The 47,960-nt window shown below is 72.4% G+C and carries 45 protein-coding genes, 1 pseudogene and 1 riboswitch (1 of these 47 cut by a window edge); of the genes and pseudogenes, 5 read left to right on the forward strand and 41 right to left on the reverse strand.

Translation table 11 applies throughout. From position 1 onward, the window contains the following. The 10 genes from IH25_RS0134590 to IH25_RS0134635 form a co-directional block, all read right to left on the reverse strand. On the reverse strand, positions 1–811 hold the 5' portion of the coding sequence (locus IH25_RS0134590; protein WP_030620148.1) for a hemolysin family protein. The gene continues 263 nt to the left of window position 1, outside the view; 811 of the gene's 1,074 nt are visible here — the first part of the coding sequence; it begins with the start codon at positions 809–811; the stop codon falls past the left edge of the window. Beyond that, on the reverse strand, positions 808–2,142 hold the full coding sequence (locus IH25_RS0134595) for a hemolysin family protein (protein WP_030620151.1): 1,335 nt from the start codon (positions 2,140–2,142) through the stop codon (positions 808–810). Before IH25_RS0134595 ends, IH25_RS0134590 begins: the two co-directional genes overlap by 4 nt. A gap of 163 nt (positions 2,143–2,305) precedes the next feature. Then, on the reverse strand, positions 2,306–2,767 hold the full coding sequence (locus IH25_RS0134600) for a PH domain-containing protein (RefSeq protein ID WP_030620153.1): 462 nt from the start codon (positions 2,765–2,767) through the stop codon (positions 2,306–2,308). A 14-nt stretch (positions 2,768–2,781) separates the two neighbouring features. Beyond that, positions 2,782–3,630 (reverse strand): ATP phosphoribosyltransferase, encoded by an 849-nt coding sequence (gene hisG, locus IH25_RS0134605; protein ID WP_030620155.1) that lies wholly within the window; start codon positions 3,628–3,630, stop codon positions 2,782–2,784. A 52-nt stretch (positions 3,631–3,682) separates the two neighbouring features. Next, complete coding sequence (locus IH25_RS0134610; RefSeq protein WP_007491392.1) at positions 3,683–3,955, reverse strand: phosphoribosyl-ATP diphosphatase; 273 nt, start codon at positions 3,953–3,955, stop codon at positions 3,683–3,685. A 34-nt stretch (positions 3,956–3,989) separates the two neighbouring features. Continuing rightward, the gene (gene ribH, locus IH25_RS0134615) at positions 3,990–4,475 is read right to left on the reverse strand and encodes a 6,7-dimethyl-8-ribityllumazine synthase (protein WP_030620160.1); all 486 of its coding nucleotides are present in this window, start codon (positions 4,473–4,475) and stop codon (positions 3,990–3,992) included. 23 nt (positions 4,476–4,498) lie between these two features. Beyond that, positions 4,499–5,797 (reverse strand): bifunctional 3,4-dihydroxy-2-butanone-4-phosphate synthase/GTP cyclohydrolase II, encoded by a 1,299-nt coding sequence (locus IH25_RS0134620; RefSeq protein WP_030620161.1) that lies wholly within the window; start codon positions 5,795–5,797, stop codon positions 4,499–4,501. Next, positions 5,794–6,435, reverse strand: coding sequence for a nicotinamide mononucleotide transporter family protein (locus IH25_RS0134625; protein ID WP_030620164.1), 642 nt, complete (start codon positions 6,433–6,435; stop codon positions 5,794–5,796). Before IH25_RS0134625 ends, IH25_RS0134620 begins: the two co-directional genes overlap by 4 nt. Next, entirely contained in the window at positions 6,432–7,037 is a 606-nt protein-coding gene (locus IH25_RS0134630) for a riboflavin synthase (protein WP_030620166.1), read from the reverse strand. Before IH25_RS0134630 ends, IH25_RS0134625 begins: the two co-directional genes overlap by 4 nt. Positions 7,038–7,199: 162 nt before the next feature. Beyond that, positions 7,200–7,330: riboswitch (FMN riboswitch) on the reverse strand. A 284-nt stretch (positions 7,331–7,614) separates the two neighbouring features. After that, positions 7,615–8,871, reverse strand: coding sequence for an ROK family transcriptional regulator (locus IH25_RS0134635; protein ID WP_030620169.1), 1,257 nt, complete (start codon positions 8,869–8,871; stop codon positions 7,615–7,617). A gap of 156 nt (positions 8,872–9,027) precedes the next feature. On the opposite strand from IH25_RS0134635, the gene IH25_RS0134640 reads away from it, so the two are divergent. The 3 genes from IH25_RS0134640 (at position 9,028) to IH25_RS0134650 (ending at position 12,594) form a co-directional block, all read left to right on the forward strand. Then, positions 9,028–10,233, forward strand: a complete 1,206-nt coding sequence (locus IH25_RS0134640) for an MFS transporter (RefSeq protein WP_387875895.1) — start codon at positions 9,028–9,030, stop codon at positions 10,231–10,233. A gap of 115 nt (positions 10,234–10,348) precedes the next feature. Further along, positions 10,349–11,788, forward strand: a complete 1,440-nt coding sequence (locus IH25_RS0134645) for a uracil-xanthine permease family protein (RefSeq protein WP_030620174.1) — start codon at positions 10,349–10,351, stop codon at positions 11,786–11,788. A 107-nt stretch (positions 11,789–11,895) separates the two neighbouring features. After that, entirely contained in the window at positions 11,896–12,594 is a 699-nt protein-coding gene (locus IH25_RS0134650; protein WP_051754354.1) for a DUF5995 family protein, read from the forward strand. A gap of 90 nt (positions 12,595–12,684) precedes the next feature. On the opposite strand, the gene IH25_RS0134655 is transcribed toward IH25_RS0134650, so the two are convergent. The 11 genes from IH25_RS0134655 to fmt all read right to left on the reverse strand — a co-directional run bounded on the left by IH25_RS0134655 (position 12,685) and on the right by fmt (position 24,771). After that, positions 12,685–14,382, reverse strand: a complete 1,698-nt coding sequence (locus IH25_RS0134655) for a flavin monoamine oxidase family protein (protein WP_030620180.1) — start codon at positions 14,380–14,382, stop codon at positions 12,685–12,687. 86 nt (positions 14,383–14,468) lie between these two features. Continuing rightward, a complete protein-coding gene (locus tag IH25_RS0134660; protein ID WP_030620182.1) occupies positions 14,469–15,257 on the reverse strand; it encodes a carbon-nitrogen hydrolase family protein in 789 nt (262 codons plus the stop codon). Between the two features lie 293 nt (positions 15,258–15,550). Then, a complete protein-coding gene (locus tag IH25_RS0134665) occupies positions 15,551–16,003 on the reverse strand; it encodes an Lrp/AsnC family transcriptional regulator (RefSeq protein ID WP_030620185.1) in 453 nt (150 codons plus the stop codon). Positions 16,004–16,030: 27 nt separating this feature from the next. Continuing rightward, positions 16,031–17,518, reverse strand: coding sequence for an amino acid permease (locus IH25_RS0134670; protein WP_030620188.1), 1,488 nt, complete (start codon positions 17,516–17,518; stop codon positions 16,031–16,033). Between the two features lie 364 nt (positions 17,519–17,882). After that, a complete protein-coding gene (locus tag IH25_RS0134675; protein ID WP_030620191.1) occupies positions 17,883–19,325 on the reverse strand; it encodes a GuaB1 family IMP dehydrogenase-related protein in 1,443 nt (480 codons plus the stop codon). 132 nt (positions 19,326–19,457) lie between these two features. Next, positions 19,458–19,787 (reverse strand): barstar family protein, encoded by a 330-nt coding sequence (locus IH25_RS0134680; protein ID WP_030620194.1) that lies wholly within the window; start codon positions 19,785–19,787, stop codon positions 19,458–19,460. Beyond that, positions 19,784–20,206, reverse strand: coding sequence for a guanyl-specific ribonuclease (locus IH25_RS0134685; RefSeq protein ID WP_030620196.1), 423 nt, complete (start codon positions 20,204–20,206; stop codon positions 19,784–19,786). Before IH25_RS0134685 ends, IH25_RS0134680 begins: the two co-directional genes overlap by 4 nt. A 257-nt stretch (positions 20,207–20,463) precedes the next feature. After that, positions 20,464–21,507 (reverse strand): sugar-binding transcriptional regulator, encoded by a 1,044-nt coding sequence (locus IH25_RS0134690; protein WP_030620198.1) that lies wholly within the window; start codon positions 21,505–21,507, stop codon positions 20,464–20,466. Between the two features lie 90 nt (positions 21,508–21,597). Then, a complete protein-coding gene (gene rpe / locus IH25_RS0134695; protein WP_030620200.1) occupies positions 21,598–22,284 on the reverse strand; it encodes a ribulose-phosphate 3-epimerase in 687 nt (228 codons plus the stop codon). A 57-nt stretch (positions 22,285–22,341) separates the two neighbouring features. Next, positions 22,342–23,760 (reverse strand): RsmB/NOP family class I SAM-dependent RNA methyltransferase, encoded by a 1,419-nt coding sequence (locus IH25_RS0134700; RefSeq protein ID WP_030620201.1) that lies wholly within the window; start codon positions 23,758–23,760, stop codon positions 22,342–22,344. 78 nt (positions 23,761–23,838) lie between these two features. Then, positions 23,839–24,771 carry a methionyl-tRNA formyltransferase gene (fmt, locus tag IH25_RS0134705; protein WP_030620203.1) on the reverse strand — a complete coding sequence of 311 codons (933 nt, stop codon included), beginning with the start codon at positions 24,769–24,771 and terminating at the stop codon, positions 23,839–23,841. Positions 24,772–24,985: 214 nt separating this feature from the next. On the opposite strand from fmt, the gene IH25_RS0134710 reads away from it, so the two are divergent. Beyond that, positions 24,986–25,528, forward strand: coding sequence for a hypothetical protein (locus IH25_RS0134710; RefSeq protein ID WP_030620207.1), 543 nt, complete (start codon positions 24,986–24,988; stop codon positions 25,526–25,528). 203 nt (positions 25,529–25,731) lie between these two features. Here the strand turns inward: IH25_RS0134710 and IH25_RS0134715 are convergent, their stop codons facing one another. From IH25_RS0134715 to pyrR, 14 genes and pseudogenes are all read right to left on the reverse strand, one after another. After that, a complete protein-coding gene (locus IH25_RS0134715) occupies positions 25,732–27,891 on the reverse strand; it encodes a primosomal protein N' (protein ID WP_030620209.1) in 2,160 nt (719 codons plus the stop codon). A gap of 124 nt (positions 27,892–28,015) precedes the next feature. After that, positions 28,016–28,882 (reverse strand): annotated as a pseudogene (locus tag IH25_RS38110) (methionine adenosyltransferase). Between the two features lie 249 nt (positions 28,883–29,131). After that, positions 29,132–30,337 carry a bifunctional phosphopantothenoylcysteine decarboxylase/phosphopantothenate--cysteine ligase CoaBC gene (gene coaBC / locus IH25_RS0134725; protein ID WP_245172974.1) on the reverse strand — a complete coding sequence of 402 codons (1,206 nt, stop codon included), beginning with the start codon at positions 30,335–30,337 and terminating at the stop codon, positions 29,132–29,134. Positions 30,338–30,436: 99 nt separating this feature from the next. Further along, complete coding sequence (gene rpoZ, locus IH25_RS0134730; RefSeq protein WP_030620214.1) at positions 30,437–30,709, reverse strand: DNA-directed RNA polymerase subunit omega; 273 nt, start codon at positions 30,707–30,709, stop codon at positions 30,437–30,439. Between the two features lie 53 nt (positions 30,710–30,762). After that, positions 30,763–31,320, reverse strand: coding sequence for a guanylate kinase (gmk, locus tag IH25_RS0134735; protein ID WP_030620217.1), 558 nt, complete (start codon positions 31,318–31,320; stop codon positions 30,763–30,765). A 61-nt stretch (positions 31,321–31,381) separates the two neighbouring features. After that, a complete protein-coding gene (locus IH25_RS0134740; RefSeq protein ID WP_016572363.1) occupies positions 31,382–31,705 on the reverse strand; it encodes an integration host factor in 324 nt (107 codons plus the stop codon). Positions 31,706–32,007: 302 nt separating this feature from the next. Continuing rightward, positions 32,008–32,910, reverse strand: coding sequence for an orotidine-5'-phosphate decarboxylase (pyrF, locus tag IH25_RS0134745; RefSeq protein ID WP_078844574.1), 903 nt, complete (start codon positions 32,908–32,910; stop codon positions 32,008–32,010). Beyond that, positions 32,907–34,013, reverse strand: coding sequence for a quinone-dependent dihydroorotate dehydrogenase (locus IH25_RS0134750; RefSeq protein ID WP_030620227.1), 1,107 nt, complete (start codon positions 34,011–34,013; stop codon positions 32,907–32,909). The genes pyrF and IH25_RS0134750 overlap by 4 nt, the downstream gene beginning before the upstream one ends. A gap of 51 nt (positions 34,014–34,064) precedes the next feature. After that, the gene (carB, locus tag IH25_RS0134755; protein ID WP_030620229.1) at positions 34,065–37,373 is read right to left on the reverse strand and encodes a carbamoyl-phosphate synthase large subunit; all 3,309 of its coding nucleotides are present in this window, start codon (positions 37,371–37,373) and stop codon (positions 34,065–34,067) included. Beyond that, a complete protein-coding gene (gene carA / locus IH25_RS0134760; RefSeq protein WP_030620232.1) occupies positions 37,366–38,508 on the reverse strand; it encodes a glutamine-hydrolyzing carbamoyl-phosphate synthase small subunit in 1,143 nt (380 codons plus the stop codon). Before carA ends, carB begins: the two co-directional genes overlap by 8 nt. Further along, on the reverse strand, positions 38,505–39,065 hold the full coding sequence (locus IH25_RS0134765; protein ID WP_030620235.1) for a PH-like domain-containing protein: 561 nt from the start codon (positions 39,063–39,065) through the stop codon (positions 38,505–38,507). The genes carA and IH25_RS0134765 overlap by 4 nt, the downstream gene beginning before the upstream one ends. After that, positions 39,062–40,348: a dihydroorotase gene (locus tag IH25_RS0134770; protein ID WP_030620238.1), complete on the reverse strand. Its 1,287-nt coding sequence runs from the start codon at positions 40,346–40,348 to the stop codon at positions 39,062–39,064. The genes IH25_RS0134765 and IH25_RS0134770 overlap by 4 nt, the downstream gene beginning before the upstream one ends. Before the next feature lie 4 nt (positions 40,349–40,352). After that, positions 40,353–41,330, reverse strand: coding sequence for an aspartate carbamoyltransferase catalytic subunit (locus tag IH25_RS0134775; RefSeq protein ID WP_030620241.1), 978 nt, complete (start codon positions 41,328–41,330; stop codon positions 40,353–40,355). A gap of 90 nt (positions 41,331–41,420) precedes the next feature. Beyond that, entirely contained in the window at positions 41,421–42,002 is a 582-nt protein-coding gene (pyrR, locus tag IH25_RS0134780; RefSeq protein ID WP_030620245.1) for a bifunctional pyr operon transcriptional regulator/uracil phosphoribosyltransferase PyrR, read from the reverse strand. A 253-nt stretch (positions 42,003–42,255) separates the two neighbouring features. Between pyrR and bldD the strand changes: the two genes are divergently transcribed. Next, positions 42,256–42,759 (forward strand): transcriptional regulator BldD, encoded by a 504-nt coding sequence (gene bldD, locus IH25_RS0134785; RefSeq protein ID WP_014671524.1) that lies wholly within the window; start codon positions 42,256–42,258, stop codon positions 42,757–42,759. Positions 42,760–42,916: 157 nt separating this feature from the next. Here bldD and nusB read toward each other — a convergent pair whose 3' ends face one another. The 6 genes from nusB to IH25_RS0134815 all read right to left on the reverse strand — a co-directional run bounded on the left by nusB (position 42,917) and on the right by IH25_RS0134815 (position 47,920). Continuing rightward, a complete protein-coding gene (nusB, locus tag IH25_RS0134790; protein WP_030620249.1) occupies positions 42,917–43,351 on the reverse strand; it encodes a transcription antitermination factor NusB in 435 nt (144 codons plus the stop codon). A gap of 2 nt (positions 43,352–43,353) precedes the next feature. Beyond that, entirely contained in the window at positions 43,354–43,920 is a 567-nt protein-coding gene (gene efp, locus IH25_RS0134795) for an elongation factor P (protein ID WP_030620252.1), read from the reverse strand. Between the two features lie 44 nt (positions 43,921–43,964). Then, the gene (locus IH25_RS0134800; protein WP_030620255.1) at positions 43,965–45,071 is read right to left on the reverse strand and encodes an aminopeptidase P family protein; all 1,107 of its coding nucleotides are present in this window, start codon (positions 45,069–45,071) and stop codon (positions 43,965–43,967) included. A gap of 70 nt (positions 45,072–45,141) precedes the next feature. Next, positions 45,142–46,146: an AAA family ATPase gene (locus IH25_RS0134805; protein ID WP_078844575.1), complete on the reverse strand. Its 1,005-nt coding sequence runs from the start codon at positions 46,144–46,146 to the stop codon at positions 45,142–45,144. 167 nt (positions 46,147–46,313) lie between these two features. Then, a complete protein-coding gene (gene aroB, locus IH25_RS0134810; protein ID WP_030620260.1) occupies positions 46,314–47,405 on the reverse strand; it encodes a 3-dehydroquinate synthase in 1,092 nt (363 codons plus the stop codon). Next, entirely contained in the window at positions 47,402–47,920 is a 519-nt protein-coding gene (locus IH25_RS0134815) for a shikimate kinase (protein ID WP_030620262.1), read from the reverse strand. Before IH25_RS0134815 ends, aroB begins: the two co-directional genes overlap by 4 nt. Positions 47,921–47,960 lie beyond the last annotated feature (40 nt).

The following is a 47,960-nucleotide window of genomic DNA, read 5'->3' on the forward strand; positions in this document are numbered from 1 at the left end:
CCTCCAGGTCGAGGACGTCCTTCACGTGCACGTATCCCATGAAGGGGCCCTGGCCGGCCGCGGCGACCGGGAAGCGGGAGTAGCCCGTGCGGGCGGTCAGCTCCACGATGTCCCCCGGGGTGACCGAGGGCTCCACGACGACCAGGGACTCGCGGCGCAGCAGGACGTCCGTCACCGGGCGGGAGCCCAGTTCCAGGGCGTCCTCCAGCCGCTCGCGCTCCTCGGGGCCGAGCAGTCCGGCCTCGCCGGAGTCCTCCAGCAGGCGGTTGAGCTGCTCGGTGGTGACGACCGCCGCCACCTCGTCCTTCGGCTCGACGCGGAACAGCCGCAGGATGCCCTGGGCGCAGGCGCCGAGGGCCACGGTGACCGGTTTGCACAGGCGGGCGAACCAGACCAGGCCGGGGCTGAGCCAGAGCGCCGCCTTCTCGGGCGCCGCCATGGCCAGGTTCTTCGGCACCATCTCGCCGATGACGAGGTGGAAGAAGACCACCGCGGCCAGCGCGATGACATAGCCGAGGGGGTGGATCATGCCGTGCGGCAGGTGGATCCACTCGAACAGCGGCTCCAGCAGGTGCGCCACCGTCGGCTCGGCGACCGCGCCGAGGGTCAGGGAGCAGACGGTGATGCCGAACTGGGCGGCGGCCATCATCTGCGGCAGCCGTTCCAGGCCGTAGAGCACCTGGCGGGCGCGGGCGGTGCCGAGCGGTTCGATCTGGCTGCGGCGGACGGAGACGAGCGCGAACTCGGCGCCGACGAAGAAACCGTTGGCGAGCACGAGCAGCGCCGCGAAGACCAGTTGCAGGACGCTCATCGGGCGGCCTCCGGCACGCTCGCCACGGGGGCCGTCCTGACCAGGCGGACCCGTTCGGCGCGGTAGTGGCCGACCTGGCGGACCGAGAGCCGCCAGCCGGGCAGTTCGGCCCGGTCGCCGGGGGCCGGGATCCGGCCGAGCAGATCGGCGACCAGTCCGGCCACGGTCTCGTACGGCCCCTCGGGCACGTCGAGTCCTATGCGCGTGAGGATGTCGACGCGGCAGCCGCCGTCCACGTCCCAGGCGGGCCTGCCGTCCTCGGGCGGGGCGGGGGCCAGTTCGGGCATGTCCTTGGCGTCGTGCTCGTCGCGGACCTCGCCGACCAGTTCCTCGACGATGTCCTCCAGGGTGACCACACCGGCCGTGCCGCCGTACTCGTCCACGACGACCGCGATGGGCTGCTCGCTGCGCAGCCGGGCGAGCAGGGGCTGCACGGGCAGGGTCTCGGGGACCAGCAGCGCCTTGCGGGCGATGCGGCCGACCGGGGTGCGCAGCCGGTCGTGGACCGGGACGGCCAGCGCGTCCTTCAGGTGGGCCATGCCGACGACCTCGTCGATCTTCTCCCGGTAGACGGGGAAGCGGGACAGTCCGGTGGCCCGGGTGAGGTTGACGACGTCCTCGGCGGTGGCCGAGACCTGCAACGCGCTCACCTTCACCCGCGGGGTCATCACGTGCTGTGCGGTCAGCTCGCCCAGGGACAGGGTGCGCACGAACAGGTCGGCCGTGTCCTGCTCCAGGGCACCGGCCAGGGCGGAGTGCCGGGCCAGCGAGACGAGTTCGCCGGGGGTGCGGGCGGAGGCCAGTTCCTCGGCGGGTTCCACGCCCAGGGCGCGGACCAGCCGGTTGGCGACCGTGTTCAGCGCGGAGATCACCGGGCGGAACAGCAGGGCGAAGCGGTGCTGCGGGCCGGCCACGAAGCGGGCCACCTGCAGCGGCCGGGAGACCGCCCAGTTCTTGGGCACGAGTTCGCCGATCACCATCTGGATCGCGGAGGCCAGCAGCATGCCGACGACCACCGCGATGCCGGCCGCGGCCCCCTCGGGGACGCCGAGCGCCGCGAACGGGCCGCGCAGCAGCTCGGCCAGCGCGGGTTCGGCGAGCATGCCGACGACCAGGGAGGTGATGGTGATGCCGAGCTGGGTGCCGGAGAGCTGGAAGGACAGCTCCTTCAGCGACTCCACGACCGTGCGGGCACGGGGGTCGCCGTCGGCGGCGGCCTTCTCGGCGTCCGGGCGTTCGACCGTCACGAGGCCGAACTCGGCCGCCACGAAGAATCCGTTGGCGAGGATCAGCAGGAAGGCCGCGGCGAGCAACAGCAGGGGGATGGTCACGCTGCCACCGCCTTGCCGCTATGTCGGGCAGGGGTGGCGCGGGTACTACAGGACGATCCGTCCATCGCCGGAGTAGGTCACTCCTCGGGTAGCAGGAACCCCTGGGCACCGGGTGGCGCGCAGGGGCGGAGGCGCAGCGGGACGCCTCCGCCCACCAGATTAATCAAGATCTGGGCTCGTGCGGCAGGGCGGGCGAGCCGGAGCGGGCCTCGGCGAGTTCCCTCAGGGTCCGGGCGTCGGCGATGGCCTGCCGCTTGGCGATGCCCGGCTGGATGCCGAGCGCGGGCAGGCTGGTGCCGTCGCTGAGGTCGAGGAAGACCCAGGGGTCACCCGGCCGGAGGTTCACCCGGAGGATCTCCGCCCAGGCCAGGCGCCGCTTGCTCGCGATGTTGACGACGGTGACGCCGGATTCCTCGGCGACCACCCTCACCCGGGCCAGCTGGGCGAGCACCCAGAGGCAGAGCGCGCCGGTGACGATGAAGCTGAGCCGGGAGCCCGGGCCGAGGTCCTCCAGCAGCAGGGCGATCCCGGAGATCACCACGAAGATCAGGACTCCGGCGGTGAGCAGGATCGCCCGGGTGTGGCCGGGCCGGAAGGTGACGGGCAGGTCGGGCAGGTCGGGCATCTCGGGCGTATCCCTCAGAGGCGGCAGGCGTGGATGGCCGTGGTCAGGATGGCGCGGGCGCCGATGCCGTAGAGGTCGTCCATGATCCGCTGGGCCTCCTTGGCGGGGACCATGGCGCGGACGGCGACCCAGCCCTCGTTGTGCAGCGGGGAGACGGTCGGGGACTCCAGGCCGGGGGTGAGCGCGACGGCCTTCTCCAGCTGCTCCACCCGGCAGTCGTAGTCCATCATCACGTACGTCCGGGCCACCAGGACGCCCTGGAGGCGGCGCAGGAACTGCTGGACCTTGGGCTCCTCGGCGTCGGCACCGGTGCGGCGGACGACGATGGCCTCGGACTTCATGATCGGCTCGCCGAAGACCTCCAGGCCCGCGTTGCGCAGGCTGGTGCCGGTCTCCACGACATCGGCGATGACCTCGGCGACACCGAGTTCGATGGCGGTCTCGACGGCGCCGTCCAGGTGGACCACGGAGGCGTCGATGCCGCTGTCCGCGAGGTGCTTGGCGACGATCCCCTCGTAGGAGGTGGCGACCGTGCGGCCCTTGAGGTCCTCGATGCCGTGCGCGGTGCCGGGCTTGGCGGCGAAGCGGAAGGTGGAGCGGGCGAAGCCGAGCGGCAGGATCTCCTCGGCCTCGGCGCCGGAGTCGATCAGCAGGTCGCGGCCGGTGATGCCGATGTCGAGGCGGCCGGAGGAGACGTAGATCGCGATGTCGCGGGGGCGGAGGTAGAAGAACTCGACCTCGTTCTCCGGGTCGACGATGCGCAGTTCCTTGGACTCGCGGCGCTGCTGGTAGCCGGCCTCATGCAGCATCTCCGCCGCAGGGCCGGAGAGTGAACCCTTGTTGGGGACGGCGATGCGCAGCATGAGGTCGGCTTCCTTCGTTCGTTCTCTACGGGGTGGTGTGTGCGGGTACGGCTTACAGGTGGGCGTAGACGTCGTCCAGGGAGATGCCGCGGGCGACCATCATCACCTGGACGTGGTACAGCAGCTGCGAGATCTCCTCGGCCGCCGCCTCCTTGCCCTCGTACTCGGCGGCCATCCAGACCTCGGCGGCCTCTTCGACGACCTTCTTACCGATGGCATGGACGCCCTTTCCGACCAGTTCCGCGGTGCGGGAGGTGGCGGGATCGCCGTGGGCGGCCTTGTGCTGGAGCTCGGTGAACAGCTCCTCGAACGTCTTCTTGGACATGGTGAGCCCCACCCTAGCCGTTGTGGCGGCCGGCCTAGTGCCAGGGTTCGGATACCGAGCGGAGCGTGGCCGCCGTCGCCACGGCCGCCGTCACCGCCTCGTGGCCCTTGTCCTCGCTGGAGCCCTCCAGGCCGGCCCGGTCCAGGGCCTGCTCCTCGGTGTCGCAGGTGAGCACGCCGAAGCCGACGGGGACGCCGGTGTCGACGGAGACCTGGGTGAGGCCCTGGGTGACGCCCTGGCACACGTAGTCGAAGTGCGGGGTGCCGCCGCGGATGACGACGCCGAGGGCGACGATCGCGTCGTAGCCGCGGCCCGCGAGGACCTTGGCGGCGACCGGCAGCTCGAAGCTGCCGGGGACCCGGATCAGGGTCGGCTCGTCGATGCCCAGGTCGTGCAGGGCGCGCAGGGCGCCGTCCACCAGGCCGTCCATCACCTTCTCGTGCCACTGCGCCGCGATGACCGCGACCCTGAGGTCGCTCACCTTGCGTACGGACACGTCCGGTGCACCCTTGCCGCTCACGTCTTACCTCCGTGCTCTTTCGCTTACTGGTTGCCGCAGGCCGACACGGCGGGCGTGTCGAGCCAGGGCAGGTCGTGGCCCATCCGGTCCCGCTTGGTGCGCAGGTAGCGGAGATTGTGCTCACCGGCCTGGACGGGCATCGGCTCCCGGCCGGTGACCTCGATGCCGTGGCGCCTGAGGGCGTCGGTCTTGTCGGGGTTGTTGGTCATCAGCCGGACCTCGCGCACGCCGAGGTCGGCGAGGATTTGCGCGCCGGCGCCGTAGTCGCGGGCGTCGGCGGGCAGGCCGAGCTCCAGGTTGGCGTCCAGGGTGTCGTGGCCCTGCTCCTGGAGTTCGTAGGCGCGCAGCTTGGACAGCAGGCCGATGCCGCGCCCCTCGTGTCCGCGCAGGTAGACGACGACTCCGCGGCCCTCCTCCTGGATGCGGCCGAGGGCGGTGTCCAGCTGGGGGCCGCAGTCGCAGCGCAGGGAGCCGAAGACGTCGCCGGTGAGGCATTCGGAGTGGACGCGCACCAGCACGTCCCGTCCGTCGCCGAGGTCGCCGTGGACGAGGGCGACGTGCTCGACGCCGTCGACGGTGGACCGGTAGCCGTAGGCGGTGAAGGTGCCGTGCCGGGTGGGCAGGCGGGTCTCCGCCTCGCGGCGGACGGTGGGCTCGCTGCTCCGGCGGTAGGCGATCAGGTCCTCGATGGAGATGATCGTCAGGCCGTGCTTGCGGGCGAACGGGATCAGTTCGGGCAGGCGGAGCATCCGGCCGTCCTCGCCGGCGATCTCCACGATGGCGCCGGCCGGGCGCAGGCCCGCGAGCCGGGCGAGGTCGACGGCGGCCTCGGTGTGACCGTTGCGGGCGAGGACGCCGCCGGCCCTGGCGCGCAGCGGGAAGACATGGCCGGGGCGGACGAAGTCGGTGTGCTCGGCCGTGCCGCTCGCCAGCAGGCGGAGCGTGGTGGCGCGGTCGGCGGCGGAGATGCCGGTGCTCACACCGTGAGCGGCGGTGGCGTCCACAGAGATGGTGAACGCGGTTTTCATCGACTCGGTGTTGTCCTCGACCATCTGCGGCAGCCGCAGCCGGTCCAGTTCCCCGCTCTCCATGGGCGCGCAGATCAGTCCCCGGCACTCGCTCATCATGAAGGCGACGATCTCGGGGGTGATCTTCTCGGCGGCCACGACGAGGTCGCCCTCGTTCTCCCGGTTCTCGTCGTCGACGACGATGATCGGGCGTCCGGCGGCGATGTCGGCGATGGCCTGCTCGACCGGGTCGAGCACGAAGCTGTCGTAGGTGTCGGTGTCGGGGGTGTCGTGGAGGGCGGGTGCCGAGGTCATGCCGGCGCTCCTTCCAGTGTGGGCCGCGCGGCCTCGCGGGAGCGCAGCCACCAGTCGCGCATGCCCCACAGGACGAGTGCGCCGTAGATGACGTAGACGAAGCCGGAGAAGGCGTAGCCGTTGGCGAAGTTCAGCGGGACGCCGACCAGGTCGACGAGCAGCCAGGCGAACCAGAACTCGACCATGCCCTTGGCCTGGGCGTACATCGCGACGATGGTGCCGACGAAGATGTAGGCGTCGGGCCAGGGGTCCCAGGACAGGGACGGGTAGGCCTGGAAGAGCAGGGCGACGGCGACCGTGCCGGCGCCGGCGCCGGCGACCATGGCCGCGCGCTCGCGCCAGGTGGCGAACCGGGGGCTGATGTGGCCGTCGCCGGACCGGTTCCGGGTGCGCTGCCACTGCCACCAGCCGTACAGCGCGACGGCCATGACGACGACCTGCTTGCCGGCGCTGCCGGTCAGATGGCCGTAGAAGGCGGCGAACAGGACGAGGCCGGACAGGAACTGCACGGGCCAGGTCCACAGGGAGCGGCGCCAGCCGAGGGCGAGGGTGATCAGGCCCAGGATGTTGCCGGTCATGTCCGACCAGATGATGTGCTGGCCGAAGAGGGTGAACGCCTCGGAGTTCAGCCAGTTCACCGGTCCGCCTCCTGTCCGGCCGCGAGCAGCCGCTCCACGTACTTGGCGATGACGTCCACTTCGAGGTTGACCGGGTCGCCGGGCTGCTTCACGCCGAGCGTGGTCAGGGCGAGGGTGGTCGGGATGAGGCTCACCGTGAAGTGGTCCGAGGCCGCCTCCACGACGGTCAGGCTGATGCCGTCGACCGTGATGGAGCCCTTCTCCACGACGTAGCGGGAGAGGTCCGCGGGGAGGGAGATCTTCACGATCTCCCAGTGCTCGGACGGCGTGCGGGCCAGGATCTCGCCGGTGCCGTCGACGTGTCCCTGCACGATGTGCCCGCCGAGGCGGGCGCCGACGGCGGTGGGGCGCTCCAGGTTGACGCGGGAGCCGACGGCGAGCGCGCCCAGGCTGGAACGCTTCAGGGTCTCGGCCATGACGTCGGCGGTGAACTCGTCGCCCTCGTGCTCGACGACGGTGAGACAGACCCCGTTCACGGCGATGGAGTCGCCGTGCCGGGCGCCCTCGGTGACGACGGGGCCGCGCAGCCGGAAGCGGGAGGCGTCGCCGAGGTTCTCGACGGCGGTGATCTCACCCAGCTCTTCGACGATTCCGGTGAACACTTCCCGGGTCCTCCTGCCTCTTCGGGCACGGACTCCGGGGCTGTCGATGACGACAGAATCCACGGGTGAGCACACACCGAGAGGCGTCGCCGAACGGACGCGTCCACAGAGGGACGAGCCTCGGTACGGCGGCGCGCACACGGATACACGCGTGCCCGCCCGCCGCGCACTGCCTCCCATCCGGACTTTAACCGTCGGTCCAGGAATTTCACCTGGTCAACCGGCCGCTGGAAGCGACCGGGTCGCGGACTGTAACCGCCGGTTCGGACTTTCACCGACCCCGGAGTGCGCTGCTTCTGGTACAGGCCCAGTCTGCCACGCCCGCCACTCGTCCATAGGGGTGGGTCGTGTGGCCTCCCTCACAGTGGGTACCGGCGCTTTCGCGCCATGCGACCGTCGCGGGCAACCGCTCGGCGGGCCAACCGGGTTGAGGTTGGTCCGGACCATTGACCCTACTGGTCTAGTCCTCTTAAGGTGCGGACGGGCTCGGCGGCGGTGACGACGGCCCTTGCCCGCCGCCGGGCCGCCAATGCGGGGCCGACCGGGAGCGCCGCCAGGGGGGCGATCGGGGGGCCGGTTACCGCTCCGGCTGTCCGAACAGCTCGTCCTGCGCCCGTTCCCGCGCGGTGATCAGCGCCCCGCGCAGCACGGCCGCGCCCCCGAGGCCGCTCGCCCGCACCTCCGTGGCCAGCGGCGACATCCGGCGCAGCCGCTCCTCCACCAGCCCCGCGAGCACCGCTCCCCCGGCCCGGCCGATCTCCCCGCCGAGCACCACGCAGCCGGGGTCCAGGACGGCCACCACCGAGGCCGCGCCGACGGCGACCCGGTCGGCCAGGGCGTGCAGGAAGCGCTCGTCGGCCGCGGACGCCCGCGCCACCGCGTCGCGCACCACGCGCGCCGCCCCCGACCCGTCCGCCGCACCGCGCACCGCCCGCGCCGCGCCCCCCGCGCCCTCGGTCCCGTCCGCCGCGCCGGCCCCGCCCTCCGGTCCGGGCGCCGGAAGTCCGCAGTCGGCGGCCAGCGAGACGACCGCCGCCGCCCCGGCCAGCGAGTGGAAGCCGCCGTCGCAGTCGGTCGCCGACGGCAGCGTGTCCGTGCCCGGAACCGGCAGGAAGCCGATCTCGCCGGTGCCGCCGGAGGCACCGCGACGCAGGGTGCCGTCCAGGACGACCGCGGCGCCGACGCCGTGCCCCAGCCACAGCAGGACGAAGGTGTCCCGGTCCCGGGCGGCACCCTCGCGCTGCTCGGCCAGGGCGGCGAGGTTCGTCTCGTTCTCGACGGTCACCCGGGCGCCGGGCAGCCGGTCCTGGAGGGCGGCGACCAGGCTGCGGTGCCAGGCGGGCAGTCCGGCGGAGTCCCGGAGGTCGCCGGTGGCCGGGTCGATCAGGCCCGGCGCTCCGATGCCGACCGTGTGCAGCCGGTCCGCGCCGCCCTCCTTCACGGCCCGCTCCACCGCGGCCACCGCCTGTTCCACGGCGGGCCCGGTCCCGGTGTCCCCGCCGATCGGCGCGGACGCCTCGGCGAGGACCCGCCCGAGCAGGTCGGAGACCAGGACGAGGACGCCTTCGGTGCGCACGTCGAGCGCGGCGAGGTGGGCGCGGCCGGCGACGATGCCGTAGAGCCGGGCGTTGGGGCCCCGGCGCTGCTCGCCGGACTCGCCGACCACCTGGATCAGCCCGGCGGCCGTGAGCCGGTCCACCAGGTCGGCGACGGTGGGCCGGGACAGGCCGGTCAACTGCTTCAGCTGCCCCGCCGTCAGCGGGCCTTCCTGCTGCAACAGCCGCAGGGCCAGCCGGTCGTTGAGGGCCCGGGCGGTGCTGGGTGATGCGGGCATGTCGGGAATCCTCCCAGATCGCGGACCGGACGGTCGTACGCGCCGCACGGCCTCCCCTATCTATCAGGCAGGGTTCCTGATAATTTACGCGCCGGATCGCCGCGAAGGACGGCCGGGGAGGGACAAGGAACATGAGGGACAAGGACCATGGGTGACATGAGCCCGGCACACGACGAGGTGCGGCGCGCCCGGTACGCCGTGGCGGCCGTGTTCGCCGTGCACGGCTCCGTGACCGGGTCGTTCGCCACGCGGGTGCCCTGGATCCAGGAGCACGCCGGGCTGAGCGCCGGCCAGCTGGGGTTCGCGCTGGCCTTCACCGCGTTCGGTGCGGCGTGCGCGATGCCGCTGGCGGGCCGGGTCACCCACCGCTTCGGCAGCCGTGCGGCCCTGCGCGGGCTGCTGGCGCTGTGGACGCTGGCCCTGGTGCTGCCGTCCGTCGCGCCGAACCTGGTCACGCTGTGCCTGGCGCTGTTCGCCTACGGCGCCTCCTCGGGCATGTCCGACGTCGCGATGAACGCCCTCGGCGTGGAGGTCGAGCGGCTGCTGGGCAAGTCGGTGATGTCCGGGCTGCACGGCATGTGGAGCGCGGGCGCCCTGACCGGCTCGGCGGCCGGCACCCTGGCCGCGCACCTCGGCGCGGACGCGCGGCTGCACTTCGCGCTGGCCTCGGCCGTCCTCACCGTGCTCGGCTGGACGGTCTGCGGCTGGGTGCTGGACGTCCAGCCGGCCGAGGACGAGGAGCCGCCGCCGCGGTTCGCGCTGCCGCCGCGCTCGGCCCTGCTGATCGGCGCGGTCGGGTTCTGCGCGGTGTTCGCCGAGGGCGCGACCCTGGACTGGTCGGCGGTGTTCCTGCGGGACCGGCTGGACAGCTCGGCCGGGCTGGCGGCGTCCGCCACGACCGGCTCCATGCTGACCATGGCGGTGGCCCGGATCGCCGGGGACGCGGTGGTGAACCGCTTCGGCGCGGTCCGTACCGTGCGGGCCGGCGGGGTGCTCGCCGTGCTGGGCGGGCTGCTGATCGTGCTCGCGCGGCACCCGGCGCCGGCGATGACCGGGTTCGCGCTGATGGGGCTCGGCATCGCGGTGGTCGTCCCGCTGTGCTTCGCGGCCGCCGGACACGCCGGCCCCAACCCGAGCCAGGCCATCGCGGGCGTGGCGACCGTCACCTACACCTCCGGGCTGATCGCGCCGAGCCTGATCGGCGGGGTGGCGCAGGCGACCAGCCTGATGGTGTCGTTCTGTGTGGTGACGGCGCTGGCCTGCGGGCTCGCCCTGTTCGCGGGCGTGCTGCGGGCCGCCGAACGCGGGGACCGCGCGGAGGCGGATCCGCAGGGCGCCGCGGTGTCCGGTCCGCACCCCTGAAGCGGTCGTCCATGTGAACCGAGTTCACATGGACGACTGCTGGGGCGGAGAACCGCCGCTTACCCGCACAATGGTTCGGACCGTCCTCATGTACGTAAGAAAGCGAAACCCCACCATGGACCTCGGCGTGCGCTGGAAACTGCACGGTGACGGGCGCACGCCCGCTCCCGGAGCGGTGGTACGCCCCGACGAACGGCTGTCCTGGCCCCGTACCGTGGGCCTGGGCGCCCAGCACGTGGTCGCGATGTTCGGCGCCTCCTTCGTGGCCCCCGTGCTCATGGGCCTGGACCCGAACCTGGCGATCATGATGTCGGGCGTGGCGACCGTGATCTTCCTGCTCGCCACCCGCGGCCGGGTGCCGAGCTACCTCGGCTGCTCCCTGTCGTTCGTGGGCGTGGCCGCCGTCATCCGCGCCCAGGGCGGCACCAGCGCGACCGTGACCGGCGCGGTGCTCGTCGTCGGCGCGGTGCTGTTCCTGGTGGGCCTGGCCGTGCAGCGGTTCGGCGCGCGGATCATCCACGCCGCCATGCCGCCGATCGTGACCGGCGCCGTCGTCATGCTGATCGGCTTCAACCTGGCCCCGGTGACCGCGTCCACCTACTGGCCGCAGGACCAGTGGACCGCCCTGCTGGTGATGCTCTTCACCGGGCTGGCGGTCGTCTGCCTGCGCGGCTTCTGGTCGCGCATCGCCATCTTCCTGGGCCTGGTCTTCGGCTACGGCATCTCCTGGGCCTTCGACCGGATCTTCGGCAAGATCCACTCCGTGAGCCCGAGCGGCAAGGTCACCGACCACTGGCGGCTGGACCTGTCCGCGGTCTCCCACGCCGACTGGATCGGGCTGCCCCAGCTGCACGGGCCGTCCTTCCAGTGGTCGGCCGTCCTGGTCGCGCTGCCCGTGGTCATCGCCCTGGTCGCGGAGAACGCGGGCCACGTCAAGGCGGTCGGCGAGATGACCGGCGACCCGCTGGACGACAAGCTCGGCACGGCGATCTCCGCCGACGGCGTCGCCTCGGTGCTCTCCACCGCCGTCGGCGGCCCGCCGAACACCACCTACTCGGAGAACATCGGCGTGATGGCCGCGACCCGGGTCTACTCCACCGCCGCCTACTGGGCCGCCGCCGGCTTCGCGCTGCTCTTCGGCGTCTGCCCGAAGTTCGGCGCGGTCGTGGCGGCCATCCCGGGCGGGGTGCTCGGCGGCATCACCGTCATCCTGTACGGCATGATCGGCCTGCTCGGCGCCCAGATCTGGATCAACGCCAAGGTGGACCTGCGCAACCCGCTGAACCTGGTCCCGGCCGCCGCGGGCATCATCATCGGCGTCGGCAACGTCTCCATGAAGTTCACCGACACCTTCTCGCTCAGCGGCATCGCCCTGGGCACCCTGGTCGTCATCACCGGCTACCACGCCCTGCGCGCCTTCGCCCCGGCCCACCTGAAGACGCAGGAGCCGCTGCTGGACGAGGGCACGTCGACGTACGACACGGAGGCGGACGCGGAGGCGGACGCGGAGAGCGGTCCGCGGGCCGACACCCGGGCGCCGCACGCCAAGTCCTAGCCGGCGCCCCCGCGTTCCGGCGCCCCCGCGTTCCGCCGTTCGCCCGTTCCGGCGAAGCACCGGGCCGGTCGGCACACCGGCCGGCACCGGGCTGGGACGCTTCCGCCATGGCTTCCCCCCTGGCGCGGCCCGCGGCATCCGCCCCCTCCGTCGACGCCGTCGTGGCGCGGATGCGCGCGCTGGACACGGCCCTGCCCGCGCGGGACGGCGTCGCCGTGTTCAACCGGGTCTACCTCACCGTCACCGAGGAGGTCGGCCGGCGGCTGGACGCGGGCGAGTTCCCCGATCCGCGGGCGGCGGGCACCCTGGACGTGCGGTTCGCACAGCGCTATCTGGCGGCGGTCGACGCGGCTGGCGAGGACCGCCGCCCGCCCGCCTGCTGGCGGCCGCTGTTCCAGCTCCGCCGCCACCCCGGAGTGCGCCCGCTGCAGTTCGCGCTGGCCGGCGTCAACGCCCACATCGGGCACGATCTGGCCCTGGCCGTGATCGACACCTGCCGGACCCTCGGCTGCGAACCGGCCGAGCTGGAGGACGAGTTCGACCGGGTGGGCGAGCTGCTCGTGGCGCTGGAGGAACGCGTCCGCGAGGATCTGATGCCGGGCCCGGATCTGCTCCAGATCGCCGACCCGCTCACCCATCTGCTGGGCTCGTGGAGCCTGGAGCGGGCCCGGGACGCGGCCTGGGCGGCGGCCCGCGCCCTGTGGGCGCTGCGGTACTGCGCCGGGATCGCCGAGGAGTTCACCGAGCGGCTGGACGCGGCGGTGGGGTTCGCGGGCCGGATGCTGCTGACCCCGCTGCCCGGCTGAGCGGGCCGCCGGACCGCACCGTGGGCTGGCGAAGGCGCGGGCGGCCGGAATCCCGGTCCCGGCCGCCCGCGCCTCGGTCCGTCTCCCGGGTCAGTCCTCGGGAAGCTCCACCGGCGCGATCTCGTCGTAGACGTCACCCGGGCCCGGGTTCGACGGGTCGGTCGTGCCGCCGAAGTGGTGCATCACGCCCCACACCGCGTTCAGCGCGGTCTGCACGGCGCCCTCGGCCCAGCCGGCCGTCCAGGAGATGTCGTCGCCGGCGAGGAAGATGCCCCGCTTGTCCTCGGGCAGCCGGTCCTGCATGAAGTGGGTGAACAGGCGCCGCTGGTAGCGGTAGTGGCCGGGCAGGTTGGCCTTGAACGCGCCCATGAAGTAGGGCTCGTTCTCCCAGGAGACCGTCACCGGGTTGCCGATGATGTGCTTGCGGATGTCGACCTTCGGGTAGATCTCGCCGAGCGACTTCAGCATGACCTCCATCCGCTCGTTCGCGGAGAGCGGCAGCCACTTCAGGCTGTCGTCGCACCAGGTGTACGACAGGCAGATCACGGCGGGCTGGTCGGGGCCGTTGTCGAGCAGGTAGGTGCCGCGGGTCATGCGGTCGGTGAGCGTCATCGACATGACGTCCCGGCCGGTCTCCTCGTCCTTGTCCAGCCAGAAGGGCCGGTCGACGGGGACGAACAGCTTCGAGGACTCCATGTAGTGGGTGCGCTCGATGGCGGTCCAGTGGTCGATCGGGAAGAGCGAGTCGTCGCAGGCGATCTTCGACAGCAGCATCCAGGACTGGGCGGTGAAGATCGCCGCCTGGTAGGTGCGGATGTCGCCGTTCGCGTCCGTCACGGTGATCCGGTTGCCCGCGGTGCGGTGCAGCCGGGTCACGGCCGGGCGCGGCTCGCCGTCCACGTGCAGCGTCTTCAGCGAGGTGCCGTGCGGCCAGTGGACGATCTTCTCCGGCTCGCGCTCCCACAGGCGCAGCGGCAGCTGCTGGGAGCCGCCGACGATGCCGCGGTGGTGGTCGTCGGCCTCGGTGTAGACGACGCGCAGGATCTCCAGGATGGAGTTCGGGAAGTCGGTGTCCCAGCCGCCGGTGCCGAAGCCGACCTGGCCGAAGATCTCCCGGTGCCGGAAGGACTTGAACGCCTCGGAGTCGCACAGGAAGCCGTAGAAGGTCTGGTTGTCGAGCTTCTCGACCAGCTTCGCCCAGATCTCCCGGATGCGCGGCACGTCCCGCTCGCGCATCGCGCGGTTCATGTCGGAGAAGTCGGCGCCCTCCTCCAGGCACTTGTTCCAGGCCGCGGCGACGTCCCGGTACACCTGGGGCAGGTCGTCGATGGTGACGGCGTAGTGCGACTCGCCCTTGAGGTCGACCACGGTCGAGGGGGTGGCCTCGGCCAGCGGGTTCGGGAAGGGCCTGGTTTCCAGGCCGACCAGGTCGATGTAGTGCTGGAGGGCGGTGGAGGACGGCGGGAAGCGCATCGCGCCCATCTCGGCGGTCAGCGAGTCGTCGCAGCCCTCGAAGCCGACCGTGCGGAGCCGGCCGCCGATCTGGTCGGCCTCGTAGACGACGGGCTTGAGGCCCATCTTCATCAGCTCGTAGGCGGCGACGATGCCGGACAGGCCGCCGCCGATGACCGCGACCTCGGTGCCGTGCTCGGTCGCCGGGACCTGGCCGAGGCCCGCCGGGTGGGCGAGGAAGTCGTCGTAGGCGTAGGGGAAGTCCGGGCCGAACATGGTGATCGGCGGCTGCTGCTCGTCGGTGTGCTCGACGGCGTTGGGCACCGTGGACGTCATGGGGGTACGGACTCCTTGCGTGGTGGAACAGGGTGGGGCTGCCGCGGCCGCTTGCGCGCGGCCGTCCTTCGCGGTGCGCCCGCGGCTCAGACCAGGGACCCGTACAGACCGGGGCGGCGGTCCGCCAGGTACGGGTTGTTCTCCCGGGAGGCGGCCAGGAAGGCGGGGTCGGCGTCGGCGAGCACCAGCTGCTCGGCACGGCCGGCCCGGGTGCGGGCGACGCCGTCGGGACCGGCCAGGACGGAGAGGCCGACGAACTCGAACTCCCCTTCCTCACCGACCCGGTTGACATACGCGACGTACATCTGGTTCTCGAAGGCGCGCACCGGGATCATCGACTCGGCGACGAACTGGAAGGGGTGCATCTGCGCGGTCGGGACGACGAGGAGGTCGGTGCCGGCCAGGGCGTGGGCCCGGACGTTCTCCGGGAACTCGACGTCGTAGCAGATCAGCAGGCCCACGGTGAGCCCGTTCAGCTCGGCCTGGACGACCTGCCGCTCGCCCGGCGTGAAGTGGTCGCGCTCGAAGCAGCCGAAGAGGTGGGTCTTGCGGTAGTTGGCGAGCCGGGTGCCGTCGGCGGAGATCAGCTGGGCGGAGTTGAAGACGGTGTCGCCGTCGCGCTCCGGGTAGCCGTAGACGAGGGCCAAGCCGTGCCGGGTGGCGATCTCGGCGACCGCGTCGGCCGAGTCGCCGTCGGCGGGCTCGGCGAGGCGGGCGATGTCGTCGCCGATCGCGTACCCGGTGAGGAACATCTCCGGCGCGGCCAGCAGCCCGGCGCCCGCGGCGGCGGCGCGGCCCGCGGCCTCGTCGAGGACCTTGAGGTTCTCGGCGATCGAGCCGGGACGGCCGGAGCTCTGGAGCAGGGCGGTGCGCATGCGTGATCCTCACCGGAACGGGGGGTTGGGGGGTCAGAAAGACGGTACGGGCGGCGCGTCCGGCCGGACAAGAAGGAGCCGTTGCGCGCGCGTGCGCAGTTTGTTGCGTGGGAAAGGGGCTCGGCGGTGATTCGTTGCGCGGACCGGTTGGGTGTCCCCCGAAAAGCAGACGGGGCGCCCTGTCGTCCGCCGGGTGCGGGCCGTGCGGGGTTGCTCGCGCAGTTCCCCGCGCCCCTTCAGGGGGCGCTGCCCGCAGCCGGCGACGACAAGGCGCCCCGGGCCGCCGTCCGCTCCTACCCCGGCGCCCCGGAGGAGAAGCGGCGCAGCAGGGGTGACAGGACCAGGACGGACTTGGTGCGTTCCACGAACGGCTCGCCCGCGATCCGCTCCAGGACCCGCTCGAAGTGCCGCATGTCGGAGGCGAAGACCTGGGCGATCGCGTCCGCGTCGCCGGTGACGGTCGACGCGGCCACGACCTCCTGGTACCGCTCCAGACCCCGCTGGATGGTCTCCGGAGAGGTGTTGCTCCGGCAGTAGATCTCGATGTACCCCTCGGTCTCCCAGCCGAGCGCCGCCGGGTCCACCCGGACGGTGAACCCGGTGATGGCTCCGGTGGCCCGCAGCCGGTCCACGCGCCGCTTCACCGCAGGCGCGGAGAGTCCGATCAGCTGCCCGATGTCCGCGTAGGAGCGGCGGGCGTCCTCGGCGAGGGCGTGCACGATGCGTTCGTCGAGATCGTTCAGCACAGGGGGTCGTTCACTTCTTCGGTTCGGTCACTTCACTGCCGTCACCGCGAGGTCGTCGTCGGTCGCGAGACGGGAACGGCGATAGCCGTACAGGAAGTAGAACACGAGCCCGGCGGCCATCCAGCATCCGAAGACGACCCAGGTCACGGTGTCGAGGCTGAACATGTTGTACGCGCAGAACAGGAAGCCCAGCACCGGCAGCACCGGCCCGAACGGCACCTTGAAGGTCCGCTCCAGGTTCGGCCGCTTGTAGCGCAGCACGATGACCGCGATGTTGACCAGTCCGAAGGCGAACAGGGTGCCGATGCTGGTGGCGTCGACGAGCTTGCCCAGCGGGATGAGGGCGGCGAGCGCACCGCAGAACAGGGAGACGATCACCGTGTTGAGGCGGGGGGCGCCGGTCTTGCGGTGGACCTTGCCGAGCGCCTTGGGCACCAGGCCGTCGCGGGACATCGCGAAGAGGATGCGGGTCTGGCCGTAGAGCACGGTGAGCACCACGCTCGCGATGGAGATGACCGCGCCCAGCGCCAGCATCGTGCCCCAGAAGGTCTGGCCGCTGACGTCGTTCATGATCGCGGCGAGGGAGGCCTCCGAGCCGTCGAACTTCTTCCAGTTCCAGGCGCCGACGGCGACACCGGCGACGAGCACGTACAGCGCGGTGACGATGATCAGCGACAGCATGATCGCCCGCGGCAGGTCCCGCTTGGGGTCCTTGGCCTCCTCACCGGCGGTGGAGGCGGCGTCGAAGCCGATGTACGAGAAGAACAGCGTGGCACCGGCGGCGCTGACGCCGCTCATGCCGAGCGGCATGAAGTCGGCGTAGTTGCCGGACTTGAAGCCCATGATGCCGACCGCGCAGAACAGCACCAGGGCGACGATCTTCACGCACACCATGATCGTGTTGGCGCGGGCGGACTCGCGGGCGCCGCCGAGCAGGGACACCATCGCCAGCAGGACGACGATCAGCGCGGGAAGGTTGATGACGCCGCCCTCGCCGGGGGCCGAGGAGAGCACGCTCGGGATGGTGACGCCGATGGTGCCGTCCAGCAGCTCGTTGAGGTACTCGCCCCAGCCGACGGCGACGGCGGCCACCGAGACGCCGTACTCCAGGATCAGGCACCAGCCGCAGACCCAGGCGACCAGCTCGCCCATCGTTGCGTATGCGTACGAGTAGGAGGAGCCGGCGACCGGGATGCTGCCCGCCAGCTCGGCGTAGGACAGGGCCGAGAACAGCGCGGTGAGGCCGGCGATCACGAAGGACAGGGTGATGGCGGGGCCGGCCTCGGGGACGGCGTCGCCGAGGACGACGAAGATGCCGGTGCCGAGGGTGGCCCCGATGCTGATCATGGTCAGCTGCCACAGCCCGAGGGAGCGGCGGAGCTCTCCTCCTTCGCCCTGGCCGCCCTCCGCGACCAGGCGTTCCACGGGCTTGCGACGCATCAGGCGCGCGGCGACGCCCGGGGACGCGGGGGCGGCCGGTAGGGGGTTCTGCGGGGGTGCGCCTTGGTCGAGCACGCGCTGGCTCCTTTATCGCTGCCGGTGTGGTGCGGACGCGGACCGGCAGGAGAGCCGGCCCTCGTGGACGGGGACCGGTGGGCCTGCGAGGGCAGGAACCCACCGAGCGGGGTCCCCGCCACGCACGTACTAGCGCAGCACCCTACGAGGCGGGCCTTCACGGGCGTAATGCAGCAACCTTGCGCATCCCCGCAGAATCATTGCGTTCATCGGGCCCGGATGACAAATCGTTGCGCGCGCGCTTTCGACCGTTGCGCAACGCCCTGAAGAGCACCTTTTCCGAGGTCGGGGATACGCCGACGGCCCCCGCCGTTCCCGGGTGGGGAACGGCGGGGGCCGTCGTGCGGGTGCGGTGAGCCGCGGGTCAGCTCCAGCTGGCGTGCAGCGGCTTGCCCTCGGCGTAGCCGGCCGCGCTCTGGATGCCGACGATCGCCTTCTCGGCGAACTCCTCCAGCGAGCCGGCGCCGGCGTAGGTGCAGGAGGAGCGGACGCCCGCGATGATCGAGTCGATCAGGTCCTCGACGCCCGGGCGGGCCGGGTCGAGGAACATCCGGGAGGTGGAGATGCCCTCCTCGAACAGCGCCTTGCGGGCGCGGTCGTAGGCCGACTCCTCCGAGGTGCGGTTCGCCACGGCGCGGGCCGAGGCCATGCCGAAGGACTCCTTGTAGGCACGCCCGTTGGCGTCGTGCTGGAGGTCGCCCGGGGACTCGTACGTACCCGCGAACCACGAGCCGACCATCACGTTGGACGCGCCGGCCGCGAGGGCCATGGCGACGTCGCGGGGGTGGCGGACACCGCCGTCGGCCCACACGTGCTTGCCGTACTTCTTCGCCTCGGCGGCGCACTCCAGGACGGCGGAGAACTGCGGGCGGCCCACGCCGGTCATCATGCGGGTGGTGCACATGGCGCCCGGGCCGACACCGACCTTGATGATGTCGGCGCCCGCGTCGACGAGATCCTTCACACCCTCGGCGGAGACGATGTTGCCCGCGGCGATCGGCACCTTCGGGTCGAGGGCGCGCACCACCTTGATGGCGCTGATCATCGACTCCTGGTGGCCGTGCGCGGTGTCGATGACGAGCGTGTCCACGCCCGCGTCGAGCAGCTGCTTGGCCTTGCCCGCCACGTCGCCGTTGATGCCGACGGCGGCGGCGATGCGCAGCTTGCCGTCGGCGTCCACGGCCGGGGTGTACAGCGTGGCGCGCAGGGCGCCCTTGCGGGTGAGGATGCCGGCGAGCCTGCCGTCCTTGTCGACGGCCGGGGCGTAACGGCGGTTGTGGTGGTCGAGGGTGTTGAAGGCCTCGCGCGGGTCGATGTCGGCGTCCAGCAGGAGCAGGTCCTTGGACATGACGACCTCGAGCTGGGTGAAGCGGTCGACGCCGGACAGGTCGGCGTCGGTGACGACACCGACGGGCCGCTGGTTCTCGTCCACGACCACACCGGCGTTGTGCGCGCGCTTGGGCAGCAGCGCCAGGGCGTCGGCGACGGTCTGGTGCGGGGCCAGCACGATCGGGGTGTCCAGCACCAGGTGCCGGCTCTTCACCCAGGAGATCACGTCGGTGACGACGTCGATCGGGATGTCCTGCGGGATGACCACGAGCCCGCCGCGGCGGGCCACCGTCTCGGCCATGCGGCGGCCGGCGATGGCGGTCATGTTCGCGACGACGAGCGGGATGGTGGTGCCCGTCCCGTCCGGCGAGGCGAGGTCCACGCCCTGACGCGAGCCCACCGCGGAGCGGCGCGGCACCATGAACACGTCGTCGTACGTCAGGTCGTACGCGGGCTGGATGTCATTGAGGAAACGCACGTGCTGCACATCCCAGTCGATCAGAGGTGACCCCCTGGCAGGTGTGCCAGGGGGAAAGAGCACGTACTTCATTCTCCCATGGCGGGGCGTCCGGCATGCCCTGACAGAACATCCAGGGTCGTCGCCGGACGGCTAGGAGGTTCCTCCAAGGGCAAGGGCGACGGTGAGGGCGGCCGTCCGGTCCGCGGCCTCGGTGAGGACCTCCTCGGCGGTCCGCCACTCCTCGGGCCGGGCCCCCGCGTACGGCCGCCAGCCCCGGACGACGATCAGCAGCCCCCGTTCCACGGCACCCTCGGGCCAGACCGTGTGATCGGACAGGGAGTCGGCCAGCGCGTCCCAGTTGCGGCCGAACCAGTCGGGCAGCGCCAGGGCCCGGGCGACGCGGTCCATCAGGCCCGCCTTGTCCGTGACGCCGTCGAGGTCGAGCACGGCCACGAGCGGGCCGGCCTGGTCTTCGCTCATCTCAGTACCGCCCGGAACGAGTCGTAGTGGTCATCGGTGTAGTAGATCTCCCCGCCCTGCCCGGTGACCAGGCGCCGGGCGCCCCGGTCGCGGGAGCCGGGGGTCTTCACGGTGTACTCGTGGTAGTAGCCGCGCGGGTGCCGGGGCAGGTGTCGCTCGAAGTTCCCGAAGACGGCTCCGTCCTGGGCGTAGGGGAAGGGCCCGCCCCGGTCGATCAGGGCCAGTGTCCGGCGCGCCTCGGCGGGCAGCCGGGACGCGGGGACGGTGGCCATGCCGTGCGCCCAGGCCGGGGCGGAGGCGCCCGGGGAGGCGCGGGAGGCCGGGGAGCCCGGCGGGGAGCCGCCGGAGCATCCCGTCAGGAGAACGGCGAGACAGACCAGAAGCCCGGCGAGGACGCGGGGGACGAACCGTGGCGGCATGCGTCGATGCTGCCACGGCCGTCCGGCGCGGGCCCGCCGAGGTCGAACACGAACACCTTGGGCACCCGCCCGGCCCAAGCGCCGGACGCCGTGGGCACCCGCCCGGACCCGGTGCCGGACGCCCTCCAGGGCCGCCGGACCCGGTGTCGGAGCCCGCCGGAACCCGCCCTCGGAGCCCGTCGGCCCAGCCCCCGATTACCGGCGGAAAAGCGCACGCCCCCGCTGCCGGAGACCCTCCGGCCCGCCGGGAGCCGCTGTCAGACCCCGTCGGGGTCCTGGCGGCTGAGCGCCGGCTTCGGCGCCTGGCCCGCCGTCAGCAGGTAGTCGGCGGCCGAGGTGTCGGTCACCAGGCTGGTGACGAGCCCGGAGCGCAGCACCGCGTCGATCGCGGCGGCCTTGCGCTGCCCGCCCGCGATCGCCACCACCTCCGGGATACGGCGCAGCTGGTCGGTCTTGACCGTGATGCACCGCTCCCCCAGGTCCCGGCCGATCCGGCGCCCCTCGGCGTCGAAGAGGTGCGCCGACATCTCGGCGGCGACACCGAGCGAGGCGTAGTGCGCGCGCTCCTCGTCGCTGAGCATGTCGTGCACGGTCGAGATGCCCGGCTCCCAGGAGCCGATGGAGACACAGGCGACCGTGACCTTGTCGAAGTACTCGAAGGCCCGGGCGATGCCGGTCTGGTTGCGCAGCGCCGCCGCGGTGGCCGCGTCCGGCAGCAGCATCGGCGCGTAGATGGGGTGCGCGTCGCCGCCCGAGACCTGGGCGGCCCGGCGGACGGCCTCCACCGAGCCGCGCTCGGCGGTCCCGGCGTCGTACACGCCCGTCAGCTGCACCACCGTGCACGGCGGCAGCCGGTCGAGGGCCGCCGCCATGTGGATGGTGGACCGGCCCCAGGCCAGCCCGAGCACGTCGCCCTCGTTGACGAGTTCGCCGAGCAGGTCGGCGGCGACCTCACCGAGGTTCTCGGGGTCCGGGGTCTCCTCCGCCTCGGCCGGGGACTCGACCACGACGGCGTGCCTGAGGCCGTAGCGGGCGCGGAGCGCGTCGGAACGCTCGGCGTCCAGCTCGGCCGGCACACGGATCTCGATGCGTACGAGGTCCCGTTCGAGGGCGGTCTCCAGGACCCGGGCCACCTTGAAGCGGCTGACGCCGAACTCCTCCGCGATCTGGATCTTGGACTTGCCCTCGAGGTAGAAGCGGCGGGCCATGGCCGCCGCCTGCACCAGCTCAGCGGGTCCCATCCGCATGGCTGACCGGCCCGCCGACATACCCGACACGGCGATCTCCTCACTGCTGTTCACACTCTGGATTCGCCGTTCATCCTCGCAGATTCGGGGCGACTGATCCGCCCTGATGGGCGGCCTTCATTCAACCGTTCACTTCGCCGTGGCTCAGTGGTCGCATGCCCAGGACGCCTTGGCGGTGGCCGACTCCGCCTGGGCACGCAGCGCGCGCACGGCCTCGGCCGGGTCCTCGGCCCCGTACACGGCCGACCCGGCGACGAACACGTCCGCTCCCGCGTCCGCGCACCGCTCGATGGTGCCGGCCGAGACACCGCCGTCGACCTGGAGCCACAGCTCAAGACCGTGCTTCTTGATCAGCTCCCGGGTACGGCGGATCTTCGGCAGCATGATGTCGAGGAACGCCTGGCCGCCGAAGCCCGGCTCGACCGTCATGATCAGCAGCATGTCGAGTTCCGGCAGCAGGTCCTCGAACGGCTCGATCGGCGTCGCGGGCTTCAGCGCCATGGACGCGCGGGCGCCCTTCGCGCGGATCTCCCGGGCGAGCCGCACCGGGGCGGCCGCCGCCTCCACGTGGAAGGTGACCGACGACGCCCCCGCCTCGACGTACTGGGGGGCCCACCGGTCGGGGTCCTCGATCATCAGGTGGCAGTCCAGCGGAGTGTCCGTCGCCCGGGCCAGGGACTCCACCACCGGCACGCCGAGGGTGAGGTTCGGGACGAAGTGGTTGTCCATGACGTCGACATGGAGCCAGTCGGCGCCGCGGACCGCCTCGGCCTCGTCCGCGAGGCGGGCGAAGTCGGCGGACAGGATGCTGGGATTGATCTGCACGGACATGGGCCCAAGCCTATGCCCTGCCGGGGAGGGCGGGTCAGGCCCAGGGGTGGCCGGCGGCTACGCGGTTCTGCGGATCAGGGCCAGGTACATCGCGTCGGTGCCGTGCAGATGGGGCCACAGCTGGATGTCGGGGCCCTCGCCCAGTTCCGGGAGGCCGGGGAGCAGGGGGCGGGCGTCGATCAGGTCGGTGCCGGGGTGCTGTTTCAGGACGTCGGCCACCACCGCCCGGGTCTCGGCGAGGTGCGGGGAGCAGGTGGCGTAGCCGACGACCCCGCCGACGCGTACCGACTCCAGGGCGGTGCGCAGCAGGGCGCGCTGGAGCGGGGCGAAGGTGTCCAGGTCCTCGGGGCGGCGGCGCCAGCGGGCCTCGGGGCGGCGGCGCAGGGCGCCGAGACCGGTGCACGGGACGTCCACCAGCACCCGGTCGAAGCTGCCGGAACGCCACGGCGGCCGGGTGCCGTCCGCGGCGATGACCTGGTACGGGCCCGGGTTGCCGTGCAGCGCCTTGGCGACCAGGCCGGCCCGGTGCGGCTGCTTCTCGGAGGCGAGCAGTACGGCACCGCGCTCGGCGGCGAGGGCGCCGAGCAGCGCGGCCTTGCCACCGGGTCCGGCGCAGCCGTCGAGCCACTTCTCGTCGGGCCCGTCGAGCGGGGCGTTCGCGAGCGCGAGGGCGACCAGCTGGCTGCCCTCGTCCTGCACGCCGGCCCGGCCCTCGCGCACGGCCTCGACCGCGCCCGGCTCGCCGCCCTCGGCGAGCCGTACGGCGTACGGCGACCAGCGGCCCGGTACGGCGGCTTCCTCGCGCAGCAGTTCCTCGGTGGTGGCCCGTCCGGGCCGGGCGACCAGGGTCACCTCGGGCCGTTCGTTGTCGGCCGCGAGCAGCTCCTCGATGCCGGCCTGGCCGCCGCCGAGGGAGTCCCAGAGCGCGGAGACGACCCAGCGCGGGTGCGAGTGCACGACGGCCAGGTGGTCCTCGGGGTCCTCGTCGTAGGGCGGCGCGACCTTCTCCAGCCACCCGTCGAGATCGTCCTGGGCCACCTTCCGCAGCACGGCGTTGACGAACTTGGCCCGGCCGTCCCCGAGCACCACCCGGGCCAGCTCCACGGTGGCGGAGACGGCGGCGTGCGTCGGGATCCGCGTGCCGAGCAACTGGTGCACACCCAGGCCGAGCACGTCCAGCACCGGCGGGTCGACCTCGCGCAGCGGCCGGTCGACGCAGGCGGCGACGACGGCGTCGTAGGTGCCCTGCCGGCGCAGCGTGCCGTACACCAGCTCGGTGGCCAGCGCGGCGTCCCGGGCGTCGAAGTCGCCCTTGTCACGGGCCTTGCGCAGCAGCGGGGGCAGCACGAGGTTGGCGTAGGCGTCCCGCTCGTCCACCGCGCGCAGCGCCTCGAAGGCCAGGACGCGGACGGGGTCCTTCTGGGGACGGCGGTAGGGCTTGGCGGGCCTGCGGGGCCGCCGGGAGGACTCGCTCACGAAAAAGGTGCTCCGGAGATCGAAGGGAATGCGTCTCCAGCCTACGTCGGCGCGTCCCCGCCACCGCCGCCCGGGGCGTCAGCCGCCGAGCGTCTCGCCCTCCACGATGCGCACCCCGCGCGCCCAGTCCGCCGCGCGCATCGGCTTCTTGCCCTGGGCCTGCACCCAGAGCAGTTCGACGGCGTACGAGCCGGTGCCGACGTGCACGCTGTTCTTGCCCACCGAGAGCCGGCCCGGGGCGAGGCCGGTGCGCTCGGGCACGGGGGTGACCTGGACGAGCTTGAGCCGCTCGCCGCGGAAGGTGGTCCAGGCGCCGGGCGCCGGGGTGCAGCCGCGCACGACCCGGTCGACGCGCAGCGCGGGCGCCGCCCAGTCCACCCGGGCGTCCTCGACGGTGATCTTCGGCGCGAGGGAGACGCCCTCGGCGGGCTGCGGTACGGCCTTCAGGGTGCCGTCCTCGATGCCGTCCATGGTGGCGGCGAGCAGTCCGGCGCCCGCGAAGGCGAGCCGGGTGAGCAGGTCGCCGCTGGTGTCGGTGGGGCGGATCTCCTCGGTGACGGTGCCGTAGACGGGCCCGGAGTCCAGGCCCTCCTCGATGAGGAAGGTGGACGCCCCGGTGATCTCGTCGCCCGCCATGACGGCGTGCTGCACGGGCGCGGCACCGCGCCAGGCGGGCAGCAGCGAGAAGTGCAGGTTGACCCAGCCGTGGGCCGGGATGTCCAGGGCGGGCCGGGGCAGCAGGGCGCCGTAGGCGACGACCGGGCAGCAGTCCGGGGCGATCTGCTTCAGCCGCTCCAGGAAGTCCGCGTCCCGGGGCTTGAGCGGCTTCAGCACCTCGATCCCGGCCTCCTCCGCCCGCTCGGCCACGGGGGACGCGACCAGCCTGCGCCCGCGCCCGGCCGGCGCGTCGGGCCGCGTGACGACGGCGGCCACCTCGTGCCGTCCGGAGGCGAGCAGGGCGTCCAGGGCGGGAACGGCGACCTCGGGGGTACCGGCGAAGACGAGCTTCATGGGCGGGATCGGGCCTCTCGGGCGGGGTCGGTCGGGCAGCGCACCAGTCTATGACCATGGACGGCGCGCGGGAGGGCGACCGGCGTACGCATATGCCTGTACGCCCCCAGCCCGTGACCAGCGGAGGGTCGGCGCGTTGGTCAAGAAAGAGTTGACCACATCGGGCCGCTTTCGCGGCCGAATTCCTTTCAACGCCGGTTCGAGAGGCTTGTTCATGGCCGACCACGCAACCCACGACGCCCAGGCCCGGGCCAGCCTGCACTTGCTGGTGCGGGACATCGAGCGGGTCCGCCGGCAGGTGGACGCGCTGCGCACGCTCACCGCCCAGCTGGGCAACGTCTACCGCCCGCGCCGCTCCGGCCCGTCCACGGGCTTCGTCGTCTACGGACGCGCCCCCGCCCCGACGGTCCGCCTCGCCCAGGAACTCCGCGACAGTGTCGAGACCCTGGTCACGGCCGCGGTGGACTTCGACCGCTCACTCGGTTTCTCGTGGGACGCGGTGGGCTCGGCGCTCGGGGTCACCAAACAGGCGGTGCACCGCCGCTACGGCGCCCGCCGCGCGGCGGCCCAGGCGGCGGCCGAGGCGGAGCGCACGCCGGAGCCGTCCGGCACCCGCACGATCAAGGTGAACACCGGGCTGCCCACCGTGCCGACGGTGCCCGCGGCCCGTTCCCTGCCCACCCAGCCGACCGCGACCGCCCCCGCCCGGCGCGACGACACCCGCCCCGCCCCCTTCCCCAGCCCCCGCAACGGCTGACCCACCGGCCGCCCCGTCCCCCGCCCTCCCGGAGCGACCTGGGAGGGCGGACGTGTAGAGGCGGACGTGTGGGGGCGGACGTGTGGGGGCGGACGGCGTAGGGGCAGCGGCGTAAGGGCAGGTGCGCAGGAGCATCGGGAGCGGCCCGTCCGTGCCCGGCAGCCGTCCCCGGCCTCGGCGTCCCGTGGCCGGTACCGGGTGGTTCAGCCGATGTCCGGTGGGTCGACGCGGATCCGTACCTGGTCGGCGCCGCCGCGCGCCAGGCGGGCGGCCTGGGCGGTCTTCAGGGCCGTGGCCAGGGCGGCGCCGCTGCCCGGTGGGACGCGGACGAGGGCCCGTTCCCAGTGCTCGCCGGGCGGGGGCGCGCCGGGCCTGCGCGGCCGGCCGGGCTGCGGGGGTGGCAGCGGCACCGGGCCCAGCACCTCGGCGCCCGGCGGCAGTTCGACGGCCGTCAGGAACTCGGCGACGGCGGCGGGCGGTCCGGACACGGCCGCCATCCGGGACACCGGCGGGAAGCCCAGTTCGGCCCGCTCCGACAGTTCGCGCACGGCATGCCCGACGGGGTCCCAGCGCACCAGCGCCTGGACGGGCCGCAGGGTGGGCTCGGCCACCACGACCACGGTGCCCCCCTCGCCCTGCGGCCGCACCAGCGCACCGGCGGCGATCCACCGGCGCAGCGCGTCCTCCCCGGCCCGCAGGTCGGGACGCCCGAGCATCGCCCAGCCGTCCAGGAGCAGGGCCGCCGCGTAGCCGCCCTCGGCGACCGGTTCGGCGCCCGGCGTGCTGACCACCAGCGCGGGCGTGTCCGGAACGGTGTCCAGTACGTGCTCGCGCCCCGAGGTGCGCACCGGTACGGCCGGAAACGCGCGCCCCAGTTCCTCGGCGGTGCGGCGCGCGCCCACGATCTGGGCGCGGAGCCGGAAGCCGCCGCACTCCGGGCAGTGCCAGGCGCTCTCCCCTTGCCCGCACCAGCCGCACCGCAGCACGCCCGCGTCCTGACCCTCCAGCGGCCCGGAGCAGTGCCGGCACCGGGCGGGGGCCCGGCACCGGGCGCACGCCATGCGGGGGGTGTAACCGCGCCGGGGGACCTGCACCAGCACCGGCCCGTGCCGCAGCCCCTCGCGGGCCGCCTGCCAGGCGAGGCTGGGCAGCCGGGCGGCGCGGGCCGCCTCGTCACGCGCGAGGTCCTCGTCCCCGACGGTCCGGACGAGCGGCGCGGCCCGGCGCACCTGCTCGCGCCCGGCGACCAGCGGCCGGGCCCAGCCGGTCTCGACGAGCTGGGCGGCCTCCACGGTGCAGCCCCAGCTGCCCAGCAGGAAGGCGCACCGGTCCAGCGCGGCCCGCAGCAGCAGCACATCGCGGGCGTGCGGCTGCGGGGCGTGCGGCTCGCTGTGGCTGTCGTCGCCGTCGTCCCAGACGGCGACGAGCCCAAGGTCCCGCACGGGCGCGAACATCGCCGCCCGCGTCCCGACGACGGCGCGCACGGAACCGCGCCGCACCGCCAGCCACTGCGCGTACCGCTTCTCGGGCCCGGCGTCGGCGGTGAGCAGCGCGTGCCGGCCGGGGCCGAGCAGCGCGGTCAGCGCGGCGTCGACGCGCGCGGCGGCCCGCCCGTCCGGTACGACCACCAGGGCGCCCCGCCCGGAGGCGAGGGTGGCGGCGACGGCCCGGGCCAGCTCCTCGCTCCACTGGGGTCCGGGCAGCGCGTTCCACACGGCCCTGGGCGCCCCGCCGGAGGCCAGCGCGTCGAGGAAGGCGCCCCCGTGCTCGTACCGCGCCCAGGAACCGGCGTCGGGCGCCTGGGGCGGGGGCAGCGGCGCGGGGGACGGCCGCTGCTCGGCGCGGGCGTTGCGCGGCGGTACGGCCAGTTGCAGCACGTCGGCGAGGCTGCCCGCGTACCGGTCGGCGACGGCCCGGGCGAGGCCGAGCAGCTCCTCGCCCAGCACCGGCTCCGGCGACACGACCTGGGCGAGCGCGGCCAGTGGTCCGGAGTAGTCGGACTCGGCCCGGCGCTCGATGAGGAAGCCGTCGATGAGCCCGCCGCCCTCCCGGCGCCCCTCGCGCACCCGGTGCCGCCCGGCCCCGAACCGCACCCGCACCCGCACCCCGGGCTGCGCCTGGGCGTCCAGCTCGGCGGGCACCGCGTAGTCGAAGTACCGGTCGAGGTGGAGCACGCCCTTGTCGACCAGCACCCGGGCGACGGGCAGCTCCGGCGCCAGCGCGGCCCCCCGCCAGGTCCGCGGCTTGGCCCGCGGCACCTTGGCGTTGCGCACACTCTCCCGGATCAGCGCGAGCTGCTCCGGCGGCGCCCCTTCGGCCCCACCGCCCCCGTCTCCCCGGCCCACCCCGTTCTCGCTGCTCACGCCAGCATTCTTACCAAACCCCACCGACAATGCCCGGCCTGCCGGCCCGCCACCGGCCGGCCCGCGACACGCCGAGGCCCGGCTCCCGCGATCGGGAGCCGGGCCTCGGACGGTCGGGCGTGGGTTACAGGCCCGCGGCGGCACGCAGGGCGTCGACGCGGTCCGTGCGCTCCCAGGTGAAGTCGGGCAGCTCGCGGCCGAAGTGGCCGTACGCGGCGGTCTGGCCGTAGATCGGGCGGAGCAGGTCGAGGTCGCGGATGATCGCGGCCGGGCGGAGGTCGAAGACCTCGTCGATCGCCTTCTCGATCTTCTCGGGGTCGATCTTGTGGGTGCCGAAGGTCTCCACGAACAGCCCGACGGGCTCGGCCTTGCCGATGGCGTAGGCGACCTGGACCTCGCAGCGGGAGGCCAGGCCGGCCGCCACGACCCAGCTTGATGCCCTCGTCCAGCAGGGCCTTCAGCTCCGGCTCCACGACGAACTCGCGGATGTCGGGGGCGAGCAGCGACTCCAGGTCGATGTCGGAGGCGTGCTGGGAGGAGACCACCACCGTGTCCAGGCGGACGGCCTTGTCGCCGTCGTACTCGATGGTGACCTGGGTCTTGCCTCGCCCGCGCCCTGCCGGTCCAGTTCGTCGTCGTCGCCCTCGACGCGGGCCTCGTAGGCGGCGTCGACACCCTGCGCGATGTCCGGGGACTGCGCGCCGATGGACACCGACACGCCGCAGGAGGCGCCGTCGAAGCCCTTCTTGGAGGAGTCGTAGCCGATGTCCAGGATCTTGTTGCGGACGAGGGTCGCGATGTCCGCGTAGGCCTTGGTCGTCACCTCGCCGGCCACGTGCACCAGGCCGGTGGTGATGAGCGTCTCCACGGCGACCCGGGAGGTCGGGTCCTCACGCAGAAGCGCGTCGAGAATGGTGTCGCTGATCTGGTCAGCGATCTTGTCGGGGTGACCCTCGGTCACGGACTCCGAGGTGAACAGGCGACGGGACACAACGCTCCCTGTGGTTGCAGCGGCTGCTGGCTGATCATTTGCGATCGACGCGGGGCTGCGCCCGGCGTCGACCGTGAACAGTTTATCGGTCGCACTCCGCCGACGGGCCACCCGTCTCGCCTCTCGGGAGCGCTGTGACCTGCGGCACGGGCATTCTGCCCAATGTCCGGCGGCCTTGGCCAGGGTCGCCACGCCCAATTCGGGCGTGGCGTGAACACGACCCCGACCGGCCCGGCCGGGTTGCGCGGGTCAGCCCAGACGCCGGACGACCAGGTCCCAGACGGTGTCGGCGAGGTCCTCCTTGGGGCCGTACGGCACCGGGGTCTCGCTGCCGTCGGCGCCCAGCACCACGGCCTCGCTCTCCTCGGCGCCGAAGGTCTTGCGCTCCCCCACCTCGTTGACCACGAGCAGGTCACAGCCCTTGCGGGCGAGCTTGGCGCGTCCGTTGGCGAGGACGTCGTCGGTCTCGGCGGCGAAGCCGACGATCACCTGTCCGGGCCGGGCCCGGTCGGCCGAGATCTCCGCGAGCACGTCCGGGTTGCGCACCAGGACGATCGGGGCCGGCTCCTGGCCGTCCTTCTTCTTGATCTTCCCGGCGGCATAGGCGGCCGGCCGGAAGTCGGCCACGGCGGCGGCCATGACCACGGCGTCGGCGTCCGCGGCGGCCTTCAGGACGGCCTCGCGCAGCTGCACGGCGGTGCCCACCCGGACGACGTCCACGCCCGCCGGGTCGGGCAGGCCGGTGTTGGCCGCGACCAGCGTGACCCGGGCGCCGCGGGCGGCGGCGGTGCGGGCGAGGGCGTAGCCCTGCTTGCCGGAGGAGCGGTTGCCGAGGAAGCGGACCGGGTCGAGGGGTTCGCGGGTGCCGCCGGCGGAGACGACGACGTGCCGTCCCTCGAGGTCGGGTGCGGCGCTGCCGCGGGCCAGCACCCGGCGGCAGACCTCGAAGATCTCGGCCGGGTCGGGCAGCCGGCCCTTGCCGGTGTCGACGCCGGTGAGGCGGCCGACGGCGGGCTCGACGACGACGGCGCCGCGTCGGCGCAGGGTGGCGACGTTCTCCTGGGTGGCCGGGTGCTCCCACATCTCGGTGTGCATCGCGGGTGCGAAGACGACGGGGCAGCGGGCGGTGAGCAGGGTGTTGGTCAGCAGGTCGCCGGCGAGGCCGTGGGCGGCCTTGGCGAGCAGGTCGGCGGTGGCCGGGGCCACCACCACCAGGTCGGCCTGCTGGCCGATGCGGACGTGCGGAACCTCGTGGACGTCGTCCCAGACCTCGGTGGCGACCGGGTTGCCGGACAGCGCGGACCAGGTGGCGGCGCCGACGAAGTGCAGCGCGGAGGCGGTGGGCACCACGCGGACGTCATGGCCCGACTCCGTGAACCTTCGCAGCAGCTCACAGGCCTTGTACGCGGCGATACCGCCGCTGACGCCCAGTACGACCTTCGGCTTGTCCACCATGGCTCCTCGCATTCGAGAATCTGCACCACCCATGACACACCACAGGCCCGGCAGCATGTCTGCCGGGCCTATGGATAAGTCAATCGCGATCTGAAAGTACTACTGCGCCGGGCCGTCGACAGCCTCGGAGGTCAGCAGACCGGCGTTGATCTCGCGCAGGGCGATCGAGAGCGGCTTCTCGTGCACGTGGGTGTCGACGAGCGGACCGACGTACTCGAGGAGTCCCTCACCGAGCTGCGAGTAGTACGCGTTGATCTGGCGGGCACGCTTGGCCGCGTAGATCACGAGGCTGTACTTCGAGTCGGTTGCCTCGAGAAGCTCGTCGATCGGCGGGTTGATGATGCCCTCGGGCGCGGTGATGGAAGAGGACACGCTCTACCTTCCGATGGATGGGAAAGAATCAGACATCGTGATCACAGTCACGATCACACAACGTCCATCAAGGCTAGCAGCTCGCGGGCCACGTCCTCGACGGAGGTGTTGACCAAGGTCACATCGAACTCCGGCTCGGCCGCCAGCTCGGTCCGCGCCGCCTCGAGACGGCGCTCGATGACCTCGGGCGACTCGGTCCCCCGGCCGGTGAGCCTGCGCACCAGCTCCTCCCAGGAGGGCGGAGCCAGGAACACCAGCCGCGCGTCGGTCATGGACTCGCGGACCTGCCGGGCGCCCTGGAGGTCGATCTCCAGCAGGACCGGCTCGCCCTTCTCCAGCCGCTCCAGCACGGCCGCGCGGGGCGTGCCGTAGCGGTTGCCGGCGAACTCGGCCCACTCCAGCAGCTCGCCGTTGGCGATCAGCTTGTCCATCTCCTCGTCGGTGACGAAGAAGTAGTGGACTCCGTGCTGCTCGCCGGGGCGCGGCGTGCGGGTGGTCGCCGACACCGAGAGCCAGACGTCGGGGTGTTCCTTGCGCATATGGGCGACGACCGTGCTCTTGCCGACCCCCGAGGGGCCGGAGAGCACGGTCAGCCGCGGACGTTCACTCATGCAGCGATTATTCCAGCAATCCCGGGGTGCCCGGGACTCCCGGTCCGCCGGGCGGGCGGACTCAGGAGCCGGTGCTGCCGAACTCGCGCTCCAGGGAGGCGATCTGGTTCGAACCGAGACCACGCACGCGGCGGCTCTCGGAGATGCCCAGACGCTCCATGATCTGCTTGGCGCGGACCTTGCCCACGCCCGGCAGGGACTCCAGCAGCGCGGAGACCTTCATCTTGCCGATGACGTCGTTCTTCTGGCCCTGCTGGATGACCTCGTGCAAGGAAGCGCCGGAGTGCTTGAGTCGATTCTTGACCTCGGCCCGCTCCCGGCGAGCCGCGGCGGCCTTTTCGAGCGCGGCTGCGCGCTGTTCAGGGGTAAGGGGCGGAAGAGCCACGCCTACGTCACCTCGGATGTCGAACTGTCGGATACGGACCGGTGAGGAACCTGGTCGCCCCACACCTGGGGGCCACGAGCAACACAGTGCCCGCCCTCCCCACACTGCCTTGAAGGGGCATGGGAGGTTCCCCACTGCCTCGGAGACTAGCGGGCAAGTCCGCCAGAGTCAGCGAGAACAGCGGAAAAGTCCTGGTCAGCCTCCGTCAGGTCCGACATTTTGGACATATTGCCCCCGATTTGAGGGTGTATTCACGCCGCGGGCGGCGTGATCGCGCTCCGGCCGGGCACCCGGACCGTGGCTCAGGCCGCGGCGACGGCCTGCCGGATCTCCGCCGCGAACCGCTCGGCCGCCCCGCGCAGCGCCCCCGCGTCGGGACCGTGCCGCAGCACACCCCGGCTGACATTGGGCACGACGTTGCGGACGGCCGCCCCGAAGACCCGGGGCAGGTCGGCCGGGGTCGCGCCCTGGGCACCGATGCCGGGGGCGAGGAGCGGGCCGCCCATGTCCAGGTCGTACGACGACAGGTCGCCGAGTGTGGCGCCGACGACCGCGCCGAAGGAGCCCAGCGGCTCCTCCCCCGCGTTCTCGGCCGCCAGATGGGCCAGCATGGTCGCCCCGACCGTGCGGCCGTCGGCGCGCACCGCGTGCTGCACCTCGCCGCCCTCCGGGTTGGAGGTGAGCGCCAGCACGAACAGTCCGGCGCCGCTCTCCCGGGCCAGCGCGACGGCCGGGGAGAGCGAGCCGTAACCGAGGTACGGCGAGACGGTCAGGGCGTCGGAGAACAGCGGGGCGTCCGGGCGCAGGAACGCCTCGGCGTAGGCGGCCATGGTGGAGCCGATGTCGCCGCGCTTGGCGTCCATCACGACCAGGGCGCCGGCCGCGCGCGCCTCCTGGACCGACTTCTCCAGCACGGCGAGGCCGCGCGAGCCGAACCGCTCGAAGAAGGCGCTCTGCGGCTTCAGGACGGCCACCCGGTCGGCCAGGGCCTCGACGACCGTGCGGCTGAACCGCTCCAGGCCGGCGATGTCGTCGCCCAGGCCCCACTCGGCGAGCAGGGAGGCGTGCGGGTCGATGCCGACGCACAGCGGGCCGCGCTCGTCCATGGCGCGGCGCAGCCGGGCGCCGAAGGGTTCTCCAGAAAATGTCTGCGGCCCGGAGGGCCTCGTTGAGGGGTGGTGGTCGGGCGACGGGTGGGCGGTCATGCGGACTTCCTCACATCGGCGCCGACCGCGTCGGCGAGGGTGGCGTACGGGCTGGTGCGCAGGCGCGCGGCGAGGCCCTTGTGGATGGACCGGCACCAGAAGGGGCCCTCGTAGATGAAGGCGCTGTAGCCCTGGACCAGCGTCGCACCGGCCAGAATGCGCTGCCAGGCGTCCTCGGCGGTCTCGATGCCACCGACACCCACCAGGGTGATCCGGTCGCCCACGCGCGCGTACAGGCGCCGCAGGACCTCCAGGGAGCGTGCCTTGAGCGGCGCCCCGGACAGGCCGCCGGTCTCCGCCACCAGCGCGGGCGCGGAAGCGAGGCCCAGGCCCTCGCGGGCGATGGTGGTGTTGGTGGCGATGATGCCGTCCAGGCCCAGTTCCACGGCGAGGTCGGCGACCGCGTCGACGTCCTCGTCCGCGAGGTCGGGGGCGATCTTCACCAGCAGCGGGACGCGCCGGCCGGGGACGGCGCGGTCGGCGGCCTCGCGCACGGCGCCGAGCAGCGGGCGCAGGTGGTCCACCGCCTGGAGGTTGCGCAGGCCGGGGGTGTTGGGCGAGGAGACGTTGACGACCAGGTAGTCCGCGTGCGGCGCGAGCCGCTCGGCCGACTTCACGTAGTCGGCGGCGGCCTCCGCCTCGGGGACGACCTTGGTCTTGCCGATGTTGACGCCGACGACGGTCTTGAAGACGGCCTCGCGGGAGGCCAGGCGGGCGGCCACGGCCAGCGAGCCGTCGTTGTTGAAGCCCATGCGGTTGATCAGCGCGCGGTCGGTGACGAGCCGGAACAGCCGCTTCTTGGGGTTGCCGGGCTGGGGCTCCCCCGTCACCGTGCCGATCTCGACGTGGTCGAAGCCCAGCATCGACATCCCGTCGATCGCGACGGCGTTCTTGTCGAAGCCGGCGGCCAGCCCGAACGGGCCGTGCATCCGCAGCCCGAACGCCTCGGTGCGCAGCTCCTTGTAGCGGGGCGCGAGGGCGGCGGCGACGAAGGTGCGCAGCACGGGGACGCGGGCGGCGAGACGGATCCACCGGAAGGCCAGGTGGTGCGCCTGCTCCGGATCCATGCGGCGGAAGACCAGCCGGAAAAAGATCTTGTACATGGTGTCCTCGTGAAGAGGGGGACACCGTTTCCGGTGTCCCCCTCGGGGCTGCTAGTCGCGGGCGGCGGTCAGGCGTTCCGCGTGTTCCTGGAGGGAGCGGACGCCCACGTCCCCGTGGTTGAGGGCATCGATGCCCTGGACGGCCGCCGCGAGCGCCTGGACGGTCGTCAGGCACGGCACGGAGCGGGCCACCGCGGCCGTACGGATGTCGTAGCCGTCGAGGCGGCCGCCGGTGCCGTACGGGGTGTTGACGATGAGGTCGACCTCGCCGTCGTGGATGAGCTGGACGATGGTCCGCTCGCCGTTCGGGCCGGTGCCCTCGGACTGCTTGCGCACGACCGTGGCGTTGATGCCGTTGCGCTTGAGGACCTCGGCGGTGCCGGAGGTGGCGAGCAGCTCGAAGCCGTGGGCGACCAACTCGCGCGCCGGGAAGATCATCGAGCGCTTGTCGCGGTTGGCGACGGAGATGAACGCGCGGCCCTTGGTGGGCAGCGGGCCGTAGGCACCCGCCTGCGACTTGGCGTACGCCGTGCCGAAGACGGAGTCGATGCCCATGACCTCGCCCGTGGAGCGCATCTCCGGGCCGAGGACGGTGTCCACGCCCCGACCGTGGATGTCGCGGAACCGCGACCACGGCAGGACGGCCTCCTTGACGGAGATCGGCGCGTCCAGCGGCAGCTCGCCGCCGTCGCCGGTCTTCGGCAGCAGGCCCTCGGCGCGCAGCTCGGCGATGGTCGCGCCCAGCGAGATCCGGGCGGCGGCCTTGGCGAGCGGCACCGCGGTCGCCTTCGAGGTGAAGGGCACCGTGCGGGAGGCGCGCGGGTTGGCCTCCAGGACGTAGAGGATGTCGCCGGCCATCGCGAACTGGATGTTGATCAGACCGCGCACGCCGACGCCCTTGGCGATGGCCTCGGTGGAGGCGCGCAGCCGCTTGATGTCGAAGCCGCCGAGGGTGATCGGGGGCAGGGCGCACGCCGAGTCGCCGGAGTGGATGCCGGCCTCCTCGATGTGCTCCATCACACCGCCGAGGTACAGCTCCTCGCCGTCGTAGAGCGCGTCGACGTCGATCTCGATGGCGTCGTCCAGGAAGCGGTCGACGAGGACCGGCCGGGAGGGGCTGATCTCGGTCGACTCGGCGATGTAGGAGGCGAGGCGGGTCTCGTCGTAGACGATCTCCATGCCGCGTCCGCCGAGCACGTACGACGGCCGGACCAGGACCGGGTAGCCGATCTCGTCGGCGATGGCCTTGGCCTCGGCGAAGGTGGTGGCCGTGCCGTGCTTGGGGGCGGGCAGGCCGGCCTCGGCGAGGACGCGGCCGAAGGCGCCGCGGTCCTCGGCCGCGTGGATGGCCTCCGGGGAGGTGCCCACGATCGGCACGCCGTTGTCCTTCAGGGCCTGCGACAGGCCGAGCGGGGTCTGCCCGCCGAGCTGGACGATGACGCCCGCGACCGGGCCGGCCTGCTGCTCCGCGTGGACGATCTCCAGCACGTCTTCCAGCGTCAGCGGCTCGAAGTACAGGCGGTCGGAGGTGTCGTAGTCCGTGGAGACGGTCTCCGGGTTGCAGTTGACCATCACCGTCTCGTACCCGGCGTCGGCCAGCGCGAAGGAGGCGTGGACGCAGGAGTAGTCGAACTCGATGCCCTGGCCGATGCGGTTCGGGCCGGAGCCGAGGATGATGACGGCCGGCTTCTCGCGCGGGGCGACCTCGCTCTCCTCGTCGTAGGAGGAGTAGAAGTACGGCGTCTTCGCGGCGAACTCGGCGGCGCAGGTGTCGACCGTCTTGTAGACCGGGCGGACGCCGAGGGCGTGCCGGACCTCGCGGACGACGTCCTCGCGCAGGCCGCGGATCTCGCCGATCTGCTGGTCGGAGAAGCCGTGCCGCTTGGCGTCGGCGAGCAGCTCGGCGGTCAGCTCGGGGGCCTCGGCCAGCTCGTCGGCGATCTCCTTGATCAGGAACAGCTGGTCGACGAACCAGGGGTCGATCTTCGTGTAGTCGAAGACCTCCTCGGGCGTGGCGCCGGCGCGGATGGCCTGCATGACCGTGTTGATCCGGCCGTCGGTGGGCCGTACGGCCCGCTCCAGCAGGGCGGTCTTGTCGCCGGGGTCGCCCACGAAGGTGAACTGGCTGCCCTTCTTCTCCAGCGAGCGCATCGCCTTCTGGAAGGCCTCGGGGAAGTTGCGGCCGATGGCCATGGCCTCGCCGACCGACTTCATGGTGGTGGTCAGCGTGGAGTCGGCCTGCGGGAACTTCTCGAAGGCGAACCGGGGGGCCTTGACGACCACGTAGTCCAGGGTCGGCTCGAAGGAGGCCGGGGTCTCCTGGGTGATGTCGTTCGGGATCTCGTCCAGCGTGTAGCCGACGGCCAGCTTGGCGGCGATCTTGGCGATCGGGAAGCCGGTGGCCTTGGAGGCGAGCGCCGAGGAACGCGACACGCGCGGGTTCATCTCGATGACGATGACGCGGCCGTCCTCGGGGTTGACCGCGAACTGGATGTTGCAGCCGCCGGTGTCGACGCCGACCTCGCGGATGACGGCGATGCCGATGTCCCGCAGGATCTGGTACTCGCGGTCGGTCAGCGTCATCGAGGGCGCGACGGTGATGGAGTCACCGGTGTGCACGCCCATCGGGTCGAAGTTCTCGATGGAGCAGACGACCACGACGTTGTCGTTCTTGTCGCGCATCAGCTCCAGCTCGTACTCCTTCCAGCCGAGGATGGACTCCTCCAGGAGCACCTCGGTGGTCGGGGAGAGCGTCAGGCCCTGGCCGGCGATGCGGCGCAGCTCCTCCTCGTCGTGCGCGAAGCCGGAGCCGGCGCCGCCCATGGTGAAGGAGGGGCGGACGACGACCGGGTAGCCGCCGAGGGTCTCGACGCCCTTGAGGACGTCGTCCATGGAGTGGCAGATCACCGAGCGGGCGGACTCGCCGTACCCGATCTTCTTGCGGACCTCCTCCACGACCATCTTGAACTGGTCGCGGTCCTCGCCCTTGTGGATCGCCTCGGGCTTGGCGCCGATCAGCTCCACGCCGTACTTGGCGAGCACGCCGTTCTCGTGCAGGGAGATGGCGGTGTTCAGGGCCGTCTGGCCGCCCAGGGTGGGCAGCAGGGCGTCCGGGCGCTCCTTGGCGATGATCTTCTCGACGAACTCGGGGGTGATCGGCTCGACGTAGGTGGCGTCGGCGATCTCCGGGTCGGTCATGATCGTCGCCGGGTTGGAGTTGACCAGGATGACGCGCAGGCCCTCGGCCTTGAGCACGCGGCACGCCTGGGTGCCGGAGTAGTCGAACTCGGCGGCCTGGCCGATGACGATCGGGCCGGAGCCGATGACCAGGACGGACTGGATATCGGTGCGCTTAGGCACGCTGGCCCTCCATCAGGGAAACGAAGCGGTCGAACAGGTAGGCGGCGTCGTGCGGACCGGCTGCCGCTTCGGGGTGGTACTGGACGGAGAAGGCGGGCTGGTCGAGCAGCTGGAGCCCCTCCACGACGTTGTCGTTCAGGCAGACGTGCGAGACCTCGGCGCGGCCGAACTTCGTCTCGCTGACCTTGTCGAGCGGCGCGTCCACGGCGAAGCCGTGGTTGTGCGCGGTGACCTCGACCTTGCCGGTCGTACGGTCCTGGACCGGCTGGTTGATGCCGCGGTGGCCGTACTTCAGCTTGTAGGTGCCGAAGCCGAGGGCGCGGCCGAGGATCTGGTTGCCGAAGCAGATGCCGAACAGGGGCGTCCTGCGCTCCAGGACGGCGGTCATCAGGGCCACCGGGCCGTCGGCGGTCGCCGGGTCGCCGGGGCCGTTGGAGAAGAACACGCCGTCCGGGTCGACGGCGTAGACGTCGTCGGCGGTGGCGGTGGCGGGCAGGACGTGCACCTCGATGCCGCGCTCGGCCATGCGGTGCGGGGTCATGCCCTTGATGCCGAGGTCGATGGCGGCGACGGTGAAGCGCTTCTCGCCCACGGCCGGGACGACGTACGCCTCCTTGGTCGCGACCTCCTCGTAGAGGCTCGCGCCCTTCATCTGCGGCTGGGCCTGTACGCGCGCCAGCAGGTCCGCCTCGGGGGCGAGGGCCTCGCCGGAGAAGATGCCGGCCCGCATGGAGCCGCGCTCGCGCAGGTGGCGGGTGAGGGCGCGGGTGTCGATGCCGGAGATGCCGACCACGCCCTGGCGCTCCAGCTCGTCGTCCAGGGAGCGCTTGGCCCGCCAGTTGGACGGCACGCGCGCGGGGTCACGCACGACGTAGCCGGAGACCCAGATGCGGGCCGACTCGTCGTCCTCGTCGTTCCAGCCGGTGTTGCCGATCTGCGGGGCGGTCGCGACGACGATCTGGCGGTCGTACGACGGGTCGGTGAGGGTCTCCTGGTAGCCGGTCATGCCGGTGGAGAACACGGCCTCGCCGAAGGTCTCCCCCACGGCCCCGTAGGCGCGGCCGCGGAAGGTGCGGCCGTCCTCCAGGACGAGTACGGCGGGAACCCTGGCGGTTCCCCTGGTGGAGGTCGTCATCGTGCGCCTTCCGTGTCGTTGGTCATCTGATTCAGGGTGTCGGCCCACTCGGCGTGCTCGGCCGAGCGGTCCGAGCGGAAACCGGAGTCGATCAGCTTGTCGCCGTGCTGCCAGGTCACCACCAGCAGTCCGCCCTCGGTGAGGACCTTGCCGGCGATGCCCTTGTCCAGGCGGGCGCCGCGCAGGGCGGCGCGGGGGACGAAGAAGTCGGCGGCGCCGGGGCGCTCGACCTCGAGGCCCGCGTCGGTCAGGGTGAGCTCGGCCCGGCTGCGGGTGCCCAGGCCGTGGGCCACGATGCGGTCCAGCCACTGCCCGGCGGTGGTGGAGCCGTGGTAGCGGCCGCTCATGCTCAGTCTGGCCGGGCCGGTGTCCTCGGGCGCGGCGGGCAGCGGCGGCAGGCCCGCCTGGAGGGTGCCGCGCCACTTCCAGCCCTCGCGCATCAGCCAGTAGACCAGCGCGATGAACAGGGCCAGGCCGACGAGCCAGCCGATCCGGGCCCCCCAGTCGGTGACCTCGGCCGACTTCTTCGCCTCGGCCAGCAGGATTACAGGTGTCACGTGAGCTTCCCGTCGACGAGCGTGGCCTTGCCCCGCAGCCACGTGTGCGTCACACGGCCCGGCAGCTCACGGCCCTCGTAGGGGGTGTTGCGGCTGCGCGAGGCGAAGCCCGCGGGGTCCACCGGGCCACGGTATGCCGTGTCGACGAGGGTGAGGTTCGCGGGCTCACCAGCCGAGACGGGGCGGCCGTGTCCGGTGGCCTGTCCGATGCGCGCGGGCTTGACGGACATCCGGTCGGCGACGCCGGCCCAGTCCAGCAGGCCCGTGTCGACCATGGTCTCCTGGACCACCGACAGCGCGGTCTCCAGGCCGACCATGCCCATGGCGGCGGCGGCCCACTCGCAGTCCTTGTCCTCGTGCGGGTGCGGGGCGTGGTCGGTGGCGACGATGTCGATCGTGCCATCGGCGAGCGCCTCGCGCAGCGCCGTGACGTCGCGCTCGGTGCGCAGCGGCGGGTTGACCTTGTAGACGGGGTTGTAGGTGCGCACCAGCTCGTCGGTCAGCAGCAGGTGGTGCGGGGTGACCTCGGCGGTGACCCGGATGCCGCGGGACTTGGCCCAGCGGACGATCTCGACGCTGCCGGCGGTCGACAGGTGGCAGATGTGGACGCGGGAGCCGACGTGGTCGGCGAGCAGCACGTCCCGGGCGATGATCGACTCCTCGGCGACGGCGGGCCAGCCGCCCAGGCCCAGCTCGGCGGAGACGACGCCCTCGTTCATCTGGGCGCCCTCGGTGAGCCGCGGCTCCTGCGCGTGCTGGGCGACGACGCCGTCGAAGGCCTTCACGTACTCCAGCGCGCGGCGCATGATCACCGCGTCGTCCACGCACTTGCCGTCGTCGGAGAAGACGGTGACGCCGGCGGCGGACTCGTGCATGGCGCCGAGCTCGGCGAGCTTCCTGCCCTCCAGACCGACGGTGACGGCGCCGATCGGCTGGACGTCGCAGTAGCCGTGCTCCCGGCCCAGCCGCCAGACCTGCTCGACCACGCCGGCGGTGTCGGCGACCGGGAAGGTGTTGGCCATGGCGAAGACGGCCGTGTATCCGCCGCTCGCCGCCGCGCGGGTGCCGGTGAGGACGGTCTCGGAGTCCTCGCGGCCCGGCTCGCGCAGGTGGGTGTGCAGGTCGACCAGGCCCGGCAGCAGCACCTTGCCGCCGGCCTCGACCACCTCGGCGCCCTCGGCACTCAGGCCCGTGCCCACCTCGGCGATGGTCTCGCCGTCGATCAGCACGTCCTGCGGTTCGCCGCCGAGCACCTTCGCACCACGGATCAGGATCTTGCTCACGGTCTTACTTCTCCTCGGTACGAGAGTGGGTGACGGCGGGCTCGTTGCCACCGAGCAGCAGGTACAGGACGGCCATCCGGATGGAGACGCCGTTGGCGACCTGTTCGACGGCGGTGCAGCGCCCGGAGTCGGCGACCTCGGCGGTGATCTCCATGCCGCGGACCATCGGGCCGGGGTGCATCACGATCGCGTGCTCGGGCAGCCGGGCCATGCGGTCGCCGTCGAGGCCGTAGCGCCGGGAGTACTCGCGCTCGGTGGGGAAGAAGGCCGCGTTCATGCGTTCGCGCTGGACGCGCAGCATCATCACGGCGTCGCACTTGGGCAGCGTGCTGTCCAGGTCGTAGGAGACGGCGCACGGCCAGGACTCGACGCCGACCGGCACCAGGGTGGGCGGGGCGACCAGGGTGACCTCGGCGCCGAGGGTGTGCAGCAGGTCGACGTTGGAGCGGGCGACCCGGCTGTGCAGGACGTCGCCGACGACGGTGATCCGCTTGCCGGACAGGTCCTGGCCGAGGCCGGCGTCGCGGCCGACCAGCCGGCGGCGCAGGGTGAAGGCGTCCAGCAGGGCCTGGGTGGGGTGCTGGTGGGTGCCGTCGCCGGCGTTGATGACGGCCGCGTCGATCCAGCCGGAGTTGGCGAGCCGGTACGGGGCCCCGGAGGCGCCGTGCCGGATGACCACGGCGTCGACGCCCATGGCCTCCAGGGTCTGGGCGGTGTCCTTCAGGGACTCGCCCTTGGACACCGACGAGCCCTTGGCGGAGAAGTTGATGACGTCCGCGGACAGCCGCTTCTCGGCGGCCTCGAAGGAGATGCGCGTTCGCGTGGAGTCCTCGAAGAAGAGGTTGACGACCGTCCGGCCGCGCAGGGTCGGCAGCTTCTTGATCGGCCGGTCGGCGACCCGGGACATCTCCTCGGCGGTGTCGAGGATCAGGACGGCGTCGTCGCGGGTGAGGTCGGCGGCCGAGATGAGATGGCGCTGCATCTGACAGGCTCCGTAAGGCAGTTCATTCGGGAGATTTCGGGCAGACAGGCGCGTGCGGGGGCACGCCAAGGCGGCCGTGCGCCTGTCGTGCTACTGGGCGGCCGGCTTGGCGCCGAGCAGCACGGTGTCGCGACCGTCCTCCTCGGCGAGCTGGACCTTGACCGTCTCCCGCAGCGACGTGGGGAGGTTCTTGCCGACGTAGTCGGCGCGGATCGGCAGTTCGCGGTGACCGCGGTCGACCAGGACCGCGAGCTGTACCGCGCGGGGGCGCCCGATGTCGTTCAGGGCGTCCAGGGCGGCGCGGATGGTGCGGCCGGAGAAGAGCACGTCGTCGACGAGGACGACCAGCTTGCCGTCGATGCCGTCACCGGGAATCTCGGTGCGGGCCAGCGCACGCGGCGGGTGCATGCGCAGGTCGTCGCGGTACATGGTGATGTCGAGGGAGCCGACCGGGATCTCGCGGTCGGTGATCTGCGCCAGCTTGGCGGCGAGCCGCCGGGCGAGGAAGACGCCCCGGGTCGGAATGCCGAGGAGCACCACGTCGTCGGCGCCCTTGGCGCGCTCGACGATCTCGTGGGCGATACGGGTCAGCACCCGCGCGATGTCGGGGCCTTCGAGCACGGGCCGGGCATCGGACGCTTGCGGATGCACGGGTGTGTCGTGCGTGTCCATACGAAACGGACCTCCTTCTCCGCCTCACGGGACGGACCTTAAAGGACGTCGGAATTGCGCCATCCACCGTACCAGGTCCTCCGAGGGCCTTCTGTCACCCTCTTGGCCTAACGGGCGGCCGCTACCACGGAAGAGCCGGTGTGGACCATTCGGCTTGACGCAGGAGAGTCACGCTGCGTAACCTCACAGTGAGTTACCAGCCGCGCGGCGGGAAGACAGTCCGGTCGCGTCGACACAGTGTCCGGGGAGCTATATGTCCAGCGAATACGCCAAACAGCTCGGGGCCAAGCTCCGGGCCATCCGCACCCAGCAGGGCCTTTCCCTCCACGGTGTCGAGGAGAAGTCCCAGGGTCGCTGGAAGGCCGTGGTGGTGGGTTCGTACGAGCGCGGCGACCGTGCCGTGACCGTGCAGCGCCTCGCCGAGCTGGCCGATTTCTATGGCGTTCCGGTGCAGGAGCTCCTGCCGGGCACCACTCCGGGCGGCGCCGCCGAGCCGCCGCCGAAGCTGGTCCTGGACCTGGAGCGGCTGGCCACCGTGCCGGCCGAGAAGGCGGGCCCCCTGCAGCGCTACGCGGCGACGATCCAGTCCCAGCGCGGTGACTACAACGGCAAGGTGCTCTCCATCCGCCAGGACGATCTGCGCACACTCGCCGTCATCTACGACCAGTCGCCCTCGGTCCTCACCGAGCAGCTGATCAGCTGGGGCGTCCTGGACGCGGACGCGCGCCGCGCGGTGGCCACGCACGAAGAGGCGTGACAAGCAGCCACAGCTGAGCAGAAACGTGCCGCCGGGGTGGCCGGAATCTTACGGTTCCGGCCACCCCGGCGGCTTTTTCCCGGGTCTCGGCACCTATGACAGAGGGCCCGCGGCACCGAACCGTGCCACGGGCCCTCCTGTGGTGTCGTACCGGGCTCTACGCCTCGTCCCGGCGCAGGGACGGCTTGAGTTCCTTCAGCCGGCCCAGCAGGCCGTTGACGAACGACGGCGACTCGTCGGTGGAGAACTCCTTCGCCAGCTGCACCATCTCGTCCAGGACGACGGCGTCCGGGGTCTCGTCGACCCAGATCAGCTCGTACGCGCCCAGGCGCAGGATGTTGCGGTCCACGACCGGCATCCGGTCGAGCGTCCACCCCACCGCGTACTGGGAGATCAGCTCGTCGATCCGCCGCGCGTGCTCCGCGTAGCCCTCGACCAGCTGCATCGTGTACTCGCTGACCGGGGGCTGCCGGGTGTCGGCCCGGGACAGCCGGATCCAGTCCGCGAGGACCGTCAGGACGTCGGCGTCGCGCTGGTCGCCCTCGAAGAGGATCTGGAAGGCGCGCTTGCGGGCCGTGTTGCGGGCAGCCACGGTTAGCTGTTCACCCGGCCGAGGTAGTCGCTGGTGCGGGTGTCGACCTTGATCTTCTCACCGGTGGTGATGAAGAGCGGGACCTGGATCTGGTGGCCGGTCTCCAGGATGGCGGGCTTGGTGCCACCGGTGGAGCGGTCGCCCTGGACGCCGGGCTCGGTCTCCTGGATCGTCAGCTCGACGGCGGCCGGCAGCTCGACGAAGAGCACCTCGCCCTCGTGCTGGGCGACCGTGGCCTCGAAGCCCTCGATCAGGAAGTTCGCGGCGTCGCCGACGGCCTTGCGGTCGACCATGAGCTGGTCGTAGGTGTCCATGTCCATGAAGACGAAGTACTCGCCGTCCATGTACGAGAACTGCATGGTGCGCTTGTCGACAGTGGCCGTCTCGACCTTGACGCCGGCGTTGAAGGTCTTGTCGACCACCTTGCCGGAGAGCACGTTCTTGAGCTTGGTACGCACGAAGGCCGGGCCCTTGCCGGGCTTGACGTGCTGGAACTCGACGACGGACCAGAGCTGGCCGCCTTCGAGCTTGAGCACCATGCCGTTCTTGAGGTCGTTCGTGGAAGCCACGGTTGCGGAATCTCCTGGACTGACGTACGACCCCGGGTCACGCGCTACAGCGCGAGCAGCTCCTTGGTCGTGATGGTGAGTAGCTCGGGTCCGCCGTCCGCCTCGGGGCGCACGACGAGCGTGTCATCGATCCGGACACCGCCCCGGCCCGGGAGGTGGACCCCCGGTTCGACGGTGACCGGCACGCAAGCGTCCAGTTTACCCATGGCCGAGGGGGCCAACTGCGGGTCCTCCTCCATTTCGAGTCCGACACCGTGCCCGGTCAGCGGTGGCAGGGCTTCCGCATAGCCCGCCGAGTCCAGCACCTGGCGCGCCGCGCGGTCCACGTCACGGCAGGCCGCTCCCGGCGCGAGGAACTCCCGTCCGGCGCGCTGGGCGGCGAAGACGAGGTCGTACAGCTCGATCTGCCAGTCGGCCGGCGAGGTGCCGATGACGAAGGTCCGGCCGATCTCGCAGCGGTAGCCGCGGTAGGTGGCCCCCAGGCAGACGGAGAGGAAGTCGCCCTCCTCCACGCGCCGGTCGGTGGGACGGTGACCGCGGCGGCCGGCGTGCGGTCCGGTGGCCACGGAGGTGGGGAAGGCCGGGCCGTCGGCGCCGTGGTCGACCAGGCGCCGCTCCAGCTCCAGCGCGAGGTGCCGTTCGGTGCGGCCGACCAGGATGGACTCCAGCAGCTCGCCGAGGGCCTGGTCGGCGATCTCGGCGCCGATGCGGAGGCAGGAGATCTCCTCCTCGTCCTTGACCACCCTGAGCTGCTCGACGGCCCCGCCGAGGTCGGTCAGGCGCAGTCCGGGGGCGTCACAGGCGAGGGCGCGGTGGCGGGACACGGTGAGGTGGTGTTCCTCGATCGCCAGGGAGTCGGCGCCCTGGGCGAGGGCGAGACCGGCCGCGGCCACGGCGGTGTCGCCCCCGTTCACCGGCAGGACGTGCAGGCGCACGCTCTCGTCCGGCCTGCCCTCACAGGGGCGCTCGTCCGGCGGGCCGGCGCACACCAGGAGGTCCTCGCCCCTGCCGAGCAGCAGGACGGAGCCCTGCGGGGCCGCGGCGGCTAGATAGCGGACGTTGGCCGGGCGGGTGACGAGCGCTGCCGCGGTGCCGGCCGCGTTGACGTGGTCCCTCAGCCGGGATCGGCGGTTCGCGTACACCTCTGACATGAGATGAGCGTAGGAGCTTTGTCCGGGTTGTGCCGATCGGGAGGGGCCGAGTGGGGTCGCGGGTGGCCGCCTACCAGCTCGGTGGGCTCGCTATCGCCCGCGCCAGGACCTCGTCCAGGACCTTCGCCGTGCCGGGGATGTCCAGCTGGGAGTTGTCGATGATCGGCAGGCCCGAGCCGTACCAGCCGGCCATGCGGCCGTGGATGCGGGCCACCTCCTCGTCGGTGAGGCGGCGATTGCCGGTGCGTTCGGCGTTGCGCTCCAGGACGATGTCCAGGCCCGGCAGCAGGACCACCGGGAGCAGGCCGGGGCCCACGTGCCGCTTCCAGCCGCCGAGGCCCACGACCGGGCGGTCCGGGAAGACGGCGTCGTCCAGGATGCAGGAGATGCCGTTGGCCAGGAAGTTCCGGGCGGCGAAGCCGCAGGTGCGGCGGGCCAGGCGGTACTGGGCCTCGGAGTTCTCGTTCCAGCCGGACTGGGGGTCGGCGAAGCCGGAGCGGACCCATTCGCGCACGTCGTCGAGGCTGATGTGGGCGGTGGGGACGCGCCGGTGGTCCGCCCAGTACTTGGCGACGCTGGTCTTGCCCGCGCCGGCCGGGCCGATGAGCAGAACGGCGAGGGTGGCGGCCGAGGGGTCCGGGGCCGGGGCGGGCGGCGCCGCGGGCGTGCCGACCGGGCCGCCGGGCGGCAGCGGCACATGTCCGGTGGCGTCATGGCCGGACGGCGCCGGAGCGGGCGGCGCGGACGCCGGCCCGGAGGGCGCGGGGGGCCGCTGCGGGGCCGTGGACGGGTGCGGCACGGGGGGCTGTGGCGCCGGGGACCCGTGGGAGGCCGGAGGCTGCTGCGGGGCCGGCGGGACGGGGCCCGGCGGGGTGGCCGGGAAGCCCGGGGGCGGCGGGGGTACGGGCGCGGGCTGCCGGGGGGCTCCCGGGTGCGGGCCCTGGGGGTGGGCGGCCGACTGGTAGGGGGCCGGCCGGTGGGCGGCCGGCTGAGAGGGTGCCGGCACCCAGCCGGCGTGCGGCCCCTGCCCCGGCTGGTGGGGCGGCGGCAGCGGAGAACCCACTGCGTGCTGCATCCGTTGCCACTTTCGTCTCGTACAGGCACTGTGCTGCCGGCGGCGGGGGCACGCCCCCACTGCCTACCGAACGGTACCGTCCCCGGCCGTCGTTCGGTGAAACGGCCGGGGGCGGTCCGAAGTGCCCGGTCGGGGAAGGGAATCGGACGGAGGGAACAGTCCGGGACCTACTGCCCGACCTCGCCGTACGCGGCGAGGAGGACGGCCGGGTCGGGACCTTCCAGGACGGTGGGCCTGGCCAGTCCGTCCAGGACGATGAAGCGGAGCAGGTCGCCGCGGGACTTCTTGTCGACCTTCATCGTCTCCAGCAGCTTGGGCCACTGGTCGTAGCGGTAGTGCAGGGGCAGGCCGACGGCTTCCAGGATGGCGCGGTGCCGGTCGGCGGTCGCGTCGTCCAGGCGGCCCGCCAGACGGCCCAGTTCGGCGGCGAAGTGCATGCCGACGGAGACCGCGGCGCCGTGCCGCCACTTGTACCGCTCGTTCTTCTCGATCGCGTGGCCCAGGGTGTGGCCGTAGTTGAGGATCTCCCGCAGCCCGGACTCCTTCAGGTCCGCGGAGACCACCTCGGCCTTGACCCGGATCGACCGCTCGATCAGCTCGGCGGTGTGCGGGCCGGCCGGGGTGCGGGCGGCCTCGGGGTCGGCCTCGATCAGGTCCAGGATCGCCGGGTCGGCGATGAATCCCGCCTTGATGACCTCGGCCAGGCCGGAGACGTAGTCGTGGACCGGCAGCGAGTCCAGCGCGGCCAGGTCGCACAGCACACCGGCGGGCGGGTGGAAGGCGCCGACGAGGTTCTTGCCCTCGGCGGTGTTGATCCCGGTCTTGCCGCCGACCGCCGCGTCCACCATGGCCAGCACGGTGGTCGGGATCGCCACCCAGCGCACCCCGCGCAGCCAGGTCGCCGCGACGAACCCGGCCAGGTCCGTGGTGGAGCCGCCGCCGACGCCGACGATGACGTCCGTGCGGGTGAAGCCGCACTGGCCCAGTGCCTTCCAGCAGTAGGCGGCGACCTCGGCGGTCTTGGCCTCCTCGGCGTTGGGCACCTGGATCGCGACCGCCTCGTAGCCCTGCCCGGCCAGGTCGGCCCGCAGCGCCTCACCGGTCTCCGCGAGCGCCTCCGGGTGGATCACCGCGACCCGCTTGGCGCGCTCGCCGATCAGTCCGGCCAGCTCGCCCAGCAGTTGCCGGCCGACCAGCACCTCGTAGGCGTCCGTGCCCGCCGTGGCCCCGACCTGGATCCGGGTGACTGCGTCGCTCATCGCTGCTTCAACTCCAGTGCGTCCAGCACGCTCTGCGTGACCTCTTCGGGGGTACGGCCGTCCGTCGCGACCACCGCGACCGCGACCTGTTCGTACAGGTGCCGACGTGCTTCCATCAGCTCGCGCCACTGCTTGCGCGGGTTGACCGCGAGCAGCGGGCGGGCCACGTTCAGGCCGGTGCGCTTGACGGCCTCCTCGACCTCCATCGACAGGTAGACCACCCGGTGCCCGGCCAGCAGCGCCCGCGTCTCCTCGTCCAGGACGGCGCCGCCGCCCAGCGCCAGGACGCCGTCGTGCCCGGCGAGGGCCGCCCGCACGGCCGCCTTCTCCAGCGCGCGGAAGGCGGGCTCGCCCTCGTCCACGAAGATCTCGGCGATGGTGCGGCCCTGGGCGGCGACGATGTCGTCGTCGGTGTCCCGGTAGCCCACGCCGAGGTGTTCGGCGAGCAGCCGGCCCACCGTGGACTTGCCCACGCCCATCGGCCCGACCAGGACGATCGCCGGCACGGCGCTCACCTGATCGCCAGGTGGTCGAGGTAGGAGCGGACGTTGCGGC

Origin of the sequence: Streptomyces achromogenes subsp. achromogenes (assembly GCF_000720835.1) — a bacterium.
Taxonomy (GTDB): Bacteria; Actinomycetota; Actinomycetes; order Streptomycetales; family Streptomycetaceae; genus Streptomyces; species Streptomyces achromogenes.

What these genes read in the sequence shown, in the direction of transcription:
- IH25_RS0134620 (WP_030620161.1), bottom strand. Translation starts at nt 5,797, where the DNA reads ATGACCTCGGCACCCGCCCTCCACGACACCCCCGACACCGACACCTAC.
- aroB (WP_030620260.1), bottom strand. Translation starts at nt 47,405, where the DNA reads ATGAGCGACGCAGTCACCCGGATCCAGGTCGGGGCCACGGCGGGCACG.
- IH25_RS0134680 (WP_030620194.1), bottom strand. Translation starts at nt 19,787, where the DNA reads ATGAGCGAAGACCAGGCCGGCCCGCTCGTGGCCGTGCTCGACCTCGAC.
- pyrF (WP_078844574.1), bottom strand. Translation starts at nt 32,910, where the DNA reads ATGACCGCCCACCCGTCGCCCGACCACCACCCCTCAACGAGGCCCTCC.
- IH25_RS0134640 (WP_387875895.1), top strand. Translation starts at nt 9,028, where the DNA reads ATGAGCCCGGCACACGACGAGGTGCGGCGCGCCCGGTACGCCGTGGCG.
- IH25_RS0134635 (WP_030620169.1), bottom strand. Translation starts at nt 8,871, where the DNA reads ATGCCCGCATCACCCAGCACCGCCCGGGCCCTCAACGACCGGCTGGCC.
- bldD (WP_014671524.1), top strand. Translation starts at nt 42,256, where the DNA reads ATGTCCAGCGAATACGCCAAACAGCTCGGGGCCAAGCTCCGGGCCATC.
- IH25_RS0134600 (WP_030620153.1), bottom strand. Translation starts at nt 2,767, where the DNA reads ATGCCCGACCTGCCCGACCTGCCCGTCACCTTCCGGCCCGGCCACACC.
- fmt (WP_030620203.1), bottom strand. Translation starts at nt 24,771, where the DNA reads ATGAAGCTCGTCTTCGCCGGTACCCCCGAGGTCGCCGTTCCCGCCCTG.
- carA (WP_030620232.1), bottom strand. Translation starts at nt 38,508, where the DNA reads ATGACGACCTCCACCAGGGGAACCGCCAGGGTTCCCGCCGTACTCGTC.
- IH25_RS0134650 (WP_051754354.1), top strand. Translation starts at nt 11,896, where the DNA reads ATGGCTTCCCCCCTGGCGCGGCCCGCGGCATCCGCCCCCTCCGTCGAC.
- IH25_RS0134775 (WP_030620241.1), bottom strand. Translation starts at nt 41,330, where the DNA reads ATGCAGCGCCATCTCATCTCGGCCGCCGACCTCACCCGCGACGACGCC.
- hisG (WP_030620155.1), bottom strand. Translation starts at nt 3,630, where the DNA reads ATGCTGCGCATCGCCGTCCCCAACAAGGGTTCACTCTCCGGCCCTGCG.
- IH25_RS0134660 (WP_030620182.1), bottom strand. Translation starts at nt 15,257, where the DNA reads ATGCGCACCGCCCTGCTCCAGAGCTCCGGCCGTCCCGGCTCGATCGCC.
- rpe (WP_030620200.1), bottom strand. Translation starts at nt 22,284, where the DNA reads ATGTCCGTGCAGATCAATCCCAGCATCCTGTCCGCCGACTTCGCCCGC.
- IH25_RS0134800 (WP_030620255.1), bottom strand. Translation starts at nt 45,071, where the DNA reads ATGTCAGAGGTGTACGCGAACCGCCGATCCCGGCTGAGGGACCACGTC.
- IH25_RS0134610 (WP_007491392.1), bottom strand. Translation starts at nt 3,955, where the DNA reads ATGTCCAAGAAGACGTTCGAGGAGCTGTTCACCGAGCTCCAGCACAAG.
- IH25_RS0134750 (WP_030620227.1), bottom strand. Translation starts at nt 34,013, where the DNA reads ATGTACAAGATCTTTTTCCGGCTGGTCTTCCGCCGCATGGATCCGGAG.
- gmk (WP_030620217.1), bottom strand. Translation starts at nt 31,320, where the DNA reads ATGAGTGAACGTCCGCGGCTGACCGTGCTCTCCGGCCCCTCGGGGGTC.
- IH25_RS0134805 (WP_078844575.1), bottom strand. Translation starts at nt 46,146, where the DNA reads ATGCAGCACGCAGTGGGTTCTCCGCTGCCGCCGCCCCACCAGCCGGGG.
- IH25_RS0134645 (WP_030620174.1), top strand. Translation starts at nt 10,349, where the DNA reads ATGGACCTCGGCGTGCGCTGGAAACTGCACGGTGACGGGCGCACGCCC.
- coaBC (WP_245172974.1), bottom strand. Translation starts at nt 30,337, where the DNA reads ATGGTGGACAAGCCGAAGGTCGTACTGGGCGTCAGCGGCGGTATCGCC.
- pyrR (WP_030620245.1), bottom strand. Translation starts at nt 42,002, where the DNA reads ATGGACACGCACGACACACCCGTGCATCCGCAAGCGTCCGATGCCCGG.
- IH25_RS0134710 (WP_030620207.1), top strand. Translation starts at nt 24,986, where the DNA reads ATGGCCGACCACGCAACCCACGACGCCCAGGCCCGGGCCAGCCTGCAC.
- IH25_RS0134655 (WP_030620180.1), bottom strand. Translation starts at nt 14,382, where the DNA reads ATGACGTCCACGGTGCCCAACGCCGTCGAGCACACCGACGAGCAGCAG.
- IH25_RS0134685 (WP_030620196.1), bottom strand. Translation starts at nt 20,206, where the DNA reads ATGCCGCCACGGTTCGTCCCCCGCGTCCTCGCCGGGCTTCTGGTCTGT.